Below are 57671 nucleotides of genomic sequence, written 5' to 3'. Positions count from 1 at the left end.
ATACCGTCATCGACCGGCGTACGCGCGAACTGAGCGACAAGAACCTGGCGCTGCAGCAGGCCAGCCAGGAACGCGAAGCGTTGATGCGCCAGCTGGAATACCGCGCCAGCCACGACGTGCTGACCACCTTGCCGAACCGACGCGAAGCCGAGCGCGTGCTGCAGCAATGGTTCGATGATGCGCATGCAGGTGGCGCTGCACTGGCGCTAGCGTTGATGGATATCGACCACTTCAAGCGCATCAACGACAACTACGGTCACGAGGTTGGCGATGCGGTGCTGTCGGCCATCGGCCAGGCGTTGAGCGAGCAGGATCAGGCGCACTGCTTCGCCGCGCGGCACGGTGGCGAAGAATTCCTGCTGGCGACAACCGGGCTGGATGCGGCACAGGCGCGCGCGCTGTTCGAGCGGATGCGGCAGCGACTGGCCGACATCGAGGTTGATGCGCAAGGCACGCCCGTGCGTTGTACCGCCAGCATGGGTATGGCGATGAGCGACGAAGCGCCGAGCCGACGCGAATTGCTGGCGTTGGCCGATGGTCGTCTGTATGAAGCCAAGCGACAGGGGCGGGATCGCTTGATCGGGCCCTAGGAGGGTGCGCGATTGCGCAGCATGCCGAGCGCGGGCCCGAGGTCATCGGTCGCCGCCATGTGCGACATGCTGCACACCTCGCGACCCCTGCGCGTGATCCGCCTGCGCGCGCAACAACGCGACAAATGCCTGCGCAGCACGCGACAAGGTGCGCCCGCCATGCGTGACGCAACCCAGCTCACGCGATAACGCCACATCGGCCAGTGGCAGCGCCATGATCTGATGGTCGATCATGCGCTCCGGCAAGACGCTCCACGCCAGGCCCACCGACACCAACATCTTGATCGTCTCCAGATAATTGGTGGTCATGCGCAAACTCGGCGCCAGACCGCGTTCGGCAAATAGGTTGGCGACGATGCGATGGGTAAAGGTGCCCGGATCCGGCAAGACTGCCGGGTGTGCAACCACATCGTCCAGCGACAGCTCGGGCAGTGCTGCCAACGGGTGATCTGGCGCAACCACGAACTGCAAGCGGTCATGCCAGATCGGCTGCGCGCGCAGTGGTGCGCGCGTGTCGGGCGCCAGGGTGGTCACCGCCAGTTCCACCTCCCCGCGCAGCACCGCCGCGTACGCCAATTCCGAATCCAGGAACTGGATATCCAGCGCCGCCTGCGGATGTTGTGTCGCGAAACCGCGCAACAAGGCGGGCAGGCGGTGCAGACCCACATGGTGGCTAGTGGCCAGACTCAAACGACCGCCAACCGCCGCGCCCAGATGCTCGAGCACGCGGCGGGTGTCCTGCAGCTCGGCCAGGATGCGTTGCGCGCGCGGCAACAGTGCCTGGCCGGCTTCGGTCAGCACCACTTGCCGGCCTAGGCGGTCGAACAGGCGCGCCGACAGTTGCGCCTCCAGCAGGGCGATGCGTTTGCTCACTGCCGGCTGGGTCAGGTGCAAGGCCTCACCGGCCGCGGAGAAGCTGCCGCTTTCGGCGATCGCCACGAATGCATTGAGGCTCGCCAGGTCCATTGCTATTCCTAAAATTCATTTCTTGAATAAACAATATGAATTTGCGTAATCCAAGGCAAGCTCCTAGCATCGACCTCAGCCAGGTGGGCGCACCCACCATCCGCCATTCGGATTGCCGCGATGACTGCCAAGACCCTGTACGACAAGCTGTGGGAACTGCATGAGGTCACACGCCGTGACGATGGTTCGTCGCTGATCTATATCGACCGCCACATCCTGCACGAAGTGACTTCGCCGCAAGCCTTCGAAGGACTGCGCCTGGCCGGGCGCAAGCCGTGGCGCATCGACGCCAATATCGCAACGCCCGATCACAACGTGCCGACCACGCGCGCCGAGCGCCAGGGTGGGCTGGAGTCGATTTCCGACGAGGTGTCGCGCCTGCAGGTGCAGACGCTGGACGAGAACTGCGACGACTTCGGCATCCTCGAGTTCAAGATGAACGATGCGCGCCAGGGCATCGTGCATGTGGTCGGCCCGGAGCAGGGCGCCACCCTGCCCGGCATGACCGTGGTCTGCGGCGATTCGCACACCTCCACGCATGGCGCATTCGGCGCACTGGCGCATGGCATCGGCACCTCCGAGGTCGAACATGTGCTGGCGACCCAGTGCCTGATTACGAAGAAGATGAAGAACATGCAGGTGCGCGTTGAAGGCACGCTGCCGTTCGGGGTGACTGCCAAGGACATCGTGCTGGCGGTGATCGGCAAGATCGGCACCGCCGGCGGCAACGGGCATGCGCTGGAATTTGCCGGCAGCGCGATCCGCGCGCTGTCGATGGAAGGCCGCATGACCATTTGCAACATGTCCATCGAAGCCGGTGCGCGCGTGGGCATGGTGGCGGTGGACGACAAGACGATTGCCTACGTCAAAGGTCGCCCGTTCGCGCCCAAGGGCGCCGACTGGGATGCGGCAGTCGCGCTGTGGAGCACGCTGGTGTCCGACCCGGACGCACACTTCGACACCGTGGTGGAACTGCGCGCCGAAGACATCAAGCCGCAGGTCAGCTGGGGCACCTCCCCCGAAATGGTGCTGGCGATCGATCAGTACGTACCGGACCCGGCGACCGAGCAGGACCCAACCAAGCGCGATTCGATCGAGCGCGCATTGAAATACATGGGTTTGCGGGCCAACCAGCCGATCACGGATATCCGCCTGGATCGGGTGTTCATTGGCTCGTGCACCAACTCGCGTATCGAAGACCTGCGCGCCGCCGCCGCAGTGGCCAAGGGCCGCAAGGTCGCTTCCACCATCAAGCAGGCGCTGGTGGTACCCGGCTCAGGCTTGGTCAAGGCGCAGGCAGAGGCTGAAGGCCTGGACAAGGTGTTCTTGGACGCCGGTTTTGAATGGCGCGAGCCGGGCTGCTCGATGTGTCTGGCGATGAATCCGGACAAGCTGGGGAGCGGTGAACATTGCGCTTCGACCTCCAACCGTAACTTCGAAGGCCGCCAGGGCGCCGGTGGCCGCACGCACTTGGTTAGCCCGGCGATGGCCGCTGCGGCGGCGGTGAGTGGGCATTTTGTCGATGTGCGTGCACTCGGCGATTCGGGAGTGGGGATTCGGGATTCGTAAACACCGGTCCGCGCATTCCCGCTTTTTCGAATCCCCAATGTCCACTCCCTAATCACGGCATTCCAATGACCCCTTTCACCCAACACACCGGATTGGTCGCGCCGCTGGATCGCGCCAACGTCGATACCGACCAGATCATTCCCAAGCAATTCCTCAAATCGATCAAGCGCACCGGCTTCGGGCCGAATCTGTTCGACGAGTGGCGCTATCTGGATATCGGTGAGCCTGGTCGCGACAACAGCACGCGCCCGCTGAATCCGGAATTCGTGCTCAATTTCCCCCGTTATCAGGGTGCCAGCGTGTTGCTGGCACGCGAGAACTTCGGCTGCGGTTCCTCGCGCGAGCATGCGCCGTGGGCGCTGGACGAATATGGCTTTCGCACCGTGATCGCGCCGAGCTTTGCCGATATTTTCTACAACAACAGTTTCAAGAACGGCCTGCTGCCGATCGTGCTGGCCGAAGCAGAAGTCGATGCGTTGTTCGAACAATGCCTGGCCACCGAGGGCTACCAGCTCACCGTGGATCTGGCCGCGCAACGCGTGCGCCGCCCCGATGGCGTGGAGTACAGCTTCGACATCGATGCCTTCCGCAAACACTGCCTGCTCAACGGGCTGGACGATATCGGCCTCACCTTGCAGGACGCCGATGCGATCGGTCATTTCGAGCAGGGCCACCGCGCACGCCAACCGTGGTTGTTTGGCGCGCTGCAGTGAATGCGGTCGCCAAAACCACTGATCCGTCGGCGCTGAGCGAACACGTCGTTGCGCAGGTTGGACCGCAGGCCCGTGCCTATCTGCACAACGATGTGCATGCACACGGTGCCGAGTTCGCCGAGCTCCGTGCTGATCTGGCGGATCATTGATTTCAAAGACGCTGCGGCGTCACTCACGAGGATGGCATGAGCAAGCAGATTCTGATTCTTCCCGGCGATGGCATCGGGCCGGAGATCATGGCCGAAGCGGTCAAGGTGCTAAAGCGCGTTGACACGCAGCACGGCCTGGGTTTCGAGCTGGTGTACGACGAGCTGGGCGGTGCGGCCTACGATAAATATGGCAGCCCGTTGGCCGATGAAACACTGGAGCGTGCGCGTGCTGCCGATGCGGTGCTGCTGGGTGCAGTGGGTGGCCCGCAGTGGGACACCATCGACCCGGCGCTACGCCCGGAGCGTGGTCTGCTCAAGATCCGCTCGCAACTGGGTTTGTTCGCCAACCTGCGCCCGGCACTGCTGTATCCGCAGCTTGCAGATGCCTCCACGCTGAAGCCGGAGGTGGTGTCCGGGCTGGATCTGCTGATCCTGCGCGAGCTCACTGGCGGCATTTACTTCGGGCAGCCGCGTGGTAACCGCACGCTGGACAACGGTGAGCGCCAGGCTTACGACACCTTGCCGTACAGCGAGAGCGAGATCCGCCGCATCGCCAAAGCCGGCTTCGAGATGGCGCGTTTGCGCGGCAAGAAGTTGTGCTCGGTCGACAAGGCCAACGTGTTGGCATCGAGTCAGTTGTGGCGTGCAGTGGTCGAAGAAGTGGCCAAGGACTACCCGGATATCGCGCTATCGCATATGTACGTGGACAACGCGGCGATGCAGTTGGTGCGCGCGCCCAAGCAGTTCGACGTGATCGTGACCGACAACATGTTCGGCGACATCCTCTCCGACCAAGCGTCCATGCTCACGGGCTCGATCGGTATGCTGCCCTCCGCTTCGCTGGATGCCAACAGCAAGGGTATGTACGAGCCATGCCACGGTTCGGCGCCGGACATTGCCGGCAAGGGCATCGCCAATCCGCTGGCGACGATCCTGTCGGTGGCGATGATGCTGCGCTACACCTTTGCACAGGCCGATGCAGCGGATGCGATTGAGCGTGCGGTCGGCGAGGTGCTCGACCAGGGCCTGCGCACCGCTGACATCTGGTCGGAAGGCACCAGCAAGGTCGGCACCGTGGCGATGGGCGATGCGGTGGTGGCTGCGCTTTAGGGTCTGCGTTCGTCGTTTTGATGATGGAGATGCCGGCGGCTATCGTTCGACGACGATGGCCGCCTTCGTTTGTGGTGCTTGAGCTAGGCGGTGTGTTGGTTGAAACGACCGGAGTGTGGCTGGCACTGCCTGCGATTAAACACCTCCGGGCCGGCGGTGATTGCCCGAGAGATCGGTCGAGGCGCGGTGCCGCATCCTGAGCCGGGACACGCCGTAATCCATCCTCGGAGGCTCGATGGCGGCATCCATGCTGCCAACGGTCCCGGCCCCCGAGACGGCACCATGCTTTCCTCAGTGTGGCTGCTGCATTGAAAGCGATGCTTTCAATCGTGACGCTCAGCGCGTCAGCCAGCGCTGCTTTTCATGGTGCTGCTCGCCTGATTGGACCCCTTCGATAGCGGTGGCTGTTGCTTGCGGCCAACGCGCCACGTCTAGCGGTCAGCGCAGCAGGGCAGGGCATGGATTGAAGATCAAAACCAAAACGGCCAGCAGGTCACTCTGCCGGCCGTCAGACATCAATCGTCCAGCAACGGACGCGTGCTATGCCACCGCAGCGGTCTTGCCGGCGATGACGCCACGCTCGCGCTGACGCAACAGACGATTGGCCACGTCGAGCCATGCGAGCGCACTGGCTTCGATGATGTCCTTGCTGGTGCCGGTGCCTTCGTATTCCACGCCGTCGTGGCGCACGCTCAGGCTGGCTTCGCCGCGGGCGTCTGCGCCGATGCCCACGCTGTGCACCTGATAGCTGTCCAGCTCCAGCCTCACGCCGGTGGCCGAGGCCAATGCACCGAATAGCGCATCCACCGGCCCGTTGCCCTGTGCGGTTTCAGCCACACGGTTACCTTCCGGATCGGACAACTCCACCAGCGCATTGGCGCGGCTGCCGACATCGCTGATGGTCATCGATGCCAGGCGATAGCCCTCCTGCACGGTGGCGTCCTGCATCAAGGCCTGCAGATCGGCATCGGTCACGACGCGCTGCTTCTCGCACAATGCCTTGAACTGCTCGAACACCAGCTTGACCTCTTCTTCTTCCAGCAGATACCCCAGCGCGCGCAGACGCTGCTCGACGGCAGCGCGGCCGCTGTGGCGGCCCAGCACCATCTGCGACGATTCCCAGCCCACATCTTCCGGGCGCATGATTTCGTAGGTGCCGCGATGGCGCAGCATGCCGTGCTGATGGATGCCCGATTCGTGCGCGAACGCGTTGCCGCCGACCACGGCCTTGTTGCGCTGTACCGGCATGCCGACCAGGCGCTGCAGCAACTGCGAGGTGGACACGATACGGGGCGTATTGATCGCCGAATCGATGTTGTAGAACGCACCGCGCACCTTCAGCGCCATGGTGATTTCTTCCAGCGCGCAATTGCCCGCGCGCTCACCGATGCCGTTGATGGTGCATTCCACCTGACGCGCACCGCCTTCGATGGCGGCCAGCGAGTTGGCCACCGCCAGGCCCAGATCGTTGTGGCAATGCGCGCTGAAGATCACCTTGTCGGCACCTTCCACGCTGGCGATCAGGCGCGAAAACATGCCACGGATTTCTTCGGGGGTGGTGAAGCCCACTGTGTCGGGCAGATTGATGGTGGTAGCACCGGCGGCGATCGCCACGCGGGTGACCTCGGCCAGGAAATCTTCTTCGGTGCGGGTTGCATCTTCGGCAGAAAATTCCACGTCGTCGATGTAGCCGCGCGCCAGCGCGACATGCCGGTGCACCGATTCCAGCACCTGCTCGCGGCTCATGCGCAGCTTGTGTTCGCGGTGCAGTGGGCTGGTGGACAGGAACACATGCAGGCGCGGGTTGGCCGCAGCTTCCAGCGCCTTTGCCGAGGTTTCGATATCGGCCTGCAAGCAGCGCGACAGCACTGCCAGGGTGGGGCGGCGCAACTCGCGGCCCATCATCGCCACCGCTTCGCGGTCCGAATGCGAACTGGCCGGAAACCCGGTCTCGATGATATCCACGCCGAGTTCATCCAGCGCGCGCGCCATGACCAGCTTTTGCTGGGGCGTCATGCTGCAGCCGGGTGATTGCTCGCCGTCGCGCAGGGTGGTGTCGAAAATTCGGATATGCGGGGTCTGGTTGGATACGGTCGTGTTCACCAGGAAGACTCCTCTGCGGCGATGGCGGTGACAGGCGTTGAAGCGACTGCGGATGGGCGGGAAAGAACGGGTGTATCGGGTGGTGGCTTGGCGCTGCGTTCGTTGCGAAGTCGCTCGGTATTGCGACGGCGCGGCTTGCGTGGCGGACGCGGCCGCACTTCAGACAAGAGTGTGGCCAGCACGGTTGCGTCGATATTACCGCCAGAGACCACTGCACATTTGCGTTTGCCGGAAACGCGGCGGCCGGCGGCCAGGGCCAGCGCACCGGCGCCCTCGGCGATGACGTGTTCTTCCAGCGCCAGGCGCACCAACGTTTCGCGCAATTCAGCTTCGCGCACGATCACCACATCGTCCAGCAGGCTCGAGCAAAGGCGGCGTGTAAGGAAGCCGGGGATCTTGACCTTGACGCCATCTGCCAGCGTCGCAACCGGGGTGATTTCGCGCAGATCGCCACGCACGGCGCGTGCCATCGAATCGACGCCTTCCACTTGCGCCCCGACCACACGCACGCCTTGCGACTTCAATGCCAGCGCCACGCCGGAGGCCAATCCGCCGCCGCCGATCGGCACGATCACCACGTCCGGCGCATGCGCCGCCAGCTCGATGCCGACCGTGCCCTGGCCGGCAATCACATCCGGGTCGTCGAAGGCCGACAGAAAGCGATAGCCGTTCTGGTCGGCCAGCTCGCGCGCAAACGCGAATGCCTCGTCGTAGCTGTTGCCATGCTGGCGCACGGTGGCGCCCCAATGCGCGACACCGGCGATCTTGGTCTGCGGCGCGCCGTAAGGCATCACCGTGATGGCCTGCACGCCCAGCCTGTACGCCGACCACGCCACGCCTTGCGCATGATTGCCGGCGGAGGCGCAGATCACCGGGCGCTCGTCGCCGCGCTCCAGGCCGGCCAGCAAGGCATTCAATGCGCCGCGCACCTTGTAGGAGCCGGTGCGCTGCAAATTCTCCAGCTTCAACCACACACCGAAGCGTTCGGCGTAATGCAGCGGCGTGGGCGACAGGTACTTGCGCAGGCGGGCCTGTGCCGCCAGTACGTCGGCCACGCTGACGGCCACGTCGCTTACCTCTGGCTCCTGTGCGGAAGCGGAAGGGCGGCCGGAATCAGGCATTGCGGCACGCGCGCGGCCGATCTGGAAGAAGACACCTCCGAACGGCAGTGTGATCGTCGCGCGAGGTCTGCATGTTCATGCCGCGGCCTCGACCGATTCCAGCGCGGTGATCATCACCGATTCGCAGTCGTAGACCTTTTCCAGCTGCAGGCGCAGCGTTTCCGGTGGACGGTTGCTGTCCACATCAAGCTGCAGATGCCAGCGGCCGGCATCGTCCGGTGCTGCCGCACCCTGGATCGCGCATGGGCGGAAGCCGCGGCGCTCGGTCATGCCGATCACCCGCACCAGCGCGCCTTCTGCCGGCGTCAGCACCAGATCAAGCCGGTAACGCATGCGATGTCTCCTTGGCCGCATGTGCGGGATTGCTGTCCAGCATGGTGCTGTTGGCGTTGTTGGGCGGCACCAGCGGCCACACATTGGCGCGCGCATCGATGGCGACATGCAGCAGGCCGGGGCCGGGCTGCGCCAGCAGTTCGGCCAGCGCCGCGTCCACATCGCCGCGCGCGATGATGCGCTTGGCCGGGATGCCGAAGACCTGCGCCAACGCCGCGAAATCCGGGTTGTCGGACAAGTCGATTTCGCTGTAACGCTCGGCAAAGAACAGCTCCTGCCACTGCCGCACCATGCCGAGCGAGCTGTTATCCAGCAGCACGATCTTCACCGGCAGCTTGCAGCGCGCAATCGTCACCAGCTCCTGCACATTCATCATGAAACTGCCATCGCCGGAGACCAGCACCACGGTGCGATCGGGGCAGGCGAACTGCGCGCCCATCGCCGCCGGCAGGCCGAAGCCCATGGTGCCGAGCGCGCCACTGGTCAGGTGATTGCGCGGATCGTTGAAGCGGCAATGCTGGGCCACCCACATCTGATGCTGACCCACATCGCAAGCGATGATGGTGTCGGCAGGGGCCACTTCGCTCAGGCGCTTCAGCAGCGCCGGTGCGTAGATATCGGTACCGGGCGCGTCGTAACGCGCGCCGAATTTTTCGCGGTTCGCAAAGCAGCGCGTACGCCAGGCCTGGCAGTTGCCACGCGCCGCACTCAAGGCTTTCAGGCTTGCTGCCACATCGCCGGGCACCGCGATATCTGCGGTGCGCAGCTTGGAGATTTCATAGGCGTCGGCATCCAGATGGATGACGCGCGCAAACGGGGCGAACTCGCTCAGCTTGCCGGTGGCACGGTCGTCGAAACGCGCACCGACAACGACCAACAGATCGCATTCCTGGATCGCCATATTGGCCGCACGCGTGCCGTGCATGCCCAGCATGCCCAGGTAATCCGGGTGCGCATGCGGTAACGCCCCCAGGCCGCGCAAGGTCAGCGCGGTCGGGATGCCGGTGGCTTCGACAAAGCGCCGAAACGCCTCCACCGCATCGGCCAACGCGATGCCGCCGCCGCCGTACACCACCGGGCGCTCGGCGCTGGCGATGGCCGCCAGTGCTTCGGCCAATTTCGCGTCCGCCGGTGCCGGCGGCGGCAACACCGCTGCCGGCACATGCGCTGGCAGATGCGAGGCATTGGCCAGTTGCACGTCCTTGGGCAGGTCGATCAGCACCGGCCCGGGACGTCCTTCGCGCGCGATGCGGAACGCTTCGCGCACCATGCCCGGAAGATCCTCCACTCGCCGCGCCAGAAAGCTGTGCTTGACGATCGGCATGGTCATGCCGAACACGTCCAGCTCCTGGAACGCATCGGTGCCCAGCAACGGCGTGGCGACCTGGCCGGTCAGGCACACCATCGGCACCGAATCGAGCATTGCGTCGGCAATGCCGGTAACCAGATTGGATGCGCCCGGGCCGGAGGTGGCCACGCACACGCCCACCTTGCCACTGGCACGGGCGTAGCCGTTGGCGGCGAGCGCGGCGCCCTGTTCGTGACGGACGAGGATGTGCTTGAGCCTGGAATCCACCAGGGCGTCGTAGAACGGCATGATGGTGCCGCCCGGATAACCAAACAGCGTTTCCACGCCCTCGGCTTCCAGGGCCTGCGTCAGCCAGCGCGCGCCGTTGCGGGGCGTGCTGTGTGCGGAGGTGTTCATGCGTTGCGGACCTTCGGTGTTAGCGGTGGGGGTGCGGCGGCGTTACGCCGCTTGTTGATTCGCAGGTGTGGCGGCGGCCTGCTGTTCGCCGTTGAGCCACACCATCTTGGCGCGCAACTTCTTGCCCACTTCCTCGATCGGGTGTTCCAGATCGGCCTGCTTGAACTTGGTGTAGTTCGGCAGGCCGGCGTCGTACTCGGCCACCCAGTTCTTGGTGAAGGTGCCGTTCTGGATATCGGTCAGCACGTCCTTCATGCGCGCCTTGGTGCTGGCGTCGATCACACGCGGGCCGCTGACATAATCACCGTATTGTGCGGTTTCGGAAACGAATTCCAGCATGCGGGTGATGCCGCCTTCGTAAAACAGGTCCACGATCAACTTCAGTTCGTGCAGCACTTCGTAATACGCGATCTCCGGCTGGTAGCCGGCTTCCACCAGCACTTCGAAACCGGCCTGCACCAGCGAGGATGCACCGCCGCACAGCACGGCCTGCTCGCCGAACAGATCGGTTTCGGTCTCTTCCTTGAACGTGGTCTTGATGATGTTGGCGCGCGCGCCGCCCAGGCCGCCGGCGTAGGTCAGTGCGAACTGTTCGGCCTTGCCGCTGGTGTCCTGGTAGACCGCGTAGATGCACGGCACGCCGCGGCCGATTTCATACTCGCGACGCACCAGCGCACCCGGGCCCTTCGGCGCGACCAGCACCACGTCCAGATCGGCGCGTGGGGTGATCATGTCGAAATGCACGTTCAAGCCATGCGCGAACAACAGGCAGGCACCCTGCTTCATGTTCGGGGCGATGACCTCCTTGTAGAGCTTCTTCTGCACCATGTCCGGGGTCAGGATCGCGACCAGATCCGCGCTCTTGACCGCCTCGGATGGCGCCACGACGGTGAAGCCATCGGCCTGCGCCTTGGATTCGGTCGGGCCACCGGGACGCAGGCCGACAGTGACGTCGAAGCCGGAATCGCGCAGGTTCAGCGCATGCGCGCGGCCCTGGCTGCCGTAGCCGATGATCGCGATTTTCGGTTGGGTGTCGTTGCTCATGGAATGTCCTTGCGGGGTTGGCAGTGGAGATGGGCGGTGAATAAACGGATCAGCCGGCAGTGCAGGCACTGGCCGGCTGAGCAAAGCGGGGACGGACGATGGCATTGCGCAGGCAACCCCAGGCAGCCGCGACTGGCTGGGCATTGCTGGGTCGTTTGGCGGAAATGGCAGTGATGTCGTTCATGTCATTCGAAACTTTTGGTGATCCCTGAAACGCGAAACCCCGCGCCGTTGCCGGTGCGGGGTCTGATCGAAGCCTTGTGTGTCTGTTGCCTACACGAAGTCCCGTCCCGCACCGGTTGGCGAGGTAATAAGTACGAGCACGATAAGCGGCGCAGCCAACGCGCCGGAGTGCGCGGACATCGGGGCATTCGAGGTGGTGTGGCGGTGCGACATGACCCGAGATAACCATCGCAGCAGCCAGGGTGTCAACCCTTGCGCATGAAACCGCCGCATCGATGTCCAGAGATGTGCGCAAAGCCTCATCGCAGCAGCATGGTTACCGCTGAAACAGGATGGGTTCGGTGCAATCATCGCTGACGGCGGTCACCATCTGCGCGGCATCAGGTACGCGTCCAGGCGCCGCCCGCACGGCATGGCGTGGCCCGCTGGTATGGTTGGCACCTCATTCTTAGTGTCATAGGGGCCATCTGTGATGCGTCGCGTACCTGTGTTGTTGGTGTCCGCTCTGGCGCTGCTTGCGCCGCCCCTCGGCGCTGCCGACCGCGTCACCGGGCAGCCGTTTGCCACCCGCTCGGAAGTGATCGCGCCGCATGCGATGGCCGCCACCTCGCAACCGCTGGCGACCCAGATCGCGTTGGATGTGATGAAGGATGGCGGCTCGGCGGTGGATGCGGCGATTGCCGCCAATGCCGCGCTGGGCCTGATGGAGCCAACCGGTAATGGCGTAGGCGGGGATCTGTTTGCGATCGTCTGGGACCCCAAGACCCACAAGCTCTATGGTTACAACGGCTCGGGCCGCTCGCCCAGGTCGCTGACGCTGGCCGAGTTCCAGCGTCGCGGCTTGAAGGACATTCCGCCAACCGGCCCGCTGCCGGTGTCGGTGCCAGGCGCAGTGGACGGCTGGTTCGCGTTGCATGAGCGCTTCGGGCGCAAGCCGATGGCGCAGAATCTGGCGCCGGCGATCCGCTACGCCCGCGAAGGCCATCCGGTGGCCGAAACCATCGCCTATTACTGGGATCGCTCGGTGCCGCGCCTGTCGCAATATCCCGGTTTCAAGGAGCAATTCACCATCGACGGCCACGCCCCGCGCAAGGGCGAGCTGTGGAAGAACCCGAACCTGGCCAACACGCTGCAGCAGATCGCCGATGGCGGCCGCGATGCGTTCTACAAGGGCGACATCGCGCGCACCATCGGCGCGTACTTCAAGGCCAATGGTGGTTACCTCAGCTACGAGGACATGGCCAGCCATACGGGCGAGTGGGTGGAACCGGTGTCCACCAACTACCGAGGCTATGACGTATGGGAGCTGCCGCCCAACAGCCAGGGCATCGCGGCGCTGCAGATGCTCAATATTCTGGAGGGATACGATTTCTCCAAGATTCCCTTCGGCTCGGCCGAGCATGTGCATTTGTTTACCGAAGCCAAGAAGCTGGCGTTCGCCGATCGTGCGCGTTTCTACGCCGACCCGGCATTCCAGCCCGCGCCGCTGGCCAGGCTGGTATCCAAGGAGTATGCCGCCCAGCGGCGGTCGCTGATCTCGATGGACAAGGCCTTGAAGGAAGTACAGCCGGGCACGCCCAAGCAACTCGACGAGGGCGACACCATCTACATGACCGTGGCCGATGCCGACGGCATGATGGTCTCGTTGATCCAGTCCAACTATCGCGGCATGGGCAGCGGCATGGCGCCGCCGGGGTTGGGCTTCATCCTGCAGGACCGCGGCGAGATGTTCGTGTTGAAGAAGGATCACCCCAACGGCTACGCGCCGGGCAAGCGGCCGTTCCAGACCATCATCCCGGCCTTCGTTACCAAGGACGGCAAGCCGTGGCTGAGCTTCGGGGTGATGGGCGGAGCGATGCAGCCGCAGGGGCACGTGCAGATCGTGATGAACCTGGTGGACTTCCATATGAATCTGCAGGAAGCCGGCGACGCGCCGCGCATCCAGCATGAAGGCTCCACCGAGCCGACCGGCCAGGCCACCGCGATGAGTGATGGCGGCGAGGTCAATCTGGAAACCGGCTTCTCCTACGACACCATCCGCGCGCTGATGCGCAAAGGCCACCGGGTGATCTTTGCGGACGGCCCGTATGGCGGTTACCAAGGGATTGCGCGCGACCCGGCCAGCGGCGTGTATTACGGTGCGTCGGAAAGCCGCAAGGACGGCCAGGCGGCCGGATATTGAGCGCATTGGCACGGAGGCGGGTGCTGTTCAACTCCCAGCCCAGCCCGCCGCTAATCAGATGATGGAGCAGGAGCCCTCATGAATTCGATGCAACAGCCCGTCCCGCCGTCGCAGACCCAGACGGCCGTGCTCCCTGATGCGCCGGTTGCCTTGCTGCGGCTGTCTGCCGAGGCCTGTCTGATTGCCTGCAACCGCGCCGGTCTGGATGTGCTGGGCAAAACTGCCGCCGAGTTGCAGGGGGCACCGGCCTCGGTGGTGTGGGGGTTGAGCGCGGCCGATCTGGTTGGCGAAGACGGCGTCTGGGCTGCCCCGGGCGAGGACCCGGCGCGGCGCGTGCGTTATGTGCGCGACCGCGAGCACGGCGGCTGGATGCTGTCGCTGCCCCATGTGGAAACCGCGGTCCTGCTGCGCGAGGCCACGCGTCTGGCCGACGGCAGCCGGCCGGTACCGATCTCGCCTCTGCTGCAGCCACTGGTCGCGCGCCTGCAGGCCGAACACGAAGACCGTACGGTGCTCGAACGCACCGCGCAGGCGTTGGCCGGCTGCGAACTCGAACTCGCATTGCCGCCAGGGCTGGCGGAAACCGAGATGGGCCGCCGGCTGCAGGCGGGTTTCGGCAATCTGGCCGAGGCCATCCGCCAGGCAGTGGCCTTGTCGGTGCAGATCGCTGCCGAAGTGCCGCCGCTGGTGGCCGAAAACGACGAGATGGTGCGTCAGTCGCAAGCGCAGACCGAAGCACTGGACGGTGCACGCACCGCGGTGGAACGGCTGTCGTCGAGCCTGCAGGACGTCAACGCCGAGTTGGCGCAGGTCATCGCGTTGGCCGCCAGCGCCGATGACAGCGCACGGGAAGGCGTCGCTGCGGCGCATGCGCTAGGGCAGGCCATGCACGAAGTGGAACGCCGCGCGGCACGCGCGGGTGAAGTCATCGAGGTCATCGATTCGGTGGCGTTCCAGACCAACATCCTGTCGATCAACGCCAGCATCGAAGCGGCGCATGCCGGTGATGCCGGGCGTGGCTTTGCAGTGGTCGCCACCGAGATCCGGCGTCTGGCCGAACGCGCCGCTGCCGCGGCACGCGACGTCCGCGCGATCCTGGCCGAAACCAGCGCCGCAGTGGGCGAGGGCGCGGCGTCTGCACGTGGTACCGAGGCGGTGCTTGATGGCATCACCCGCGTGCTCGGGCAGGCCAGCAACGCGATGACCACAGTGGCCGGGCGCATCCAGGCGCAGGATGGCGAGATTCGCGGGATCGAGCGTGCGGTGGATGGCGTGGTGGCGTTGGGCCGCAGCAATCTGCAGCACGCCGCACACGTGGCCGAACGCAGCGAAGCACTGGAGCGCGGCACCGAAACCCTGCGCGATTGCGTGGGCTTGTTCCGCTTGCCGCCGGACCCGCTGCAAGTGCCCAGGCACGCGCGGGTCAAGAAGCTGGCTGTTGCCACCGCCGGCAAGATCGGCACCGCCTTGGCACAAGCCATTGCGCGCGGGCAGATCGACGAAGCGGGGTTGTTCGCGCGGACCTATACGCCGATCGCCGGCGTGGAGCCACCCAAGTTCAGCACCGACTTCGATGCGCTCTGCGACGAGTTACTGCCCGCGTTGCAAGAGCCGCTGCTGGACGCGCACCCGTGGATCGTTTTCGCCATCTGCGCCAATCCCGATGGCTATGTGCCCACCCACAATCTGCGCTTCACCCAACCACTGACCGGCGATGCCAAGCGCGATCTGGTCGGCAACCGCACCAAGCGCAAGTTCACCGATCGTGTTGGCCGCAGCGTGGGCGCGCACACCGACCCATACCGCTTGCAGGTCTACCGCCGCGATACCGGCCAGATCATGTTCGACCTCTCCACGCCGATCTTCGTCGACCGCAAGCACTGGGGCGGCTTGCGGGTGGGCTATACGCTGGAGTGACGCGGCCTACGGCGTTGCAGCGCCTGCTGCGGTTGCAGGCGTGGCGCCTGGATCGAGCTGGCGGGCAAGGAACTGCTCCAGCGTGCGGTAGAACGCGATCTGGTTGGCCTCCTTGTAAAACCCGTGGCCTTCCTTGGGCACGGACATCCACTCCGGTACATTGCCGCGACGGATGAGGGCCGCGCGCAGGCTCTTGGCCTGGGCAAACGGCGCGCGCTCGTCTTCTTCGCCGTGGACCAGCAGCACAGGTGCCTTGATGCGGTCGGCCAGCGAGACTGGAGAATGTGCAGCGAGGTCGGCAGTGTCGCGACCAATGACGCGTTCGAGATAATTCACGCCGTAATCGCTCTGATTGATGTCGCCCTTGGTGTACATCATCTGCAGGTCGTAAATACCGGCCACTCCCACCGAACAGCGAAACAACTCCGGTGCCTTGACCTGCACCATCATTGCGGCATACGCGCCGAAGCTGGCGCCGTAGCTGCAGATGCGGTGTTTGTCCGCCAGGCCTTTGTCGATGGCCCAGCGCACGCCGTCGACAAGATCGTCCTGGATGCGTTCGCCCCATTGGCGATACCCGGCACGCTCGAAGCGATTGCCGCGTCCGCGTCCACCGCGGTAATTGACCTGCAGCACCAGATAGCCGCGGCTGGCCAGGAATTGCGCATCGGTATCGAAGGACCAGCCATCGCCTTCGGAATGCGGCCCGCCGTGCGGAAGCAGGATCATCGGCAGTGGCGCATTGTCAGGCGCGCCTTGCGGCACGGTCAGGACGGCGTCCAGGGTCAACCCATCGCGTGCCTGGAACGTCACCATGCGGCGTTCGCTCATCTGCTCCGCGCGAAGTGCCTCGCGTGCCTTGATGACGCGCTTCAACGTATTGGCCCGGCGGTCGTACACGTACCAGGCGCCTGGGTCGCGATCGCTGTAGGCCTTCAACAACAGCCCGTTGCCGTCGTCGGTGAAATTGACGAAGTCGACATACTGGCCGCTCAGCAACGTGCTCAATTCCTGATGGAGTTTCGCTTCCGGGCTCTCGGCGTCGAAGTAGCGTAAGGCCGGGCGCCCCGGCCCCAGCCGGGCCGCGAACGGTGTCTTCGGCGTCACACCCCATTGCAGATCGTCCACGCTGTAGAACGGGTCCGACGCGAGGACCTTGCGCTGTTGGCCGTCCGGGTCGGTGGCGACCAACGCATCGGGGCCATCAGACTCGCTATACCACCCGTAGACACGCCCGGCCTGCCGCGCAAAACCAATCGGCCGCCAATTCGACTGCACCTCGGTCATGGGCGACCATCCATTGCCCTTGCGGCGAAACAGCAGCGATTGATCGTGATCGTCGGTGCCGTAGGCGTATTGCGCGACGCCGTCCTGGTCCAGGACGAAGCGTAGATCCGGCACATCGATATCGGCCATGAGCCGGTGGGTACTGTTGGTCGTATCGACGTCGTAGAGCATCGAATGCCGCGAATCCAGCGACAACCGCCGCATGTAGAAATGCCCATTACGCGTGCTCGGAATTCCCTGGATGTACCCGAATCCGCGCTCCAGGCCCGCATTGCGCGTGCTCTGTTGATAACCGTAGACGTAGCGCTGATTGCTGCCATCCAGATCGGTGGCGATCACTTCGCCCATTGGCATCGGTTCTTCCAGCGACCCGAGTTTGCGGCCCTTTCCGATGACCAGGCGCCTGTCGCTGACCCAGGCGATCTGCACGGGAAGTTCGTAACGCGGCAAACGCAGAATCGTGGTGTATTGCATGTCGGCGATGCGGTACACCACCAGCGCGTGACTGCCCTCGCCGAGATCGGCGCTGACCGCGAGGTGTTTTCCGTCCGGAGACATCGAGGGCGAGGAGATCGGTCCGGACTCGACGAAGGCTTCGATTGGAGGAGCCGCCCCAGCCACTGCGATTCCCGCCCACTGCACCACGCACAGCCCCGCCACACACGCCAGCCATTGCATCCGCTGCATCGTCGATCGTCCTTCCCCCTGGTTCGATGAACGATAGCTAAGCAGGCGTGCCGCTGGCAAGAAAAAAAGCCGCCGAAGATCGGCGGCAGGGAGAGAGAGCAGTTTCTTGTTGTAGTGACTGCAGGCTAGCGGTGCGCTGTGCCGTGGAAATGTCCGGGCATGCCGCCATCGCCTTGCCGTGTGCCAAACGATCGATTGCGTGTTAGCGCTGTCACAGAGGCAACGACCTCCCGAAGGAGGGCGGTGTGACAACAGCTGCTCCAAAGAGCATGTTCAACAGCGCTGGGTGTACTGCAGGTAGCGATAGCGCCAGGGATGGCATAGGCCGAATCGAAGGAGTTGCCGAGGCGCTGAGCGCGACCGACCGGTCGCGGTCGAACACGTTGTTCAAGCCCACGCATCCATCGGTGCCTTATTGCGCTGCACGCAAGGGCGCGCGATGCAGTTGTCTGGGCGACGCTGGGCGTGTGCTGCCAAGACGTGAGATGGCCTGCGCGGACATATGTCGCTGTCGAAAGCGCCCCCCTGCGGCCGTCAACACCAGGCATGTGCGGCCGCTGCGTTAAGGCGGTATGGCTCACCCACGTATTCAGTGCCGTACGCGTCGCCAGGAGCCCGCGACATTGTTTTCGCCGTGCAACGTGCGATGTGGTTTAATCGCCGCCGAAGTGGGGGTACCGCAGCGTGCTGCGGTTGAGATAGTCCCTTCGAACCTGATCCGGCTGATACCGGCGTAGGGAAGCTTCGTCAGATGCGATGGTTCGTGCGTGCACGGGCGATCCGTATCGAGCGCCGCCGCTTCGTCCGCACTGCGACTTCCTCGCAGCGCCAGCCATTAGGACGAACGCCATGAATGCCGCGCCCACCGTTTTGCTGCAACAAGCCCAGTCGCTGTCCGAGGCTGTCATCCAGCCGATTCCCGGCTCACGCAAGATCTTCGTGCAAGGCTCGCGCGCGGATTTGCAAGTGCCGATGCGCGAGATCGCGTTAACGCGCACTCCCACCTTGTTCGGTGGCGAAGAGAATCCGCCACTGAGTGTCTACGACACCTCCGGGCCGTATACCGATCCACAGGCGGCCATCGATCTGGCCGCCGGCCTGGCGCCGCTGCGCGCGCAGTGGATTGCCGAGCGTGGCGACACTGTGGCGCTCGACGGATTGAGTTCCAGCTTCGGGCGCGGCCGCGAGCACGATGCGCGCCTGGATGCCGTGCGTTTTCCGGCACGGAGCTTGCCGCGGATCGCGCGCGAGGGCGCCAACGTCACCCAGATGCACTACGCGCGCCGCGGCATCATCACTCCGGAAATGGAGTACGTGGCGATCCGGGAAAATCAGCGCCTGGAGGCGGTGACCGATGCGAGCTTGCGCAAGCAGCATCCGGGCGAGGCATTCGGCGCCTCGATCCAGCAGCGCATCACGCCGGAATTCGTGCGCGAGGAGATCGCACGAGGCCGCGCGATCCTGCCCAACAACATCAATCACCCCGAAAGCGAGCCGATGATCATCGGCCGCAATTTCCTGACCAAGATCAACGCCAACATTGGCAACAGCGCCGTGTCCTCGGGCATTGCCGAAGAAGTCGAGAAGCTGGTGTGGTCGATCCGCTGGGGCGGCGACACGGTGATGGATCTGTCCACCGGCAAGCACATCCATGAAACGCGCGAGTGGATCATCCGCAACTCGCCGGTGCCGATCGGTACGGTGCCGATCTATCAGGCGTTGGAAAAGGTCGATGGGCGCGCCGAAGAGCTCACCTGGGAAATCTTCCGCGACACCTTGATCGAACAGGCCGAGCAAGGCGTGGATTACTTCACCATCCACGCCGGTGTGTTGCTGCGCTACGTGCCGCTGACCGCAAGGCGCGTCACCGGCATCGTGTCGCGCGGCGGTTCGATCATGGCCAAGTGGTGCCTGGCGCATCACAAGGAGAATTTTCTCTACACCCACTTCGAAGACATCTGCCAGATCATGAAGGCCTACGACGTGGCGTTCTCGTTGGGCGATGGGTTACGCCCCGGCTGCATTGCCGATGCCAACGACGCCGCGCAATTCGGCGAACTGGAGACGCTGGGCGAACTGACCAAACTGGCCTGGAAGCACGATGTGCAAACCATGATCGAAGGTCCCGGCCATGTGCCGATGCAATTGATCAAGGAGAACATGGACAAGCAGCTGCGCGAGTGCGGCGAGGCGCCGTTCTACACCCTGGGGCCGCTGACCACAGACATTGCGCCGGGCTACGACCACATCACCAGCGCGATCGGCGCGGCGATGATCGGCTGGTTCGGCACGGCAATGCTCTGCTACGTCACTCCGAAAGAGCACCTGGGACTGCCCAATCGGCAGGACGTGCGCGACGGCATCATGGCCTACAAGATCGCTGCGCATGCGGCCGACCTCGCCAAGGGGCATCCGGGCGCACAGGTGCGTGACAACGCCCTGAGCAAGGCGCGTTTCGAGTTCCGTTGGGACGACCAGTTCCATCTCGGCCTGGATCCGGAAAAGGCCAAGGAGTTCCACGATGAGACGCTGCCCAAGGACGCCCACAAACTGGCGCACTTCTGCTCGATGTGCGGGCCGCACTTCTGTTCGATGAAGATCACCCAGGACGTACGCGATTACGCAGCCGAGCACGGCATGGGCGACGAGCAAGCGTTATCGACAGGGATGCAAGAGAAATCGGCTCAGTTTCTTGCAGAGGGCGCGCAGGTGTACCGCCCCACGTGATGCGTTACATCCAGACGTTTCATGAACGCCACGCAGCGTCCGCTTAGGGAAAATTCAGTTTGGTGTGAAGCAGGTCGCATCGCGGTGCGCAAGTGCCGCGGTGCGATTGGATTGCAAGCGATTACAGCGGATAAGGGTTTCAGCGGATTTAGCTGAATCGCAGATAAAAAAATCGCGCCAGAAGGCGCGAAGGAGACGTCGTAATTATTTGAATTCGTCGGCGAGAGAGAGAGAGCCTGACGCTGCCGCCTGTCATAGGAAGCAACGAGGCATAGCGTAAAATTTGCACCAATTGGATGCATGACACAGTCAGTCGTGGTCCTTTGCTGAATTTGGCGTTTCGCGCGTTGTGCGATGCGCTCTTTGCGGTCCTTTGCATGCCAATGCGTGTTCTTTGCCGATGAGTGTTCCTCCCGTAACTGCAATGCCATCGGACCGGCTGCGTGTCGGTCAGTGCGTGGTCGACGTTGCCTCGCGCGAGGTGCACGCGCCGGGCGCAAAGCGACCGCTGCGTCTGGCACCCAAATCCCTGGCGGTGTTGCTGACCCTGGCGCGACAGCCGGGCCAGGTGGTCACGCGCGAGCAACTACTTGCCGAGGTCTGGCCCGATACCTTGCCGACCAACGATGTGGTGACCCAGGCGGTCACGCAGCTGCGCAAGGCGTTTGCCAGTCATGGCGGGCAGCGTTCGGAGCATATCGAGACCATCGCCAAGACCGGGTATCGCCTGATGGCGGCGGTTGCGTGGGAAGCGCATGCAACGACGGGATCGACAACGCTGCCGCGTGAGGCACCTGGTGTGCACTCGCCCGAGCCGGCGCAAGCGGACGATGGGGCTGTATCCGTATCCGGCCAGTCCGGCGCTGCTGCGCAACACATCCACTCCGCATCCGCGCAGCCTGTCGTCCCGGTCGCTGCGAGGCCGGCCGTGTCACGGCGGCGGCGCTGGATGGCGCTGGCAGTTGCCAGCGTGGCGTTGCTGGTCGTGCTGGGTCTTGCGGTACAAACCATGTGGCTGCGGGGTCCAGCACCTGAGGCTGCGCAAGCGTCTGCCGTGTTGGGCAGCCCTAAACGGCCGTATCAGGTGATCACTGCAGGCGGTGGATTCGATCTCACGCCGAGCCTGTCGCCGGATGGCGCGATGGTGGCGTACGCCGCATTGACCAGCGATCGCGCCGGTACCTCAATCCTGATCAAAACCACCGACAATGCCTATCCGCGGGTGCTGGAGACGCCAGCGCCGGGCGTCTCCGATCGTTTGCCGGCGTGGTCGCCGGATGGCCGCGAGATCGCGTTTTCCAGGCAGTCCCAAGATGGGAGCTGCCGGGTCATGATCGCCGCCGCCACCGGGCCTGCGGCGGCGCGCGAAGTGGTGCGGTGCGACGGTGCGGACATGCTGAGTTTCAGTTGGTCGCCGGATGGGCGCGCGCTGGTGTTCGGCAGCATGACCGGCACGTACGGCGCAGCACGCATCCGGCGTCTGGATCTGGAAACCGGGCAGTGGCAGACGCTGAATTATTCCGCGCAAGCCGGTGATTTCGATTACGCGCCGCACTCTTCGCCTGATGGGCATTGGATCGTCTTCCTACGTAATCCGCAGCTTGGCGATCTGTGGCGGATTCCGGCCGAAGGCGGCGCTGCCGAACGGCTCACCCACGACAACGCCGATATCCGTGGCTTGAGCTGGCTGCCCGACGGCAGCGGTTTGATCTTCGGGCGTCGCGTGGACAGCGAGGCGCGCCTGTATCGGCTCGATCTGCCCGACCGCAGCTTGCACGACCTGGGCGTGGATGATGCGCAGGCACCGGATGTGGCGCATGGCCATCTGGTGTTCGTGCAACGCAAACCGCAATTCGGCTTGTATCAAGTCATTCGCGACACAATGAATGGCGGCTACATTCGACGCCGCCTGTTTCCTTCCAGCGGGCGCGACGATCAGCCCGTGATCGCGCCGGACGGGCGTCAGTTGATCTTTGCCTCCAACCGCTCCGGTACGTACGGGCTATGGTGGGGCGATGTCAGCAAGCCCAGCTCGGTGCGCCTGATCGAAGGGCTGCGCCCGGATTCACGTCAGGCCGCCGACTGGTCGGCCGATTCGCGACGCGTGCTGGTCAGTGGCAGCGATGCAGCCGGGCGTGCGGCGCTATTCGAAGTGATCCCCGGTACCGGCAAGGTCGTGCGACTGCCGGTGCCGCAGCCGCGCCCGTTGCAGGCGATCCACCTTCCTGATCCCGACCAGCTGCTGGTACTTGCTGCCGACGACGACGGGCATACCTTCGCAACGCTGTACGACCGGCGCAGCAGCCCGTGGCGTGCGCTGGCAACACTGCAGGACGTTTCGCAGTTACGACTAGACCGCGTCAGCGGACAGGTGTTGCTGACCCGTCTCAGCGGTGGAGGTGTCTGGCAGATCGCTCCGTCGCTTGCCCCCGATACCTTGCAAGCCATCGATCCGAAGCAGCCATCGCGCTGGCGCTATCGCAGTTGGGCGCCGGGGGCGCAGGGTCAGCTGCATTACCTGTCTTCGACCGATACCTGCGCCACCTATGACGGCGAGCTACGCAGCGGCCGCCGTCAGTGTCTGGATGCGGTCAAGTTCACTACGATCAACGGTTTCAGCGTGGACCAGCACGATGGTGCGCTCTATGTGGCGCTGGCAGAAGAAGATGGCAGTTCGATTGCCTACATGCCGCTGCCGCAGCGTCCCGTTGCGTCCATCGGTGTCTTGGCTAACCTGTTGTCGGTATTGAGAAAAATCGCCTCGTAAATTCTTCGGAAAGGCTTCGTGGCAATTTCGGCACAGTTTCGTCAGAACTTCCTGACTGACGCCAGAGTCGGCAAAACACTACGCCCTCTTTTGTACAGGGGGCTGCCAACATGCAACAGGTCATCACTGCAGATCGCGGACTTGCGCTCGCGCTGGAGAGTGCCAGCGAGTCGACATCGACCACCTGTCTGGCGGTCTCTCGGCTCGGCAGCATCCGCACCAACGCAGCAACGTTTACGTTGTGGGTGCAGCTGCGTGGGCGCGCGTGGGTGGAGTCCAAGGAGGGGCGGTTTCGTTTGCGTGCTGGCGACTGGATTGCCTTCGATAAAGACTCCCATCCCACCGTGCAGGCAGACCGCAGCGCGCTGTGTGTAGGCGTCAGCCTGGACCACGATAGCCTGCAATCACTCGCCGAGCTGACCGATGCCACGCTGTATCCGGGCCGCGCTCAGTTGTCGTGCAGCGATCTGCGCATTGCACTGCGGCTATGGCGTAACGCTGCAGCACAGAGCGGCAGTGCATCCGCCCGCCCGCTGCTGCTGCATCTGGCGGCGATGCAGCGCGACTTCACCGAACAAGAGCAGCGTTGCCCGGGCCGCTCGCGCAGCCGTCGGCGTCAGGTGTTCGGCCGCATGCAACGTGCGCGGCTGTACCTGGAAGGCAACAGCGATCGTGTGGTGCGCATCAGCGAACTCGCACAGCTGACCAACTTTTCGAGTTGGTACGTTTCCAAGACGTTTCAGAGCTTGTATGAAGAAAGTCCGCAGGCGCTATCCGCACGCTTGCGTCTGGAACGTGCATCGGACTTGTTGCGCGATACCTCGATGATGATCGGCGAGGTAGCAGCCGCAAGCGGCTTCGACAATTGCTGCAGCTTCGCGCGTGCGTTTCGTGCGCGCTTCGGTGTCTCCGCATCGCACTACCGCGACCAAACAGCAAATCCGCCAGATTCGGCAAAGCCACGGAACGTGACGCGCAAAGCGACGGCGTTCACGCAATCGTAATTTGCACAGGGGCGCTTAACGCGCCACTAACGAACCCTGGAGAGATTGATGAACCTTCGCACCTCCGCAGTGCGGCTGGGCCTGTTGCCCGCCGGTATTGCGATCGCGTTGACGCCGGCTTTCGCCGCCAATGCACAAGAGCAGTCCGCCCCGTCGACCACGACGCTGGATCGCATTGAAATCACCGGCTCGCGCATCCGTTCGGTCGACGTTGAAACTGCACAGCCGGTCTTCACCGTGACCCAGCAGGACATTCAGAAGTCGGGCTTGGTCAGCGTTGGTGACATTCTCCAGAATCTGTCGATTGCCGGCACCCAGACCTATAGCAAGGCTGCCGTGCTGACCTCGAATCCCGAACAGGGCGGCCAGTACGTCAACCTGTACAACCTGGGCGAGAACCGTACTCTGGTGCTGGTGAACGGCAAGCGTTGGACCAGCAGCCTGGCTGGCCTGAGCGATATGTCCACCATTCCAAGCTCGCTGATCGAGCGCATCGAAGTGTTGAAAGACGGCGCCTCGGCAATCTACGGCTCCGACGCCGTGGCCGGTGTGGTCAACATCATCCTGCGTAAGAACTATGACGGTGCAGAAGCTTCGGCGTACTTCGGCCAGAACGGTCGTGGCGACGGCTCCAAGGAGCAGTACTCCTTCACCGCCGGCACCACCACCGACCGCGCGTCGCTGGTGTTCGGTGTCAATTACACCAGCGAAGACCCGGTGTGGGCCAAGGCTCGCCCGTTGACGCGTTACTCGTCCGGTCCGAACCACATTGAAGACGGCTTGAGCGCAACCGGCCCGTGGGGTCGTTTCACCTCCGGCGGCGAAACCTACGTCCTCAACCACACCGGTTCGTTCGACGGTAAGGGCGTGGGTGCAGATTCGCGCAATCTGGCCAACTACCACAACGACATCACCACCGACGACTACTACAACTCTATCGATCAGATGATGTTGCAGCAGTCGAGCAAGAATAAGTCGATCTTCACGACCGGCAGCTACAACATCACCGATAGCATCACCTTCAAGTCGACGGCGATGTATTCCGAGCGCGACTCCAATCGCCAGATTGCCGGTTACCCGCTCAACGCGCGTTCGCAGCCGCAGTTTCCGGTTGCGATCAGTGGCAGCAGCTACTACAACCCGGTCGGCCAGGACATCACCAGTTGGTTCCGCCGGACGGTTGAACTGCCGCGCACCACCGAAAGCAACGTCAAGTCCACCCACTTCGATGCGGCTCTGGAAGGCGTGTTCGACGTCGGCAGCCACGGCTGGAACTGGGACGTGGGCTTCAACTACAACAAGTACGATGTAACGCAGGTTTCGCGCGGCAACATCAACTTGCTGGCGCTGCAGAAGGCACTGGGTCCGTCGTTCCTCAATGCACAGGGTCAGGTGCAGTGCGGTACCGCAGCCAGCCCGCTGCCGCTGGGCACCAGCAATGCGTTGGGCCAGTGCACACCGTTCAACATCCTGGGTGGCCCGTCGGCGTCTACGCCGAACGCGCTGCAGTACATCAACTCGCTGGGTCAGGCCACGCAGCAGAGCCTGAGCAAGCAGTGGACCGCCAACGTCACCGGTGGACTGTTCGACCTGCCGGCCGGTGAGCTGGGCTTTGCAGCAGGTGTCGAACATCGCGAGATCAGCGGTTACGACTACCCGGATCAGCTGTCCAGCGCTGGTTACACCACTGACCTGGCCGCGCAGCCTACCGAAGGTCGTTACCAGACCAATGAAGCCTACCTGGAGTTGCTGATTCCGGTGCTGAAGGACCTGCCGGGCGCCAAGGAACTCTCGTTCGACGTCGCTGCGCGCTACAGCAACTACAGCCGCTTCGGCGACACCACCAATAGCAAGTTCAGCTTCACCTGGAAGCCGATCGACGACTTGCTGGTGCGTGGCACCTACGGCACGGGTTTCCGTGCGCCCACCTTGGATGACACCTTCGGTGGTGGCTCGCAGAGCTTCGATGCCTTCACTGATCCGTGCGATGCCACCTTCGGTTCTCTGGGCAATGCCGGTGTAGCAGCGCGTTGTTCCGCCGAGGGTCTGGCGAGCAACTTCCGTCAGACCGACACCGCGAACAACCCCGTCACCAAGCGCGACGTGCAGGGCAACTCCCCGTTCAATGCCGGTGTTGGTAATGCCGAACTTGAGCCAGAACGCAGCATCACCCGTACAGTCGGCATGGTGTATAGCCCGCATTGGGTGCAGGGCCTGGACTTCTCGCTGGACTGGTACCGCATTTCGATCTCCAACATCATCACCGCGCTGTCGGCCAATGATGTGTTGAACAACTGCTACCTCAACAGCCTGGCCACCTACTGCGCCGATTACGGCCGTGACCCGATTACCGGTCAAGTCACCACGCTGAGCCGCGGCAACGTCAACCTGGGTCGTCTGGAAACCGAAGGCTACAACTTCGGCGTGCGTTACCGCATGCCGGAAACCGCCTACGGCAAGTTCGCGTTCAACCTGGACACCAACTACCTGGCGACCTACAAGTCGCAGGCGCAGTCGGATGCGGATTGGGCGAACTCCGCGGGCTACTGGAACTTCCCGCGCGTGCGTGCCACCTTGGGTCTGGACTGGTCGCTCGGTTCGCTGTCGGCTAACTGGGATCTGCGTTACTACGGCGGCTTCCGCGATTACTGCTGGGACGCATCGGCAGGCATCGAGTGCAACGACCCGAACTACCAGACGCCTAACCCGGGTTGGGGTGGCGGCACCGGTTCCAACAAGAAGGGCTCGATTTCCTATCAGGACGTCTCGGTCACTTGGCAGGCTCCGTGGGATGGCAGCGTGACGGTTGGTGCCCGCAACATCTGGAACAAGCAGCCGCCGATCACCTATTCGATCACCAACAGCAGCACCGCTGCGATCGATCCGATGCTCGACTACGACCGCTTCCTGTTCGTGCAGTACAACCAGCGCTTCTGATCATCGAAGCGTCGTAACGAAAAGCGGGCCGAAAGGCCCGCTTTTTTTATGTGCTTTATTCCTGGAGCCGCGATGCGCCGAACAGAACGCTTATGCGCTGTGTCGTTCGCCGGCGTTGAGTCGACCTTTGCATCGCCACTCGGAGGGGTGCATCCGTCGTCCGGGAAGTCCTGCAAAAGCTGCATGCTGCAACGGATGCTGCACCGCTCAGCGCTATCGGCAGCGCCAACGAAAAAGGCGCGAACATGTCGCGCCTTTTATCGTTTTACGATCGGCAACCGGTGCCGAAACTCACGCCTCAGCAAGCCCCAGCAACGTGTCGGCTTGTTCGCGCCAGCTCGGCAGGCGGGCGATGACGCCGACCTTGCTCAGATACTCTTCGTCCACGCTTTCGCCGCTGGCCAGTGCCGTGGCCACATGCACTGCGCCGGTGACCCAGAAGCTACGCAAGCTGGAACGCTGCGGATGGCGGTGGAAGGCCACCGCTTCGATGATCGGCATCGGCAGGCCCCACAGGCCGAGCAGGTAGGCGCCGGCTTCGGTGTGGCCCAGGCGTTCGTCGCCGCCTTCGGCCGGCGGTTCGCGCTCGTCGCGCACGCCAGGCAGCAACAGGCCAATATCGGCCAGCAATGCGGCAGTCGAGCCGAGTTCGGCGCTGGTCGGCGGCAATACCTTGGCCGCAAGGCGCGAGGAGAGCAGGGCGCGGCGCTGCATCGCGTTGCGCTCGGCCGGGGTGAGCGTCTGCACCGAAAATACTTCGCTGGCCAGCACCAGGTCGCGCAGCGTCGCCACGCCCAGGCGGGTGACCGCCGTGCGCAGGTCGGTGATGCTGCGTCCGCCGGAAAAGAACGCCGAATTGCACAACTGCAGCACCTTGGCCGCGATCGCCGGGTCACCGGAGATGAGTTTGGCGATGTCGGCCGCATCGGCGCCATCGTCTTCTTCCAGAGCGTGCATCAGGCTCAGATACAGGTGCGGTGGCGAGGGAAGTTTCTCGATGCGTCCGATGGCCGCGCGCAGGCGTGGATTGCTGAGCAGGTCGCGCAGCTCTTCCAGGCTGGTGACGGCTTCGAGCAGCACTTCCGGCGCCAGCGGCATCGGCAAGAAGCGATGTGCCACGCCGATGATGCGGGCCGGCGGCGTGCGCTGGCCATCCTGCGCATCGATCAGCGCAATACGAATGGTGTCCGGGCGCAGCGTGCGGATCTGCCCCAGCAAGGTGGCGGCAGTCAGGTCCGGCAATACCGGCGCAACGATGACGGCGTCGAATGGCGACAGGGCGGCAGCTTCGATCGCCGAATTGCCATCGGCCACCTGTTGCGCCTGCCACTGGTCGCCGAGATCGGCAACATAGTCGACAAGGTCGGACGGAAGACCGGCTTCGTCCCCAACAAACAGAATACGCAAGACACTTCCCCAGAAGTCACCGATGACAGACACCGGCCAAACGCTTTCGGCACTGTACCCAATCTGCCGACTGCGGTCACCGGGATCACGCCAGAAGCGTGATCCCGGTCGCCCCGTACATGCAGGGCAGCATCACGATCGATAGATCAGGGTGCGTCGGAATTGTAGCGTTCCACCGACTCCACCAGGATGCGCTTGGCCTCAGCCGCGCCGCCCCAACCATCGAGCTTGACCCACTTGCCCTTCTCCAGGTCCTTGTAGTGTTCGAAGAAGTGGCCGATGCGCTCCATCCAGTGGCTGGACACCTGGTTGATGTCTTCGATATGCGCGTAACCGGAGAAAATCTTCTCGATCGGCACGGCCAGGATCTTTTCGTCGCTGCCTGCCTCGTCGCTCATGCGCAGCACGCCGACCGGACGGCAGCGCACCACCGAGCCCGGGACCAGCGGCAGCGGCAGGACCACCAGCACGTCGGCCGGATCGCCATCGCCGCACAGGGTGTTGGGCACGTAGCCGTAGTTGCAGGGGTAACGCATCGGGGTCGACAGGATGCGGTCGACGAAGATCGCGCCGCTGGCCTTGTCCACTTCGTACTTGACCGGCTCGGAATCCTTGGGGATCTCGATGACGACGTTGATTTCTTCCGGCAGATTCTTGCCAGAGGTGACCAGTTCAAGGCCCATGCGGTTAGCTCCGAGGCGTCAGCAGTGTGTGGAGCGCGATTCTACGCGTTCGGCTGTTGCGCTGCAGCGACACTGAATGGGCAATCTCCTGACCGCTGCGTGCGGCATAGCCCACGTTCATCGCGGGCGGCTCCCCGATCGTTGCGGCCCGGCTGGCGGGGCACGCTGTCGGCTCATCCCTCGCATAGGAAGTGCCATGTCCAGGCTCGCGCGTTTGCTCCTCGTTTTGCTGCTGTCCCTCACCGCCCAGATTGCCGCTGCGGCCACGCCTGCGCCCAACTTCGTGGATGCCGTGGATTGGCCTGCCAATGGCGAAGGCTGGGAGACGTTCATCGATCTGGAGCAGCGGCTGGATCGCGATTTCGACAATATCTGCGGCGATACCTTTTGTGCTGGCGAATTCAGCGACTACCAACCGCTGCGCTTCCGGTGCTCCGTGCACCGCATCACCGGAGTGGTGCGTAGCTGCATCTGGACCTTCGGTGCCAGCGAGGTCAGCGTCGACCCCCGCACTGGCTACCTCCGCTCGGACAGCCGTGTCTGGCGCTGCACGGCGCCATTGAAGGACGGCACCCGCCTGGACGAGATGTATCGCACGCTTGCGGTCACCAATCCGCTGTTCGAGCCACTGCCGGGTGGCGCGCCGCCGATCTACGACGGCTTGATCGGCTGCCTGTGATCGATGGCCGAAGCCGGGGGCCTTGCCAGGGCTGGCGGGCCTCTTCTGCGAGGGACGCCACCGTCGCATCAAAGATGGGCGTCGCCACTGCAGCAGCGGGCGCTATGGCGATCCTGAGCTGGGCAGTGCAGCTGCCGAGGCGGCCTGGTGGCGCTCTAGCTGGCGTCGTCCCCAGGCTGTAGCGTCGCCATTGACGGCAATGACGGGCTGCGATCTGCTGCAACTCACCTGGTTGGTCTAGTGCTTCCCGTCAGCATGGCCGCAGGTCCTACGACCTGCGGCCACTGCACCGTTACAGCAGTGGCACGAGCAATAAGGCCACGATATTGATGATCTTGATCAATGGGTTGATCGCCGGCCCCGCGGTGTCCTTGTACGGGTCGCCGACCGTGTCGCCAGTGATTGCGGCCTTGTGCGCCTCGCTGCCCTTGCCGCCGAAGTGACCGTCTTCGATGTATTTCTTGGCGTTGTCCCAGGCGCCGCCACCGGTAGTCATCGAAATCGCCAGGAACAGGCCGGTGACAATTGTCCCGATCAGCAAGCCACCCAGCGCACGTGGCCCAAGCAGTAGCCCGACCACGATGGGGACCACCACCGGCAACAACGAAGGCACGATCATTTCGCGGATCGCCGAGCGGGTCAGCATGTCGACGGCGCGGTCGTACTGCGGTTTGGCCGTGCCGGCCATGATTCCGGGGATCTCGCGGAACTGACGGCGGACCTCTTCGACCACCGCACCGGCCGCGCGGCCCACCGCTTCCATCGCCATCGCACCGAATAGGTAGGGAATCAGTCCGCCAATCAGCAGCCCGATGATCACCGTGTGGTCGGACAGATCGAAGGCGAAGACTTCAGTGGGATGGGCCGCCTGCAGGTTGTGGGTGTAGTCGGCAAACAGCACCAGCGCGGCCAGCGCCGCCGAGCCGATCGCATAGCCCTTGGTCACCGCCTTGGTGGTATTGCCCACCGCATCCAGCGGGTCGGTGATCGCGCGCACCTCCGGTGGCAGCTCGGCCATTTCGGCGATGCCGCCGGCGTTGTCGGTGATCGGGCCATAGGCGTCCAGCGCCACGATCATGCCGGCCATCGACAGCATTGCCGTTGCAGCGATCGCGATGCCGTACAGTCCGCCGAAGTGGAACGCGCCCCAGATCGCTGCGCACACTGCGATCACCGGCAGCGCCGTGGACTTCATCGAGATGCCCAGGCCGGCGATGATGTTGGTGCCGTGTCCGGTCGTGCTGGCAGAGGCGACATGCTGCACCGGCGCGTATTGGGTGCCGGTGTAGTACTCGGTGATCCACACGATCAGGCCGGTGAGCACCAGGCCGATCAATGCGCAGGCATACAACGCCGTTGCACCGTGGGCGTTGTCGCGCATCAGCGACTGGGTGATGGGCCAGTAAGCCAAGGCCGCCAGCACGCCCGACACGATCACGCCTTTATAGAGCGCGCCCATGATCGAACCGCCGGCTTTGACCTTGACGAAGGCCGCACCCACGATCGAGGCGATAATCGACACGCCGCCCAGCACCAACGGATACAGCACCGCATGTGGCCCGGTCTCGGTCAGGGTCAGGCTGCCGAGCAGCATCGTGGCGATCACGGTGACTGCATAGGTTTCGAACAGATCTGCGGCCATGCCTGCGCAGTCACCGACGTTGTCACCGACGTTGTCGGCGATCACTGCAGGGTTGCGCGGATCGTCTTCGGGAATGCCGGCTTCGACCTTGCCGACAAGATCGGCGCCCACATCCGCGCCTTTGGTGAAAATGCCGCCGCCCAGGCGCGCGAAGATCGAGATCAACGACGACCCGAACGCCAAGCCGACCAATGCGTGCAGGTTTCGCTCCAGTGGCAGCCCCATCGCTTGCAGCGCCGCAAAGTAGCCGGCCACGCCGAGTAGCCCGAGGCCGACCACCAGCATGCCGGTGATGGCGCCGCCCCGGAACGCGACATCCATCGCGCGGCCGATGCCATGCCGCGCCGCTTCAGCGGTACGGACATTGGCGCGCACCGACACGTTCATACCGATATAGCCGGCCAACCCCGATAACACTGCGCCAAGCGCAAACCCGACCGCGGTGTACCAACTCAGGAACAGCCCAACCAACACGAACAGCACTGCGCCGGCAATCGAAATGGTGAGGTATTGCCGGTTGAGGTAGGCACGCGCGCCTTCCTGGATCGCGGCGGCGATCTCCTGCATGCGTGCATTGCCGCTCGGCTGCGCGACCACCCAGCGCGCCGACACGATTCCATAGACGATTGCCAAAACCGCACAACCCAGCGCAAGCCACAACCCGTAGTGTTCCAGCATGACCCCTCCCAAGAGAATGGATGTCGTCCGGTCGGGACGAACCAAGGGCGATGCACACAACGAGTGGACTGACAAATACGGACTCGGCGGCCCTGGGCCGTAATGCGCGTCGCGAATGTTCAGGTGGCCGGATCGCGACCGAGTATGCGCCGCAGCTTCCATGGCTGCCAGCGCTGCGGCTTTGGCGCGTCGTTCAGTTGCGGCATGACAGCCTGCGGCAAACGTGATCCGGTCGACCAGGAGTCTCCATGTCTCACCATGCTGCGCAAAAATACGCCGCAATGCTTGCAACGCTGTTGCTGACCAGCCAAGCGTTTGCGGCAGATCCTCCGCCTGAGCTCAAGCAGCGTGCGCCCGGCACCGCACAAGCGGTTGGTGCGGTGCACACCTTGCGTCAGATTCCGGAAGCCTGTGCGCGTCTGGAAGGTGTGTTCACCGGCAATGCTGCACAGCCATACACATTGTCGGTGATACGCAGCAGCCCCACCTGCCAGCCGCGCGCACGCTTCGTCGATTTCGCAAAGGCTACGCCGAGCGTCGCCTCGGGATGGATCTTCAACGATGTGATCCGCGTACTGAGCGCAGCCTGCCCGGCACAGCAAGCCGTCGTACGCGTTTGGCGCAAGCCGGTGGATGCCAAGCCGCAGCTCGATGGCCAAGGCCAGTCGCGCATCTATCTGGAAGACGCTAAACAGCAGGCCGCTGCCGGCAAGATTCCGCAGGTGCCGATGTTTGCTGCGCAGATGACGTTGGAAGGCAAGGCGTGCCAGCAATGAGGTCGTGTCCGCATCGGGCTGGATCCCGATGCGGACATCGCGTTTATTCGGCGCGTTCGAGCTTGGCAGCCATGCCATCGAATGTCGCTTGATCTGACGGCGACAGATTCGGGCGGCCTGCGAGAATTCCCATGGTGATACCGCCCTGAACGTAATAGGTTTCGCCAGCGTCGACTTCAATATTCAAGACATCCTTTTTTTCCGAGTGCACGGTGTACTGATGGGCACCCGGTTCGACGAGGGATACAAAGTATTTACCGCTGCGCAGTTTCCCCAGTTCGGTTTCGCCCTCTCGCACTTTGAATCCGACTGCCCCGCCGGCGAATTTGGAAGGCCGAAAAAACACGATCTGTGCCTTGTCTGCCGGCGCAGGGCCGATCATGGCCGTTCCAACCGAAACGTCGGGCTCGGCGGAAGCAGTATTCCCTGCATTGATTGGCATCGCCATGGCCTGAGCTGCTGTCAACAATAGGGCAAGCTAGGTGATACTCAACACTTTACGCATAGTTACTCCAGTGGATTATTGGAAGGAGATTCGTAAATTGCGCAGATTGCGCGAGGTATTGCGACTGCAATTTTTGCGGTGCCACGTGTGCTCGGCGGCATTTCGATCTGTCCGCCACGGATAAACATTCCCAACGGTCCGCCCAGCGTGGCAATGCCAATGGCCGACGCGCTGTGATCTTTTCCAGTTGCGCCTAAGTTGAAACTGCGTAATGCGATGGTTTGCGTGTTGCATTGGAGGCTGCGCGCTGCAAGCAGAAGTTCGCCCGCTGCACCGCCACTGCGAGCCGCTGCGGCATGCACGACCTCTCCTATGCCCGGCATTCCCGCTGCCAGCACCTGCTGTCCATCAATGACCAAAGGCGCTGCCAGTCTCAGCCTAAAACGATCACCGCGTCGATGTGTTGCCGAAGACAGCGCTTCGGCCAGCTCTATGGTGACAAGCGTGCCTTCCGGAACAATGGAGTCGGACGATTGCGCACTGTCAGCTGCCGGCCCAGTGTTGGAAGATGGCTGCGACCGCGGCTGCATCGCATCTGCGGGCCGATTCACTTGGGCTGCCCACGCGTTGCCAGTTACTAAATGCAACGCGAGCAACCACGTTGCGCCCGCCGTTGCCCACCGGGATGGCGTTCCTTGCACTGGTATCTCCCCTGAATGCAGCGACGACCGGCGCAGTCGTCGTGCAAGCGAAGCCTAGCGTCACTTTTGCATCGCGCCAATGTCGATGCTGTGCGTTTCTTTGATTCGGCCACGCCCGCAGGCGTGACAGACTACGCGCATGACGCGTTGCGGCTCATGCGCGCGGTTGCAAACTCACCCTTCCCAGGCCGGCAATTTTTTCGCCACCGCCACGTTCTTCAAGGTCACATACTTCGGTAACCCATCGGTGCCGTAGGTCAGCGGGGCTTCGCCTTTGATCAATGGGGCGAAATAGCGGCGGGCACGCTCGGTGATGCCGAAGCCGTCCTTGCGCAGGAAGCTGGGTGGCATCTTCTTTTCGTGATTGGCCACCTTGTGCAGCGGGGCGGGCACGATCTTCCAGCGATAGGGGGCGTCGCTGACGCGTTCGATCACCGGGATCACCGCGTTCATGCCCTTGAGGGCGTATTGCACGGCGGCCTTGCCGACGGCCTGGGCCTGTTCCCAGTCGGTCTTGGAGGCGAGGTGGCGTGCGGAGCGTTGCAGGTAATCGGGCAGCGTCCAGTGCACCTTGTAGCCGAGTTCCTGCTTGACCTGTGCGGCCAGGAACGAGGCGACGCCGCCGAGTTGCGCGTGGCCGAACGAGTCGGTCGCACCGCCGGCATCGGCGACGAATTTGCCATCTGTGTCCTGGATGCCTTCGCTGGCGACGACCACGCACCAGCCCACCTTCTCTACCACGTGCTTGACCTTGGCCAGGAATGCGGCCTGGTCGTAGGCGCGCTCGGGCAGCAGGATGATCTGCGGCGCCTCGTCCGGGCCTTGCCCAGCCAGGCCTGCGGCGGCGGCCAGCCAACCGGCGTGACGGCCCATCGCCTCGTAGATGAAGACCTTGGTGGAGGTGTCGGCCATGGCGGCGACATCCAGTGCAGCCTCACGCACCGAGACGGCATTGTATTTGGCCGCCGAGCCGAAGCCGGGGCAGGTGTCGGTCACGGCCAGGTCGTTATCGATTGTCTTAGGGACGCCGATGCAGTGCAGCGGGTACCCGTAGGCCTTGGCCAGCTGCGACACCTTCCATGCGGTGTCGGCCGAATCGTTGCCGCCGTTGTAGAGAAACCAGCGCACATCGTGTGCGCGCAGCACATCGAGCAGGCGCTCGTAGTTGGCGCTGTCCTGTTCCAGCGACTTGAGCTTGTAGCGGCACGAGCCAAATGCGCCGCCGGGCGTCTGCGCCAATGCGGCAATGGCTGCGGCCGATTCTTTGGAGGTGTCGATCAGCTCCTCGCGCAGCGCGCCCAGGATGCCGTTGCGGGCAGCCAGGACCTTGATCTTGCGCGCACGCGCTTCGGTGATGACGCCGGCGGCGGTGGCGTTGATGACGGCGGTAACGCCGCCGGATTGGGCATACAACAAGTTGCCAGTGGTCATAAGGGGACGGGCTCCTCACATGGGGACATGGCGCAGGGGGACAGTGCCGGGACATTCCCCGGATGCGGTAAGCTGCACGACCATAAGGTCAGTGCTGGCGAAGGCTTGAGTCTAACGCCGCCAACCGCAACGCGTTTTTATTCGAAAGTGGAGTCCACTGATGCGATTGGTTCTATTGGGACCGCCCGGTTCGGGCAAGGGCACCCAGGCGACACGTCTCAAAGACACGTTTGAGATCCCGCATATTTCTACCGGCGACCTGTTACGCGCCGAAGTGGCCGCCGGCTCGCCGCTGGGTCTGAAGGCCAAGGAAGTGATGGCACGCGGTGATTTGGTGTCCGACGATATCCTGCTCGGCATGCTCGAGGCGCGCCTGGGCCAAGCCGATGTCGCCAAGGGTTTCATCCTCGATGGCTATCCGCGCAATGTGGCACAGGCCAATGCGCTGGATGCGCTGCTCAGCAAGATCGGTCAGCCGCTGGATGCGGTGGTGCAATTGGATGTGGCCAGCGAATTGCTGGTCGAGCGCATCGCCGGGCGCGCCAAGGCCGAAGGCCGCGAAGACGATAACCCGGAATCGGTGCGCAAGCGTCTGCAGGTCTATACCGATTCCACCGCACCGGTGATCGGCTTCTACGAGCAGCGCGGCAAGTTGGCGCGCGTGGATGGCGTGGGCTCGCTGGACGAGGTGCTGGAGCGCATCCGCAAGGCGCTCGGCCGCTGAGTCGGCAGGGACCGGGCGCAAGGCCCGGTCGTTGGCAGTCGCCGCGTCTGGCCGCGCTGCGTTCTCGTCGGGATCGCCGAAAAGAAAAACCCCGGACGTACAAGACGTCCGGGGCAGAATAACGCCAGCAGTAGGCTTGCTCAGAGCCCCAACAGCATGAGCTCCCTGGGGATTTGGCCTCTTGGGGAGTAGGACCAAAGGGATGCTGCGACTGGCGTTCAGCATGGTGATGGATGTGACGCAGTTCGCATATCGGGAAATTCCCGACAGTACGGTAGGAATTCCCCGACACCTGGGCTTGCGTTGGATTGGAATGTCCCGTAACTCCGGCGATCGGCGACAATGGGCGGCATGACCAAACTCCACATTCTCGGCATCGCCGGAACTTTCATGGGCGGTGTGGCCGCCCTGGCGCGTGAGCTGGGCTGGCAGGTGGAAGGCAGCGACCAAGCCATCTATCCGCCGATGTCCACTCAGCTGGAAACGCTGGGCATTGCGCTGGCCCAGGGCTATGCGCCGTCCAATATTTCGCCGGACGCGACCGATATCGTCGTCGGCAACGCCTTGTCGCGCGGCAATCCGGCAGTGGAAGCGATGCTGGATGCCGGCCGCCGCTACACCTCGGGTGCGCAATGGTTGGCCGAGCAGGTGCTGCCTGGCCGCGACACGCTGGCGGTGGCAGGCACCCACGGCAAGACCACCACCACCACGATCCTGAGCTACCTGTTGGAGGCCGCTGGGCGTGCGCCGGGGTTTCTGATCGGTGGCGTGGCCGAAGACTTCGGCGTGTCGGCGCGGCTGGGACAGGGGCGTGAATTCGTGGTGGAAGCCGACGAGTACGACACCGCGTTTTTCGACAAGCGCAGCAAGTTTGTGCACTACCGGCCACTGGTGGCGATCCTCAATAACCTGGAATACGACCACGCCGATATCTTCCCGGACGTGGCAGCGATCCAGCGCCAGTTCCATCATCTGGTGCGCACAGTGCCGGCGCGCGGGCGGCTGATCGTCAATGGCGAAGACGCGCACCTGGCCGAAGTGCTGGCGATGGGCTGCTGGACGCCGGTGGAGCGCTTCGGTTTCGATGCGTCGCTGGACTGGAGCGCGCGTTTGATCGCGGCCGATGGCAGCGCGTTTGCGGTGCTGCACCGTGGTGTGGAGATTGGCCAGGTGCAGTGGCCGCTGGTTGGGCGGCACAACGTATTGAATGGGTTGGCGGCGTTGGCGGCAGTACGGGCGGTTGGCGTCGATCCGGCGACGGTGATGCCAGCGTTGGTGCACTTCCAGAGCGTCAAGCGACGGCTGGAAGTCATTGGTAGCGCGCGTGGGATCACCGTGTACGACGACTTTGCACACCATCCCACCGCCATCGCGACGACGTTGCAGGGCTTGCGTGCGAAGGTCGGTGCAGCGCGCGTGGTGGTGGCGATGGAGCCGCGCAGCAATTCGATGCGACTGGGCGCGCACGCGCAGGCGTTGGCGCCGTCGCTGCACGATGCTGACGCAGTGGTGTTTCTGCATCGGCCGGAACTGGCCTGGGACGCCGCACCGATCATTGCGCAGGTCCGCGGTGAGGCGCGCGTGGTACAGAACGTGGATGCATTGCTACAGACGCTGGGCGAGATCGCGCAGCCGGGCGACCATGTGGTGTTTATGTCCAATGGTGGCTTTGATGGTGCGCCGCGTCGCTTCCTGGCGCAGCTGTCCTGATGGTGCCGCTCTTGTCCGCCGCCGAGACCGGCGCCTTGCCGTTGTTTCCCTTGCACAGCGTGTTGTTGCCGGGCGCGGCGATGGGGTTGCGTGTGTTCGAACGCCGCTATCTGGATCTGGTGCGCGAAAGCGGCCGCAATGGCACGAGCTTCGGTGTCTGCCTGATTCTGGACGGCACCGAGGTCGGTGCGCCGGCCACGCCGGCTGCCTTCGGCACCGAAGTGCGTATCGAGGATTTCGATGTCGGTGCCGACGGTGTGCTGGTGCTGCGCTTGCGCGGTACGCGTCGCTTCCATGTGCAGCGCTCGCGCATCCGCGACAACGGCTTGGTGGTGGGCGAGGTGAGTTGGTGCGAGCCTGACAGCGACGACGAATTGCGCCCCGAACATAGCCTGCTGGCCACGGTGCTCGAGCGTATGCTCGAACAGGTGGGTGGCGAATTCGCCTCGGTGGGGCCGGGCTTGCTGGACCAAGCCGCCTGGGTGGGCTGGCGGTTGGCCGAGCTGTTGCCGCTCACCGAACAGCAGCGTCTGTCGCTGTTGCAGCAGGACGACCCGCATCAGCGGTTGGATCAATTGCTTGCGTGGATGCCGTGAGACGCCGACGCACTGACGCGGACAGTCCCATCACCGCACTTGCACCGCTGCAACGGCACACTCGCCACGCTTGAGTGCGTTGCCGATGACATCCACGCTCTGGATGCGCGCAATGGCCGCACTCGCTCTCGATCCACGGAGTGAGCCTTGATCATCGATGTCAAACCGCGTGTGGCGGATGTAGTCAGTCAGGTCTGGCGGACCCTGGCGGTGTTGTTCGTCTGGGATGTGTTGATCACGATCATCTACTACGTGTTGCCGTTCCGTGCGCCGGCGTTGCCGCTGACCATCTTCGGTTCGGCGCTGGCGTTATTCCTGGGTTTTCGGGCCAATTCGACCTATCAACGTTGGTGGGAAGGGCGCGTGCTGTGGGGGCAGATGATCAACGCATCGCGCAATCTGGTGCGTCTGAGCATGAGCATTCTGTCCACGCCGGACGCCGCAACGGTGGGGCGCACAATTGCGCTGCGTCAGATCGCTTACGTCAACGTGTTGCGCTGCCAGTTGCGTCGGTTGCCCGTTGCCACAGCACTGCAGTCGCGTCTGGATGCCGATGAAGTGGTCGCGGTGAGCACCCGCACCAACGTAGCCAACGGCTTGCTCGACATCACCGGTCGCAGCGTGGAGCAGGCGCGGCGCGAAGGCTGGATCGACAGCATCCAGCAGGCCAGCGTGGAGCGCATCCTGGTGGATATCGCCAACGCACAGGGCGGCATGGAGCGTCTGAAAAATACCCCGCTGCCGTACCAATACCGCTTCTATCCGAACCTGTTTACGCGGCTGTTCTGCGTGCTGCTGCCGATCGGGTTGGTGGAGACGCTGCAATATGCCACGCCGGTCGGTTCGACCGTGGCCGGCTTGATGTTTCTGGCGGTGCTCAAGATCGGCGACGAGCTGGTCGACCCATTCGCCAACACCATCCACGACCTGCCGCTCGACACGATGTGTCGTACGGTGGAAATCGATGCGTTGCAAGCCATCGGTGAACCGGCGCCGGAACCGATGCAGCCGGTGGATGGCGTGTTGTGGTGAGGCATTGCACGCTCGACCAACGCAGCCTGCGCACATTCGAACGGCGTTGAAGCACAGTATCCCGGTCGCCTTGCGAGATGCTTGAACGGTTCGGATGGTTGTAGAGCGGCCAGCCTGCCAGTTCCTGCCGGGTCCTTGCCCGGCCACCATCGTGGCACTGGCTGCAAGTACGTCCCTGTACCCGCCGTGGCGGCATCCATGTCGCCGAGGGTCCGGCGACGGTGGGCGGGCAAGCACCCGTCGAGATGGTCGGTGTGTCAGTGCAGGCGACAGGCGACGTTCGCTGGCGATGTGACAAGGGCTGGCCCGTTGGTAGCGCCCAAGCAGGAAGTCCAATCCTCTCCGTATGACGAGCTGCTCTCTCGCGCCACCAGCCAACTGTCGGGTGCGGTGTCCTGGCCGATCGCGGAACCGTTGGCGGCATGGATCGCGCCATCGAGCCTCCAGGGATGGGTTCAGCGTGTGCCCCGCGAGCGGCGAGGACACCGCGCACTCGACGAGCTAAGCTTTCACCCAAAAAAATGCGGATGTGTCCAGACGGCGCCAGCACGCTACCGCGATCGCTACGGCGTTCAACTGGCATTGCTGTCAGCCCTCTCTACAGTACTGCGCGATCGTGCCCCGCTTGCTATTGCTGCAAGATCAATCAACGACGCTGTTGTGGCGGCCCCGATCCAGCAGGATTGAACGCAGTGGTTTCCGCGCGCGGTGCAACGTTGTCTTTGGTCTCGCCACGCACCGCACTGCCCGAGGTGGTGTCGATCAGGATCACCGGCACCTGCGAGCGACGACGCTGTTGCATGCGATGCGGCAGCGGGCCGAGTGCGTCGCGCAATGCGCTCAATGCTGGATCGACGCCGCGCAACGGGTACCACAAGCCGATCAGGCTGAAGTGGCGGCTGTAGCGCAAGGTCTGGGTGCTGCCGACCCATAGCGGTTGTGCATCCGGCTGCAGGCGTGCGGCCGCCGGCCACAGACGCAGCACATGCACATGGCCGGGCGCGGCGTGGCGCACCATCAACAGCGCTTCGACCTGGGTGTCCAGCGTGGCTGGCAGAATCGGTACTTCGTCCGGGCGGCCGCTGACATCGAGCAGATGCAGCGCTTGTTCCCAGCCAGCCTGCGGTTGAGCCCGCCAGCCGCGCGCTTCCAGCTGGCGCTGCAACGGGGCGAGTGGACCGGCCAGCTGCACGTCCAGCGGCCAACGCTGATCGTCGTCGAATTCGTTGCGGCGTGCCGGTAGCAGGCGCCATTGGCCTTCCCACCAGGCGTTTGCCGGCAACTCCATCAACAGCGGTGGCGGCGGTTCGAACTTGGCCAGCTTGGTGTCGAGATTACGTGGCGCAAAGAAGATCGCGCAACTGACGAACACGCCGTAGAAGATCCACGACACCGGCTTGACCCAGAACGCGCGCGTTGCGCGGCGGCGATAGGCAATGCCCAGCACGAGCAGCCAGAAGATGCCGAACAACATGCCGCCGACCACATCGCTGAGCCAATGCGCGCCCAGGTACAGGCGCGCGAAACCGATCAGCGACACGATGGCGCCGCTGACCAGGTACGGCCATACGCGGCGGCGGCCGGGCAACTCGCGCGCGATGAGCAGCGCGAAAAAGCCGAAGCCAATGGTGGCCATGGTGACCGCCACGGACGGAAACCCGAAGCCGCTACTGGCTGCAGGCGGGCGCACCACCTGCACGGTGGCGCCGAGGAGTTGAGTCAGCGCAAGGCCGAATGCCAGCGCGATGACCCAATGGGCCACGGCCATCCAGCGACGGCGCCAGGCCAGGTAGCCCATCGCGGCGGCAATGGCCGGCAACAGCACTTGCCAGTCGCCCAACGAGGCCAGGGCGACCATCGGGTAGTCGGCCAATGGGTTGCGCAGCGCCAGCATCAGGTCGTGTACCGCCAGGTCCACGCGCAGCGGCTCGCCATGCGCCAACACCACCATCAGCAGCACGAACCAGCCCCAGCCGAGCAGCAACAGCATCAAGGCCATCATGGCCAGCGGCACCGATTCGCGACGGCGCGGATCGAATACGCTGACCGACCAATTACCCAATACCGGATGCCGATGCGACCACTCCAGCAGGCGTGCCAGCAAGGCATCCAGGTGGCCGGCGGACCAGCGGTACGAATACAGCACCACCGCCCAGGCAAGCCCGATCACGGCCGCCAGCAATGCAACCACCACGAATAGCCGCCCGGCCACCGCGGCGACTGCATCGTAGGCGGTGCCCAGCACCCAGCCCGGCACCAGGAACAACAACGCCCACGACACGCAGGCCAGGCCGCTGGCGACCAGGTAGCGCTTGAACGGCATGTGCGACATGCCGGCGATGGCCGGCACGAACGGCCGCACCGCGCCGACGTAGCGCGCGATCAGGATGCTCTTGAAGGCATTGCGCCGGAACAGCAGCTCGCCGCGTTCCAGCAACTGGGGATAGCGGCGGAACGGCCAATACGTGTGCAACTGGTGACCCCAACGATGGCCCACCCAGAAACTCAGCGCATCGCCGACGAACGCGCCCAGGGTGGCGCAGACCACCGCATACGGCCCGTTGATCTGGCCGAGCCCGATCAGCACGCCGATGGCGAACAGCAACGGCAGCGCGGGCACGATGGCGCCAAGCACGATCACCGCATCACAGAATGCGATGGCAAAGATCACCACGCCAGCCAAGGTGGGGTGGTGTCCGATCCACTCCAGCGTGGCGTCGATCCATGAGTTCATTCCCGAATTATAGGTGGGCATGGCGACGACTGACTTGCGCCACGCTCACATCTGGCGGTTGGCTTCACCTGCGGTTGCAACCAGGCGGCCGCGCGCGCCGATGGCATCGGCGTGCACATCAATGGCGGTAGGGCGATGCCGCCCGCCTACAATGGGGGATGAGTCACGAGCCCACCGGCAATCTGCCGCTGAAGTCCGATACGTTCGGACGCATTTTGTTGATCCGCGATGGCGAGCACGTGTTCGTGCGGCGCGACCTGAGCGTGGCGCCGTGGCTGTTGCGCGGCGTGGCCTGGTGGCTGGCACGTCGCGAAGCGCTGGCGCTGCGGCAGCTGGATGGCCTGCCGCACACCCCACGTTTGCTGCAGTGGGACGGGCGCCATCTGGACCGCAGTTATCTAGCCGGCGCTGCGATGTACCAGCGCCCGCCGCGCGGCGACCTGGCGTATTTCAGGCAGGCACGCCGGCTGTTGCAGCAACTGCATCGTCGCGGCGTGGCGCACAACGATCTGGCCAAGGAAGCCAACTGGCTGGTACAGGACGACGGCAGCCCGGCAGTGATCGACTTCCAGCTGGCCGTGCGTGGTCACCCACGCGCGCGCTGGATGCGTCTGCTTGCCCGCGAAGATCTGCGGCACCTGCTCAAGCACAAGCGCATGTACTGCCCGGCCGCACTCACCCCGGTGGAACGCCGCGTGCTCAAACGCACCTCCTGGGTACGCGAGCTATGGTTCGCCACCGGCAAACCGGTCTACCGCTTCGTGACCCGCCGCGTGCTGCACTGGGAAGACAACGAAGGGCAGGGACCGAAGCCCTGAGGGGCCGGGAATCGGGAATCGGGAGTGGGGAATCGGAAGAGCGCATCGCGAAAGCTGTTTGTTCGTCGGTTGCGGAACGTTCAAGGCGATAAGCTTTTGCCATTCCCCATTCCCCATTCCCCATTCCCCATTCCCCATTCCCATGACCCTATCCGGCAAAACCTTGTTCATCACCGGTGCCTCGCGCGGGATTGGCTTGGCGATTGCCTTGCGGGCGGCGCGCGATGGGGCGAATGTGGCCATTGCGGCCAAGTCGGCGGTGGCCAATCCCAAATTGCCAGGCACCATCCATAGCGCGGCTGCGGCGGTGGTTGCGGCCGGTGGGCAGGCGCTGGCACTCAAGTGCGATATCCGCGAAGAAGATCAGGTGCGCGCGGCGGTGGCGGCGACGGTCGATGCATTCGGCGGGATCGATATCCTGGTCAACAACGCCAGTGCGATCTGGTTGCGCGGTGCGCTGGACACGCCGATGAAGCGCTTCGATCTGATGCAGCAGGTCAACGCGCGCGGCAGTTTTCTGTGCGCGCAGGCGTGTCTGCCACATCTGCTGCAGGCGGCTAATCCGCATATCCTCAGTCTGGCGCCGCCGCCGTCGTTGAACCCGGCATGGTGGGGCGCGCACACCGGCTACACGCTCGCCAAGATGGGCATGAGCCTGGTCACGCTGGGGCTGGCAGCAGAATTCGGTCCGCAAGGCGTGGCCATCAATGCGTTGTGGCCGCGCACCGTGATCGCCACCGATGCGATCAACATGCTGCCTGGCGTGGACGCAGCGTCCTGCCGCCGGCCGGACATCATGGCCGACGCCGCGCATGCGGTGCTAACGCGTCCAGCGGCCGGATTTCACGGACAATTCCTGATCGACGACGAGGTGCTCGCCCAGGCCGGCATCACCGACCTGAGCGGTTATGCAGTGGATCCGTCGCGTGCGTTGTTGCCGGATCTGTTTCTGGACTGACGACAAACAAGCTGGCGGCTGGATGCTTGCAGCGCAGGTGCTGTCCGCGCGGATGCATGCACCGCGGTGCATGGCGGCCAGCATGGGTGCCGCATGTGGCTTTGCGCACGACGTCGCTGCAAGTCGTCGTCGCAGGCACGCTGTGGCACGCACGAAGAGTTCACAGCCCTGTCTGCTACCGTGCGCGCTGAAAACGGTTCCAACAAGGAAGTTTCGACGTGACTCTCAACGTCTTGCGGCTAATCAGCCGCACGCTGGCCCGCGATGACACGCGCCAGGACGACAACGACACCCGATACGCAAGGGTGAGCCTCTGTTCGCACCCTCGATGGTCGCGTCTGCGGTGAATTCGCAGGCCATGCCCCAGACATTCTCCATGGAAAGCCACATGACTCATCGCCTTCGTTATGCGCCGCTGACTGCGGCAATCGCGCTTGCCGCACTGCTTGCCGGCTGCCAGAAACACGCGCCTGCCGCCGCAATGGAAAGCGCCGACAAGATCAATGCCTACATCGCCTGTTTCAATGGTGTCGAACAGCCGATACAGGAGAGTTACCAGACCTATATCGGCTGGATGCAGGACCCTCAGGCCGGACCCACCGGCAAGGAACGCGGGATTCGTGCGCCGGGCACGGTGCTGTCGCATCGGGTCGAGGCATGCGGTGCGCCGATGACCGCCGCGTTGGCGCAGCAACCGGTCAACGCCGAGCTCGACTCGGTCGCCAAGACGTATCAGGACCGCTTCACCACGCTCAATGAGCGTATCGAGGAGGCGGTGCGCTACTACAGCCGCGAGGATTATCTGCGCGACGACGCCAAGGGCATGCGCGCACTGCACGCACCACTGATGCAAGCTTATGCCGCTTTCTTCGAGGCCGGCGAAGCGATGAACGCGGCGTTGGAACACAACGAAGACACGCGTCGCCAGGCGCAGATCGATGCGATCGAAAAAGCAGAGGGTCGCAGCGCAGCGTGGTATCACCTGAAGATCATCGGCGAGGGCAAGCAGCTGGTGAAGGTGCTCGACAGCGATACGCCGGATATTGCCGCAGCGCAAGCGCAATTGGCCAACTACCAGCGCATTCTGGAAGACGCGCAGAAAGCCAAGGCCGGCCAGGGCGATGCAATGTGGGGCCACATGGAACGTGCTGCAGACAAGCTTGCGCGTGACGCGGGACGTCTTGTCGAACGCATTCGCAGCAAGACCCCGCTGAGCAAGGGCGAGCAGATGTTGCTGGAAAGCGGCTCGATGCCGCCGGGTGGAACCCGTCAGGCAGTGCTTGCCAGCTACAACGACCTGATCGACATGAGCAACCGCATGTCGCATTGATGCCTTGTACGCATCGTTGCGGTGTGCGAATACAGTTGAACTGCTGATGACGTCGCTGACGCCGTCGCTCTGCGAACGATGGCCGCGCATCGACCATCGACACGCCTGTCAGCGCCCCGCAGCCGAATCACAGACCATCTGCTCTGCGATCGCTTTCGCGCGCCACGCGAAGGTGTGCAGGGGCGCGCAGTCGGTGCCGGCAGCAGCTCTGCTACATGCCGCCTCGCGCAAGGGCCATGGCCGCCTGGCAACTGGGACGTCATCTTTACCTCCTCGAAGTCCGCAGCTCCGCATCAGCCATTGGACACCTCCTGCAGCGGCTCGGCGCATTGCCGGCAATAGCGTGCGTCGGCTGCGTGGCCCTCCAGCCCGCAGCGGACGCAGTTGCGTATATCGCGTTTGCCGCTGTGGCCGCCCTCGCGCAAAGAGCTGGCCAGCTCTGCTGTGTAGATGCCGGTGGGCACAGCGATGATGCTGTAGCCGATCAGAATCAAGGCCGAGGTGACGAAGCGGCCCAGCGTGGTCTGCGGCACCACATCGCCCAAGCCCACCGTGGCCATGGTGACGATGGCCCAGTACATGCTGGTCGGGATGCTGGTGAAGCCGTGCTGCGGGCCTTCGATGATGTACATCGTGGCGCCGGCGATCACGGTGCTGGTGAGGACCGTGAACAGACACACCAGCACTTTGCGCCGGCTACGCCAGAGCGCGTCCAGCAGTTGTCCGCTCTCTTCGATGTAGCGGGTGAGTTCGAGGATGCGGAACAGCCGCAGGATGCGCAGCACGCGCGCCACCAGCAGCGTCTGCGCGCCGGGCACGAAGAAGGAGAGATAGCTGGGCAGGATCGACAGCAGATCGATCACGCCCCATACACTGAGCGCGTACTGCAGCGGCGCCGCACCACCGCCAGACGCAGCGCGTACTCGATGGTGAAGATCACCGTGAACGCCCATTCCAGCGGCACCAGCCAGTCCGCGGCATGCGAATGAATGCGCGGTACGCTGTCGATCATGATCACCACCACGCTCGCCAGGATCGCGACCACCAGCATCAGGTCGTAGTGCGCGAGGGACGGGTGTCGTGGCGATAGATGGTGTCGAACCACTGCCGGCGCCAGCCATCGTCGGTGGCGGGAGTGCGTTGCGGATCTGAGAAAGGGCGCATGCGCGCATTGTGCCGCAGGCCGGCGAATGCGCGAGAATGCCGGTTCTCCCTCCGCTTCTGCGACCGATCCTCATGAGCACCGCTGCCGATTCGCCCCTGTCCCTCGCGCACTACTACCTGCCGGTGTATCGCCCGCGCCAGGTCGTGTTGGAGCGTGGCCAGGGCAGCCGCGTATGGGACGACCAGGGGCGTGAGTATCTGGATCTATCGTCGGGCATCGCGGTCAGCGGGCTCGGCCATAACGATCCCGATTTGATGGCTGCGCTCACCGAGCAGGCCGGCAAGCTGTGGCATACCAGTAACGTGTTTTTCAGCGCACCGCCGCTGAAACTGGCCGAAGAACTGGTGACTGCCTCGCGTTTCGCGCACAAGGTGTTCCTGTGCAATTCCGGCACCGAGGCCAATGAGGCGGCGATCAAGCTGGTGCGCAAGTGGGCCAGCAGCCAGGGTCGGCCGGCCGACAAGCGCGTCATTGTCACGTTTCGCGGCAGTTTTCATGGCCGCACGCTGGCGTCGGTGACTGCGACCGCGCAGCCCAAGTATCAGGAAGGCTATGAGCCGCTGCCGGGCGGATTTCGCTACGTGGATTTCAACGACGTCGCGGCGCTGGAAGCGGCGATGGCCAGCGGCGATGTGGCCGCAGTGATGGTGGAGCCGATCCAGGGCGAGGGCGGTGTGATGCCGGCCGCGCCGGGCTTCCTGAGCCGTGCGCGCGCGCTCTGCGATCAGCACGATGCGCTGCTGGTACTGGACGAAATTCAATGTGGCATGGGCCGCACCGGCACGCTGTTCGCGCACTGGCAGGAGCAGGTGACGCCGGACATCGTGACCCTGGCCAAGGCACTGGGTGGCGGTTTCCCGATCGGCGCGATGCTGGCCGGCCCCAAGGTGGCCGAAACCATGCAGTTCGGCGCGCACGGCACCACCTTCGGCGGCAATCCATTGGCCGCAGCAGTGGCGCGCGTGGCGCTGCGCAAGCTGGCCTCGCCGCAGATAGCCGACAACGTGCAGCGGCAGTCGGCGGCGTTGCGCGCTGGCCTGGAAGCGCTCAATGCCGAGTTCGGCCTGTTTGCACAGATTCGTGGGCGTGGCCTGATGCTGGGCGCGGTGCTCGCGCCGGCACATGCCGGGCAGGCGGGTGCGATCCTCGATCTGGCGGCCAAGCATGGCTTGCTGCTGCTGCAGGCCGGACCGGATGTGCTGCGCTTTGTGCCGGCACTCAATCTGACCGATGCCGAACTGGCTGATGGTCTGGCGCGGTTGCGTTTGGCGATTGCCGAGTACATCGCGCAGCCGTGATGTCCGGAGGTGCTTGCGCACTTTTTCGCCGGCGCTGAGCCGGCTGGAGGGTGTTGCAGGATGCGTGGCGTGTGGCATGTGGCGCGCATTGCCGCAGTGCGCGCGGTCTTTTGACTGCCTGGGATGGCTGTCTGCCGCAGTACGCTCACCCACAGCCCCGTTCCACGTCTGCGACGCGGGCGCTCCAGGGCACGCACGCCGACGGCGTGCATGCCGTGCCCTCTCGCCCCGCCGGGAGAGGGACTTGTTTCATGCAAGTCCGTAGCGCTTCAGCACCCGCCGCAGTGCACGTGCATCGCGCACGGTGTCGGCGTGCAGACCGGCCGCGCGCGCGCTGCGCACGTTGACGAACAGGTCGTCGACAAACAGCGTGTGCTCGGCGCGTTGCCCGAGTTGCGCAAGCGCGTGCTCATACACCTGCACATCGGGTTTGCGGCCGCCGAGTGCGCCGCTGCAGAGCACGCGGTCCTGCAACAACGGAAACAACGACGGCACGATCCGCTCGATCGCGTCCATCATCAGCGGGCCGTTGTTGGTGAGCACCGCCACAGCCGTGGTCGCCGAGACCGCCAGCACCTGCGCCACCACCGACGGGTCGGCGCGGCAGGCGCCAACGCGTGCCGCGATCCAGGTGGCGCGGTCGATCGGGTGCCCCAGCGCTTCGCTCAACTGCGCCAGATACGCTTGCGTGTCGATCTCACCGGCATCGTAGGCCCGCTCCAGACCCTGCGCGAACAACACCTCATGCACGCGCTGCGGTGAGCAGCCCGCCGCCGCCGCAAGGGCGGCCATGCGCCGTGGCCGCGCATAGTGCGCGAGCACGCCGTCGAAATCGAGCAACAGCAGCGACGGAGGTTTAGGCGACATATGCGTGTTCGTGTGGTGACGCTGCAGCGTTGTCGAATCGGCGCGACATGGCAAGCACGCGACCTGCACTGCGAACACCGCACAGGTAGGTGGCAGAAATACCTATTCAGAGTTTTGAATTCGGTAGGGACCTACCCACCTGCACCGACCCCACCCTCCGCGCCGTCGTTGCGGAGGAACTGCGCTGGTTATGGTCAATGCACACCGCATCCGCGGTGTCAGCCGGTCTCGGGGGAGCGCCCGGTCACTCAGCACGCCACACGTCTTCAGGGGTTGATTGCATGCGAAAGTGCCTGAACACCGATCGATTGGCGGCCTCGGTCGCCACCATCCTCACCACCACCCGCTCGCGCCACACGCTGGCGTCGATGACCTTGTTGCTGGCCGGCGCACAGGGCTTGCCCGCCCTGGCGCAGGAAACACGCACGCTGGATGCGGTCAGCGTGGTGGGCACCGGGTCCACGCGCACTACCGCGTCTATCTCGGTTGACGAGATGCAGGCGCAAGTGCCCGGGGTGGCGCCGCAGCAGCTGTTGGCCAGCCTGCCCGGTGTGAACGTGCAGACCACCGACCCATTCGGGCTGTACGAGTTCGGCGATTCGATGACGATCCGCGGTTTTTCCGCCAACCAGATCGGCGTGACGCTGGACGGCATTCCGATCGAAACCTTCGACACCCGCGAGGGCGGCCCGATTACGCGTTACGTCTCCAGCGAGAACCTGCTCGATGTCATCGTGTCGGCCGGTTCGGGTGATGTGACCCAGCCCTCCTATCACGCACTCGGCGGCGCGATCCGTTACACCAGCCTGCCACCGAAGGGCGGCGACAGCTGGAGCGGCAATCTCACCCAGACCATCGGTTCGGACGATCTGGTACGCAGCTTCGTGCGCCTGGATACACCCGATTGGTGGGACGGCGGCCCCAGCGCCTATCTGTCTGCCTCGCGCACGCAAGGCGGGGTGTGGGACATGGAGCCGGCCACGCAAAAAAGCGATCACTTCGAAGCCAAGATTCGCCAGGCCTGGGAGGCGGGCAGCCTGACGCTGGGCTGGATCTACAACAATCGCAAGGACTACGACGTGCAGTCGTACAACTCCGACGGCTCGGTAGCGTGGGATATCCATGAACGCATCACCGGCAACCCGGAAGTGGATGCCGAGCATTACAGCGAATGGCAGAACGGGCGGCGCGATTCCTTGCTCAGCCTGCACGGCGATTTTCTGTTCAACGATGCGATCGGCGTCACAGTCACTGGCTACTACGAAAACAAGCACGGGTACGGCGTCGGCGGAACCCCGCCGAGCACGGCGACCGGCTTGTACAATGATGCCATCGCCGGCACACCGGGGCGCACCGACATCGCCATCAACGACCCGCAGATCGTCGATGCCAACGGCAATGTCACCCGCGTCGGTGCGATGACGCGGCGCGAGGAAATCATGGGCGGCGATCGCTACGGCGTGACCACTGCGATGTCTTGGGAGACCGAGCACAACAAACTCGAAATCGGTGCGTGGTACGAAAACTATGACTTCGACCAGGTGCGCCCGCTGTACAACCTGGATCCGGCCACCGGCGCGCTACTCAAGGGCTCACTGCCGATCGTCATCTATTACGACAATCACTTCTCCACCGAAGTGAAGCAGCTCTACATCAAGGACACGCTGCGCCTGCTGGACGATCGGTTGACGATGGAGTTCGGCGCCAAGGGGCTGGATGTCAAACGCGACTACAACGGCATTGCCAATCTCGATGACTTCAATGTCGGTATGCGCCGCGATGTCACGATCAAGAACAGCGATTGGTTCCAGCCGCAGGTCGGCGCCAGCTTCCAGCTTGCCGACGGCGTGCAGGTATTTGCGAACTACGCGGAAAACTTCAGCTCGGCACCGCGGTTGGCGCTGACCTCGGGTGCATTCAACCCGGATATCGCGCCGGAAGCATCCAACAACATCGATATCGGCATTCGCGCCGAATCCACGCAGTGGAGCGGTTATATCGCCGCCTACAAGATCGATTACGAAAACCGCATCATCGCGCTCACCGACCCGGACCCGTTGGTGGTTGCGCCCACCGTCTACGCCAATGTCGGCGACGTGCAGACCTACGGCGCGGAAATCTCCGGCATGTGGAAACCAGCGCCGGGCTGGCGGCTGGGTGCATCGTTGACCTGGAATACATCCGAATTCCAGGACAACTACTTCGGCCCGGTGAGCGGCAACCTGGTGCAGGTGAAGGGCAACGAGGTGCCGGATGCGCCGAAGGTGATGGTCAGCGTCAACGGCGGTTGGGAAGGCGAGCATTTCTTCGCCAACCTGGATGCCAAATACACCGGCACGCGCTATGGCGACACGCCCAATACCGATCGGGTGGATGCCACCTTCATCGTCAACGGCAGCGTTGGTTATCAGGGCGACAACAGTGGGTTTCTCGCCGGTGGCCGGCTGCAGTTGTCGGTCTACAACCTCTTCGACAAGGACGATGCGATCGGAGCTGTGTTTCCCAACGAAAGCTCCGGTTCTTACCAGTTGATCGCACCGCGCCAGTTGTTCGCCAGCCTGGCCTACAAATTTTGAGGTGCAGCCGCGACCGGCAAGCCTGCCGGCCGCGTGCGTTTCGTCCATGACATCCAGGGGAATTGCGTTGATGCAAGGCAATCACACGGGAGCGATGACGCGGCGGCAATTGCTGGCGCGCATCGGCATGACCGCCGGCGGCGCAATGATGTATCAGGCGATGAGCAGCCTGGGCATGGCCGCCGAATCCAACTTCAAAGGCCCACTGCAACTGGATGGCGACCCCAAGGGGGCGTCGGTCTTGATCCTCGGGGCCGGGCTGGCCGGCATGAGCGCGGCCTTCGAGTTGCGCAAGGCCGGTTACCGTGTGCAGCTGCTCGAATACAACGACCGCCCCGGCGGGCGTAACTGGACCCTGCGCGGCGGCGACCGCTACACCGAGTTGGGCGGTGCCGCGCAGCATTGCCAGTTCGACGACGGCTTGTATCTGAATCCGGGGCCCTGGCGCATTCCGCACCACCACAAGGCAGTGCTGAGTTACTGCAAGCAATTGGGCGTGGCGCTGGAAGCCTTCAATCAGGTGAATTACAACGCGCTACTGCATAGCGAAAAAGGCTTCGGCGGCAAGCCACAGCGCTTCCGTGCCATCGATGCCGATTACAAGGGCCATGTGTCCGAGTTGCTGGCCAAGTGCACGCAGCAACACGCCCTGGACAAGATGGTCAGTCGCGAAGATCAGGAGGTGTTGCTCGAATCCCTGCGCACCTGGGGCGCGCTCGATCAGAAGTTCGGCTATGTCAAAGGCAAGGACAGCAGCGAGCGGCGTGGCTTCGCGCGTTACCCCGGTGGTGGGCTGTCGGGCAAGCCGGAATTCTCCGATCCTTTCAGCGTGCAGGACGTGCTGCGCTCACGCCTCTGGACCACGTTGGCAGCCGGCAATAACTATGAGATGCAGACCACCATGTTCCAGCCGGTGGGGGGCATGGACCAGATCGGCAAGGCGTTCGCACGTCAACTTGGCGATGCCATCATCTATAACGCCAAGGTCACCAAGATCGATCAGGACGGCAGCGGCGTGCGCGTGTCCTGGCAGGACGCTGCGCGCGGCGGCGAAGAACGCATCGCCAGTGCCGACTGGTGCATCTGCACGATTCCACTGTCGGTGCTCAGCCGCATTCCAGTCACCGCCAGCGATGCGATGACCACGGCGATCGGCAAGGTACCGTATGCGGCGTCGGTGAAAGTGGGCCTGCAATTCAAGCGCCGGTTTTGGGAAGAAGACGAAGCGATCTATGGCGGCATCAGCTATACCGACCTGCCGATCACCTTGATCAGTTACCCCAGCACCAACTACCACAGCTCCGGCAAAGGCGTGCTGCTCGGCGCCTATGCGTGGGGACTGGATGCGTACCAGTTCACCGCGATGACGCCGGAGCAGCGCGTGCGCAAGGCGGTGGAATACGGCACGCAGTTGCATCCGCAGTATCCGCGCGAATTCGAAAACGGCATCGCAGTCGGCTGGCACCGCGTTCCGTTTACGCATGGTTGCTTCGGCATGTGGAGCGAACAGGCGCGTGCTGAGCACTACACCCCGCTGTGCCAGATCGACGGGCGGCTGGCCCTGGCTGGTGAGCACGTGTCCTACATTCCGGCCTGGCAGGAGGGCGCGATTCTGTCGGCGCACGATGTCGTCGGCCGCCTGCATCGCAAGGTCATTGCCGGAGGAGCACCCGCATGAGTCTGTTGCCACGAGTGTGCGGTGCCACCGTTGCGCTGGCCATGCTTGCGTTGTTGCTGCCGCCCACCGTGCACGATGCGCAGGCGCAAAGCTCCGATGCCACGCAGCTGTTTCCGCAGCAGGGGTTCGCCAAAGCCTCCGGTCAGGATGTGTATCAAGCGATCTGCCAGGGCTGCCATATGCCGTCCGGGCGTGGCGCGCAGGGCGCTGGCGACTATCCTGCGCTTGCCGGCAACCCCAAACTGGCAGCCGGCCCGTACGTGACCATGATGGTGCTCGACGGCCACGCGGGCATGCCGGGTTTCGGCGACATGCTCGACGACCGCCAGGTTGCCGAAGTGGTGAGCTACGTGAGGACTCACTTCGGTAACGACTATGCCGAGCGCGTCACCATCGACGATGTCACATCGTTACGCCACTGATTTTTCCCATACAAGGAATTGCCATGCTCCGTTCCATGACGACCGTTCTCACCGCTGCAGTGCTGTGCTCTGCCAGTCTCGGCGCCGCGCAGGCCGCCGAGGTGATCCGCCACAAGATTCCCAATAGCGACTTTCCCATTGCCGCCGCTGTGGAAATTCCCGCCGGCAAGGCCACGGTGTACGTCAGCGGCAAGGTGCCAGCGGTGATCGATACCAGCGCACCGAAAGATTCCGCTGCTGCCTATGGCGACACGAAGGCGCAAACGGTGAGCGTGTTGAACCAGATCAAGCAGCAGCTGGCCACGCTTGGGTTGGGCATGGGTGATGTAGTGAAGATGCAGGTGTTCCTGGTGGGTGATCCGGCAATGGGCGGCAAGATGGATTTCAACGGTTTCATGGAAGGGTATCGCCAGTTCTTCGGTACCAAGGAGCAACCCAACCTGCCGGCGCGCTCGGCGTTCCAGATCGCTGCATTGGGTAACCCGCTGTACCGGGTCGAGATCGAAGTTGTCGCTGTGCGTCCCTGAGTCCGCGTCGTCATCCTGCTGGAGGTTGTCATGAAAACTGCTCTTTCGCGCCGCACGTTTCTGCGCGACTCCGCACTGTTTGCCGGCGCCGCCGGTGCAGGCAGCTTGCCCTTGCTGGCCAGTGCCGTCGAACGCTCGGCAGCCATCGCGCCGACACCGGCAACGGCAACGGCAACGGCATTGGCACCGGTGATGATCGACTCCAATGAATTTCCGGATGGACCGTCTGCTGCCGCAGTGAAAGCCATCGCGCAGATTGCGCCGCAAGGCGGGCGTTACCTGCGCGAGGTACAGATGGAATTGATGACCACATTGGCCGCCGAACTCAAGCTGCCGGTCGATCACCTGATGGCGTATGCCGGGTCCACCGAGCCGCTCGACTACACGATGCTGGCGTTCACTTCGCCCAGCGCTGCGTTGGTCACCGCCGACCCCACCTACGAATCCGGCTGGCGTGCTGCAACCCGCAATGGCGCACGTTTGATCAAAGTGCCGTTGCGCAAGGACTTTTCGCACGATGTGCAGGCGATGTGCGCCGCCGATGCCAACGCGGGCGTGATCTACATCTGCAACCCCAACAATCCAACGGGCTCGGTCACCGCACGCAAGGATCTGGACTACGCCTTGGCGCACAAGCCCAAAGGCAGCGTGTTGGTGGTGGATGAGGCGTATATCCACTTTGCGCAAAGCACGCGCAGCATGGTCGACATGGTCGCCGCCGGCGAAGATGTGGTGGTGTTGCGCACGTTCTCCAAACTCTATGGCATGGCCGGTATTCGTCTGGGTTATGCGGCGGCGCGCCCGGACTTATTGGCCAAGTTGAAGTTCTACAGCGTCAACAGCTTGCCGGTCACCGCTGCTGCTGCAGGGCTGGCTAGCCTGCGCGATCCGGTGCTGGTGCCGCAGCGGCGCGCACGCACGGCTGCAATCCGTAAGGATGTGATGGACTTTCTCGGCAAGCAGGGTTATGCCTGCACCGCCTCGGAGAGCAACTGCTTCATGGTCGATGTGGAGCGGCCGGCGATTGGCTTCAAGGACGATATGGCCACCCACGGCGTGTTCATCGGCCGTAGCTGGCCGGTGTGGCCAACCTGGTCGCGCATCACCGTGGGCACGGAAGCGGAGATGGCGCGCTTCAAGCAGGCGTTCGTGCAGGTGATCGCAGGCAAACGTGGTCCGCTGCCGGTTCCTGCCATTGCTTCGGTTGCGGAAGATCCGATGGATGCGTTTTTCCGTTACGCGTGAGGTTGGCGTGCGTTGGAGGGTTTGCTTGCAGTCAGCAAACCTCTCCGCATCCTTGGTCGATACGCGAGTGCACTGCAGTGGGCTCGCGCGTGATGCACTGTTGATTGCGACCGCGCGTTACTCTGGCACTATCAGCACGTCTCACCACCTCGCTGTTGCAGCGGCGCGGCGCGTGCGATGTGCTGCAATTTCCTAACGCAGGAGTGTTCTCTTGAAGCTGTTTTCCACAATTGCCGTGTGTGTGCTGGCGCTGATGGCGCCTTCGGCATGGGCACGGACGTGCGCGGTGACCATCACCGGCAACGATCAGATGAAGTTCGACCAGAGCGCGATCAAGCTTGCGCCCGATTGCACGCAGGTGGAGCTCACGCTCAAGCATTCCGGCAAGATGGCTGCCACGGTGATGGGGCACAACTGGGTATTGACCAAGTCTGCCGATTTCCAGGCGGTGGCCAACGCCGGCGTACGCTCGACCATCGCCGACAGTTATCTTCCCAAGGCCGACGCGCGGGTGATTGCGCACACCAAGGTGATCGGTGGCGGTGACAGCACCACGGTGAGCTTTCCCACCAGCAAGCTGAGCAAGGGCGCCGACTACACCTTCTTCTGCTCGTTCCCCGGGCACTGGGCGATGATGAAGGGCACGCTGAGTTTCGGGTGATGCGTGCTCGTCGGTCAGCCCTATGAAGAGCAGCTAGCACAACGACTGCGCTCATCGCCAGGCGGGCGCGGCCGGTATGTATCACGCGGCCTTTGCGGTTCTGAGCGCGCCGTCCACGCCCACCTGACGATTGCTCGCGAGGTTTTTTAGCCGCTTCAAGTCTGGCCGCCACACGTGCAGCGCTGCGTTGAATGTGGGGATGCATCTGGCTGCTGATCAGTCAGGTAGCGTGCCCTGAGCTGCATGCGGGTCACCTGCACGCAACAATCCGCGCTGCAATGCCTGCGCCAGCGCGCTTTCGCGGCTGCGTGCGTCGAGCTTGCGGTACAGGTTTTTCAGATGGAATTTGACCGTGTTTTCCGACAGATGCAGGCAGCGTGCGATCTGCTTGTTGGAGTAGCCGCGCGCCAGTTGCGCCAGCACTTCCAGTTCGCGCTCGCTGAAAATGTCGCCGGCTGGGTCGTCATCGCCGCTGAGGCGTTCCAGCAAGGCCTGGATGGTCAAGGCGCGCGTGGTGCCGCCAACGGTGTGCGGATCGTGTTGGCGTAGCGAACGTAGCATTGCTTTGGCCGGCAAGCCCAATTCCACGATGGCCTGCCAGCTTTGCGTGAGTGCGACATGGTCCAGCGCGCTGTACAGATGCGGCAGGGCGGCAACCAGCTCGCCGCGTTGCTGCAGTACCAGCGCAATCCGCGCACGGGTACGTGCCAGATGCCAGGCATTGTCGTTGGCCAGGCAGGCCTGCTCTAGCTGTCCCAGAATAGTGAGCGCCGCGCTGCTGCGCCCGGCCAGGCGATGCCAGCGCGCCAGCGCGAATCCCATCGCAGCGCGATCGTGCCAGCGGTGTGGCGAGCGCAAGGTGTGCGCCAGGCCGGATTCGCCGCCGGTGCGTGCGATCAGCACATCGATGGCGGCGTTGCCTGGATGTTCAAGCAACAGCATCAACCGCCATGCGGTAGCCAGTTCCGACAAACGCGCCAGCTTGCGTCCGTGCGCAATCTGCTCGGTATGCTCCAGCAACAGCAACGCACTGCGTCCGCTGTGGTCGCGCACGCGTTCCAAACCCAATGCGGTGCCGTATCCGGCGGCCAGCACGTCCATACCGCCATCGTGTTGTTCCAGCAATTCCAGTGCTGGATGCAACAGATCGGCGGCGTCGTCGTGGTGGCCGCGTTCGTAATGCAATTGCGCAAGCAAGCATTGCGCGGCGGCTTCCAGCACGCGATCCAGTTGCGGCGTACGTGCACACCAACTCAGCGCCTGCTGGTAGCAGGCTTCCGCATCGCTGAGCCGGCCGCGATAGAACAGGCTCTGGCCCAGCGACAGCGCTGCCTGGCTTGCGCCCAGATCGCTGCCGCCGCGCTGCATCGCGTCGCGCGCGTTGAGTGCGTAGCGCTCGGCAACTGCGAAGGCGCCTTGCGCGATCGCGGTGGTTGCGCAGATGCATAGCAACATGCCGCGGCCGAGATGGTCGTCTTCATCCAGTGCGCCGGCCTGGGCAGCAATCTGGGTCAGACCATGCGGATTGCCGCAGATCTCGTCCAGACGGTCGCGCAGCAGCGCTACCATCACGGTGTAATCGCGCTGCAGCGGCTCGCGTAGCGCAGCGGGAAAATCGCGAAAGCGCTCCAGCAACATCCGTGCGTGACTGAACTCGCCAAGCTTTACATGCAGGTGCGCCTGGGTGAGATTCAACGCAGGCGTGTCGCGGATGGTGCGGTGATCGAAATGGCGCAGCAGCGCACGCACTTCATGCGTGCCGTGGGTCAACAGCAGTTGCCATGTGCCGGCGCG

The 57671-nt window shown here is 63.8% G+C and carries 42 protein-coding genes, 1 other RNA gene, 1 pseudogene and 1 riboswitch (2 of these 45 running past the window's edge); of the genes and pseudogenes, 27 read left to right on the top strand and 17 right to left on the bottom strand.

Translation table 11 applies throughout. The annotated features are described in order from the left end of the window. Nucleotides 1–590: the end of a ligand-binding sensor domain-containing diguanylate cyclase gene (locus XpruCFBP8353_RS04280; RefSeq protein ID WP_101362051.1), read on the top strand. Its footprint begins 2413 nt before the window's first position; 590 of the gene's 3003 nt are visible here — the last part of the coding sequence; its start codon lies off the left edge, out of view; its stop codon occupies nt 588–590. Nucleotides 591–632: 42 nt separating this feature from the next. Here XpruCFBP8353_RS04280 and XpruCFBP8353_RS04275 read toward each other — a convergent pair whose 3' ends face one another. Further along, on the bottom strand, nt 633–1556 hold the full coding sequence (locus XpruCFBP8353_RS04275; RefSeq protein WP_101362050.1) for a LysR family transcriptional regulator: 924 nt from the start codon (nt 1554–1556) through the stop codon (nt 633–635). Nucleotides 1557–1676: 120 nt separating this feature from the next. Here XpruCFBP8353_RS04275 and leuC point away from each other — a divergent pair, with 120 nt between their 5' ends. The 3 genes from leuC to leuB all read left to right on the top strand — a co-directional run bounded on the left by leuC (nt 1677) and on the right by leuB (nt 5097). Beyond that, nucleotides 1677–3125, top strand: coding sequence for a 3-isopropylmalate dehydratase large subunit (leuC, locus tag XpruCFBP8353_RS04270; RefSeq protein WP_101362049.1), 1449 nt, complete (start codon nt 1677–1679; stop codon nt 3123–3125). 65 nt (nt 3126–3190) lie between these two features. After that, nucleotides 3191–3838 (top strand): 3-isopropylmalate dehydratase small subunit, encoded by a 648-nt coding sequence (leuD, locus tag XpruCFBP8353_RS04265; protein ID WP_101362048.1) that lies wholly within the window; start codon nt 3191–3193, stop codon nt 3836–3838. A gap of 185 nt (nt 3839–4023) precedes the next feature. Further along, nucleotides 4024–5097 carry a 3-isopropylmalate dehydrogenase gene (gene leuB / locus XpruCFBP8353_RS04255; RefSeq protein WP_101362047.1) on the top strand — a complete coding sequence of 358 codons (1074 nt, stop codon included), beginning with the start codon at nt 4024–4026 and terminating at the stop codon, nt 5095–5097. A gap of 540 nt (nt 5098–5637) precedes the next feature. Here the strand turns inward: leuB and XpruCFBP8353_RS04250 are convergent. The 5 genes from XpruCFBP8353_RS04250 to ilvC form a co-directional block, all read right to left on the bottom strand. Further along, complete coding sequence (locus XpruCFBP8353_RS04250; RefSeq protein WP_101362046.1) at nt 5638–7200, bottom strand: 2-isopropylmalate synthase; 1563 nt, start codon at nt 7198–7200, stop codon at nt 5638–5640. Next, on the bottom strand, nt 7197–8267 hold the full coding sequence (locus XpruCFBP8353_RS04245) for a threonine dehydratase (protein WP_243391057.1): 1071 nt from the start codon (nt 8265–8267) through the stop codon (nt 7197–7199). The genes XpruCFBP8353_RS04250 and XpruCFBP8353_RS04245 overlap by 4 nt, the downstream gene beginning before the upstream one ends. 129 nt (nt 8268–8396) lie before the next feature. After that, the gene (locus tag XpruCFBP8353_RS04240) at nt 8397–8654 is read right to left on the bottom strand and encodes an ACT domain-containing protein (protein WP_101362044.1); all 258 of its coding nucleotides are present in this window, start codon (nt 8652–8654) and stop codon (nt 8397–8399) included. Then, the gene (gene ilvG, locus XpruCFBP8353_RS04235) at nt 8638–10359 is read right to left on the bottom strand and encodes an acetolactate synthase 2 catalytic subunit (protein ID WP_101362043.1); all 1722 of its coding nucleotides are present in this window, start codon (nt 10357–10359) and stop codon (nt 8638–8640) included. The genes XpruCFBP8353_RS04240 and ilvG overlap by 17 nt, the downstream gene beginning before the upstream one ends. A 42-nt stretch (nt 10360–10401) precedes the next feature. Next, nucleotides 10402–11403 carry a ketol-acid reductoisomerase gene (gene ilvC, locus XpruCFBP8353_RS04230; RefSeq protein ID WP_101362042.1) on the bottom strand — a complete coding sequence of 334 codons (1002 nt, stop codon included), beginning with the start codon at nt 11401–11403 and terminating at the stop codon, nt 10402–10404. A 655-nt stretch (nt 11404–12058) separates the two neighbouring features. Here ilvC and ggt point away from each other — a divergent pair. Beyond that, nucleotides 12059–13768, top strand: coding sequence for a gamma-glutamyltransferase (gene ggt, locus XpruCFBP8353_RS04225; RefSeq protein WP_101362041.1), 1710 nt, complete (start codon nt 12059–12061; stop codon nt 13766–13768). Between the two features lie 78 nt (nt 13769–13846). After that, nucleotides 13847–15685, top strand: a complete 1839-nt coding sequence (locus XpruCFBP8353_RS04220) for a methyl-accepting chemotaxis protein (protein WP_162300938.1) — start codon at nt 13847–13849, stop codon at nt 15683–15685. A 6-nt stretch (nt 15686–15691) separates the two neighbouring features. On the opposite strand, the gene XpruCFBP8353_RS04215 is transcribed toward XpruCFBP8353_RS04220, so the two are convergent. Further along, on the bottom strand, nt 15692–17659 hold the full coding sequence (locus XpruCFBP8353_RS04215) for an alpha/beta hydrolase family protein (protein ID WP_101362040.1): 1968 nt from the start codon (nt 17657–17659) through the stop codon (nt 15692–15694). 660 nt (nt 17660–18319) lie between these two features. After that, nucleotides 18320–18417: riboswitch (TPP riboswitch) on the top strand. Between the two features lie 91 nt (nt 18418–18508). Between XpruCFBP8353_RS04215 and thiC the strand changes: the two genes are divergently transcribed. From thiC to XpruCFBP8353_RS04195, 4 genes are all read left to right on the top strand, one after another. Further along, nucleotides 18509–20386 carry a phosphomethylpyrimidine synthase ThiC gene (gene thiC / locus XpruCFBP8353_RS04210; protein ID WP_101362039.1) on the top strand — a complete coding sequence of 626 codons (1878 nt, stop codon included), beginning with the start codon at nt 18509–18511 and terminating at the stop codon, nt 20384–20386. Nucleotides 20387–20810: 424 nt separating this feature from the next. Beyond that, nucleotides 20811–23153, top strand: coding sequence for a winged helix-turn-helix domain-containing protein (locus XpruCFBP8353_RS04205; RefSeq protein WP_101362038.1), 2343 nt, complete (start codon nt 20811–20813; stop codon nt 23151–23153). 110 nt (nt 23154–23263) lie between these two features. Then, on the top strand, nt 23264–24157 hold the full coding sequence (locus XpruCFBP8353_RS04200; protein ID WP_101362037.1) for a helix-turn-helix domain-containing protein: 894 nt from the start codon (nt 23264–23266) through the stop codon (nt 24155–24157). Nucleotides 24158–24205: 48 nt separating this feature from the next. After that, nucleotides 24206–27094, top strand: a complete 2889-nt coding sequence (locus tag XpruCFBP8353_RS04195; protein WP_162300937.1) for a TonB-dependent receptor plug domain-containing protein — start codon at nt 24206–24208, stop codon at nt 27092–27094. Nucleotides 27095–27385: 291 nt separating this feature from the next. Here XpruCFBP8353_RS04195 and XpruCFBP8353_RS04190 read toward each other — a convergent pair whose 3' ends face one another. Further along, nucleotides 27386–28534 carry an HDOD domain-containing protein gene (locus XpruCFBP8353_RS04190; RefSeq protein ID WP_162300936.1) on the bottom strand — a complete coding sequence of 383 codons (1149 nt, stop codon included), beginning with the start codon at nt 28532–28534 and terminating at the stop codon, nt 27386–27388. A gap of 113 nt (nt 28535–28647) precedes the next feature. Further along, a complete protein-coding gene (gene ppa, locus XpruCFBP8353_RS04185) occupies nt 28648–29184 on the bottom strand; it encodes an inorganic diphosphatase (protein ID WP_005990841.1) in 537 nt (178 codons plus the stop codon). Nucleotides 29185–29380: 196 nt separating this feature from the next. On the opposite strand from ppa, the gene XpruCFBP8353_RS04180 reads away from it, so the two are divergent. Continuing rightward, nucleotides 29381–29863, top strand: a complete 483-nt coding sequence (locus tag XpruCFBP8353_RS04180; protein WP_101362034.1) for a hypothetical protein — start codon at nt 29381–29383, stop codon at nt 29861–29863. Between the two features lie 292 nt (nt 29864–30155). On the opposite strand, the gene XpruCFBP8353_RS04175 is transcribed toward XpruCFBP8353_RS04180, so the two are convergent. Further along, complete coding sequence (locus tag XpruCFBP8353_RS04175; protein ID WP_101362033.1) at nt 30156–32183, bottom strand: sodium-translocating pyrophosphatase; 2028 nt, start codon at nt 32181–32183, stop codon at nt 30156–30158. 248 nt (nt 32184–32431) lie between these two features. On the opposite strand from XpruCFBP8353_RS04175, the gene XpruCFBP8353_RS04170 reads away from it, so the two are divergent. Then, nucleotides 32432–32959 (top strand): hypothetical protein, encoded by a 528-nt coding sequence (locus XpruCFBP8353_RS04170; RefSeq protein ID WP_207759571.1) that lies wholly within the window; start codon nt 32432–32434, stop codon nt 32957–32959. A gap of 43 nt (nt 32960–33002) precedes the next feature. Here XpruCFBP8353_RS04170 and XpruCFBP8353_RS04165 read toward each other — a convergent pair whose 3' ends face one another. From XpruCFBP8353_RS04165 to XpruCFBP8353_RS04160, 3 genes are all read right to left on the bottom strand, one after another. Continuing rightward, complete coding sequence (locus XpruCFBP8353_RS04165; protein ID WP_101362031.1) at nt 33003–33407, bottom strand: DUF2846 domain-containing protein; 405 nt, start codon at nt 33405–33407, stop codon at nt 33003–33005. 59 nt (nt 33408–33466) lie between these two features. Then, nucleotides 33467–33994, bottom strand: a complete 528-nt coding sequence (locus XpruCFBP8353_RS23325; protein ID WP_133125616.1) for a hypothetical protein — start codon at nt 33992–33994, stop codon at nt 33467–33469. A 285-nt stretch (nt 33995–34279) separates the two neighbouring features. Next, the gene (locus XpruCFBP8353_RS04160) at nt 34280–35536 is read right to left on the bottom strand and encodes a 6-phosphofructokinase (RefSeq protein WP_101362030.1); all 1257 of its coding nucleotides are present in this window, start codon (nt 35534–35536) and stop codon (nt 34280–34282) included. Nucleotides 35537–35696: 160 nt separating this feature from the next. On the opposite strand from XpruCFBP8353_RS04160, the gene XpruCFBP8353_RS04155 reads away from it, so the two are divergent. The 4 genes from XpruCFBP8353_RS04155 to XpruCFBP8353_RS04140 all read left to right on the top strand — a co-directional run bounded on the left by XpruCFBP8353_RS04155 (nt 35697) and on the right by XpruCFBP8353_RS04140 (nt 39598). Continuing rightward, nucleotides 35697–36260 (top strand): adenylate kinase, encoded by a 564-nt coding sequence (locus XpruCFBP8353_RS04155; RefSeq protein WP_101362029.1) that lies wholly within the window; start codon nt 35697–35699, stop codon nt 36258–36260. A gap of 342 nt (nt 36261–36602) precedes the next feature. Next, nucleotides 36603–37970: a UDP-N-acetylmuramate:L-alanyl-gamma-D-glutamyl-meso-diaminopimelate ligase gene (gene mpl, locus XpruCFBP8353_RS04150; RefSeq protein ID WP_207759570.1), complete on the top strand. Its 1368-nt coding sequence runs from the start codon at nt 36603–36605 to the stop codon at nt 37968–37970. Continuing rightward, nucleotides 37970–38566, top strand: coding sequence for an LON peptidase substrate-binding domain-containing protein (locus XpruCFBP8353_RS04145; protein ID WP_101362028.1), 597 nt, complete (start codon nt 37970–37972; stop codon nt 38564–38566). Before mpl ends, XpruCFBP8353_RS04145 begins: the two co-directional genes overlap by 1 nt. 147 nt (nt 38567–38713) lie before the next feature. After that, nucleotides 38714–39598: a bestrophin family protein gene (locus XpruCFBP8353_RS04140; RefSeq protein WP_101362027.1), complete on the top strand. Its 885-nt coding sequence runs from the start codon at nt 38714–38716 to the stop codon at nt 39596–39598. A gap of 646 nt (nt 39599–40244) precedes the next feature. Here XpruCFBP8353_RS04140 and XpruCFBP8353_RS04135 read toward each other — a convergent pair. Beyond that, nucleotides 40245–42332: a bifunctional DedA family/phosphatase PAP2 family protein gene (locus tag XpruCFBP8353_RS04135; protein WP_101362026.1), complete on the bottom strand. Its 2088-nt coding sequence runs from the start codon at nt 42330–42332 to the stop codon at nt 40245–40247. Nucleotides 42333–42490: 158 nt separating this feature from the next. On the opposite strand from XpruCFBP8353_RS04135, the gene XpruCFBP8353_RS04130 reads away from it, so the two are divergent. From XpruCFBP8353_RS04130 to XpruCFBP8353_RS04120, 3 genes are all read left to right on the top strand, one after another. Further along, the gene (locus tag XpruCFBP8353_RS04130) at nt 42491–43150 is read left to right on the top strand and encodes a serine/threonine-protein kinase (RefSeq protein ID WP_101362025.1); all 660 of its coding nucleotides are present in this window, start codon (nt 42491–42493) and stop codon (nt 43148–43150) included. Between the two features lie 142 nt (nt 43151–43292). Continuing rightward, nucleotides 43293–44108 (top strand): SDR family oxidoreductase, encoded by an 816-nt coding sequence (locus XpruCFBP8353_RS04125; protein WP_101362024.1) that lies wholly within the window; start codon nt 43293–43295, stop codon nt 44106–44108. A 388-nt stretch (nt 44109–44496) separates the two neighbouring features. Further along, nucleotides 44497–45438 carry a YiiG family protein gene (locus XpruCFBP8353_RS04120; protein WP_243391040.1) on the top strand — a complete coding sequence of 314 codons (942 nt, stop codon included), beginning with the start codon at nt 44497–44499 and terminating at the stop codon, nt 45436–45438. 293 nt (nt 45439–45731) lie between these two features. Here XpruCFBP8353_RS04120 and XpruCFBP8353_RS04115 read toward each other — a convergent pair. Beyond that, nucleotides 45732–46602: pseudogene (locus XpruCFBP8353_RS04115) on the bottom strand (ion transporter). Nucleotides 46603–46674: 72 nt separating this feature from the next. Between XpruCFBP8353_RS04115 and XpruCFBP8353_RS04110 the strand changes: the two are divergent. Continuing rightward, on the top strand, nt 46675–47901 hold the full coding sequence (locus XpruCFBP8353_RS04110) for an acetylornithine transaminase (RefSeq protein WP_101362022.1): 1227 nt from the start codon (nt 46675–46677) through the stop codon (nt 47899–47901). A gap of 249 nt (nt 47902–48150) precedes the next feature. Here the strand turns inward: XpruCFBP8353_RS04110 and XpruCFBP8353_RS04105 are convergent, their stop codons facing one another. Continuing rightward, a complete protein-coding gene (locus XpruCFBP8353_RS04105; protein ID WP_101362021.1) occupies nt 48151–48768 on the bottom strand; it encodes an HAD-IA family hydrolase in 618 nt (205 codons plus the stop codon). Nucleotides 48769–49061: 293 nt separating this feature from the next. Between XpruCFBP8353_RS04105 and XpruCFBP8353_RS04100 the strand changes: the two genes are divergently transcribed. The 7 genes from XpruCFBP8353_RS04100 to XpruCFBP8353_RS04070 all read left to right on the top strand — a co-directional run bounded on the left by XpruCFBP8353_RS04100 (nt 49062) and on the right by XpruCFBP8353_RS04070 (nt 56029). Continuing rightward, nucleotides 49062–51344 (top strand): TonB-dependent receptor, encoded by a 2283-nt coding sequence (locus XpruCFBP8353_RS04100; RefSeq protein ID WP_207759594.1) that lies wholly within the window; start codon nt 49062–49064, stop codon nt 51342–51344. Between the two features lie 70 nt (nt 51345–51414). After that, complete coding sequence (locus XpruCFBP8353_RS04095) at nt 51415–53022, top strand: flavin monoamine oxidase family protein (RefSeq protein ID WP_162300935.1); 1608 nt, start codon at nt 51415–51417, stop codon at nt 53020–53022. Next, on the top strand, nt 53019–53444 hold the full coding sequence (locus XpruCFBP8353_RS04090) for a c-type cytochrome (RefSeq protein ID WP_101362018.1): 426 nt from the start codon (nt 53019–53021) through the stop codon (nt 53442–53444). Before XpruCFBP8353_RS04095 ends, XpruCFBP8353_RS04090 begins: the two co-directional genes overlap by 4 nt. 23 nt (nt 53445–53467) lie before the next feature. Next, nucleotides 53468–53971 (top strand): RidA family protein, encoded by a 504-nt coding sequence (locus XpruCFBP8353_RS04085; protein ID WP_101362017.1) that lies wholly within the window; start codon nt 53468–53470, stop codon nt 53969–53971. A gap of 30 nt (nt 53972–54001) precedes the next feature. Continuing rightward, nucleotides 54002–55216 (top strand): pyridoxal phosphate-dependent aminotransferase, encoded by a 1215-nt coding sequence (locus XpruCFBP8353_RS04080; protein ID WP_101362016.1) that lies wholly within the window; start codon nt 54002–54004, stop codon nt 55214–55216. Nucleotides 55217–55427: 211 nt separating this feature from the next. Further along, complete coding sequence (gene azu / locus XpruCFBP8353_RS04075; protein ID WP_101362015.1) at nt 55428–55877, top strand: azurin; 450 nt, start codon at nt 55428–55430, stop codon at nt 55875–55877. A gap of 76 nt (nt 55878–55953) precedes the next feature. Continuing rightward, nucleotides 55954–56029: non-coding RNA, sX9 sRNA (locus XpruCFBP8353_RS04070), on the top strand. 64 nt (nt 56030–56093) lie between these two features. Here the strand turns inward: XpruCFBP8353_RS04070 and XpruCFBP8353_RS04065 are convergent. Further along, nucleotides 56094–57671 carry the 3' portion of a LuxR C-terminal-related transcriptional regulator gene (locus XpruCFBP8353_RS04065; protein ID WP_101362014.1) on the bottom strand. 1194 nt of this gene lie beyond the right edge of the window, so 1578 of the gene's 2772 nt are visible here — the last part of the coding sequence; its start codon lies off the right edge, out of view — the gene reads right to left on this strand; the stop codon is at nt 56094–56096.

Source organism: Xanthomonas prunicola, from assembly GCF_002846205.1.
Classification (GTDB): Bacteria; Pseudomonadota; Gammaproteobacteria; order Xanthomonadales; family Xanthomonadaceae; genus Xanthomonas; species Xanthomonas prunicola.
The sequence above is the reverse complement of the archived record's forward strand: the minus strand, read 5'-3'. Positions and strand labels throughout refer to the sequence as shown.

Coding starts and splice junctions, on each gene's coding strand:
- XpruCFBP8353_RS04160 (WP_101362030.1), bottom strand. CDS start 35,536: ATGACCACTGGCAACTTGTTGTATGCCCAATCCGGCGGCGTTACCGCC.
- leuD (WP_101362048.1), top strand. CDS start 3,191: ATGACCCCTTTCACCCAACACACCGGATTGGTCGCGCCGCTGGATCGC.
- mpl (WP_207759570.1), top strand. CDS start 36,603: ATGGGCGGCATGACCAAACTCCACATTCTCGGCATCGCCGGAACTTTC.
- XpruCFBP8353_RS04125 (WP_101362024.1), top strand. CDS start 43,293: ATGACCCTATCCGGCAAAACCTTGTTCATCACCGGTGCCTCGCGCGGG.
- XpruCFBP8353_RS04195 (WP_162300937.1), top strand. CDS start 24,206: ATGAACCTTCGCACCTCCGCAGTGCGGCTGGGCCTGTTGCCCGCCGGT.
- XpruCFBP8353_RS04180 (WP_101362034.1), top strand. CDS start 29,381: ATGTCCAGGCTCGCGCGTTTGCTCCTCGTTTTGCTGCTGTCCCTCACC.
- leuB (WP_101362047.1), top strand. CDS start 4,024: ATGAGCAAGCAGATTCTGATTCTTCCCGGCGATGGCATCGGGCCGGAG.
- ppa (WP_005990841.1), bottom strand. CDS start 29,184: ATGGGCCTTGAACTGGTCACCTCTGGCAAGAATCTGCCGGAAGAAATC.
- XpruCFBP8353_RS04145 (WP_101362028.1), top strand. CDS start 37,970: ATGGTGCCGCTCTTGTCCGCCGCCGAGACCGGCGCCTTGCCGTTGTTT.
- ilvC (WP_101362042.1), bottom strand. CDS start 11,403: ATGAGCAACGACACCCAACCGAAAATCGCGATCATCGGCTACGGCAGC.
- XpruCFBP8353_RS04240 (WP_101362044.1), bottom strand. CDS start 8,654: ATGCGTTACCGGCTTGATCTGGTGCTGACGCCGGCAGAAGGCGCGCTG.
- XpruCFBP8353_RS04090 (WP_101362018.1), top strand. CDS start 53,019: ATGAGTCTGTTGCCACGAGTGTGCGGTGCCACCGTTGCGCTGGCCATG.
- XpruCFBP8353_RS04275 (WP_101362050.1), bottom strand. CDS start 1,556: ATGGACCTGGCGAGCCTCAATGCATTCGTGGCGATCGCCGAAAGCGGC.
- XpruCFBP8353_RS04130 (WP_101362025.1), top strand. CDS start 42,491: ATGAGTCACGAGCCCACCGGCAATCTGCCGCTGAAGTCCGATACGTTC.
- XpruCFBP8353_RS04110 (WP_101362022.1), top strand. CDS start 46,675: ATGAGCACCGCTGCCGATTCGCCCCTGTCCCTCGCGCACTACTACCTG.
- ilvG (WP_101362043.1), bottom strand. CDS start 10,359: ATGAACACCTCCGCACACAGCACGCCCCGCAACGGCGCGCGCTGGCTG.
- XpruCFBP8353_RS04220 (WP_162300938.1), top strand. CDS start 13,847: ATGAATTCGATGCAACAGCCCGTCCCGCCGTCGCAGACCCAGACGGCC.
- XpruCFBP8353_RS04175 (WP_101362033.1), bottom strand. CDS start 32,183: ATGCTGGAACACTACGGGTTGTGGCTTGCGCTGGGTTGTGCGGTTTTG.
- XpruCFBP8353_RS04205 (WP_101362038.1), top strand. CDS start 20,811: ATGCCATCGGACCGGCTGCGTGTCGGTCAGTGCGTGGTCGACGTTGCC.
- XpruCFBP8353_RS04170 (WP_207759571.1), top strand. CDS start 32,432: ATGTCTCACCATGCTGCGCAAAAATACGCCGCAATGCTTGCAACGCTG.
- ggt (WP_101362041.1), top strand. CDS start 12,059: ATGCGTCGCGTACCTGTGTTGTTGGTGTCCGCTCTGGCGCTGCTTGCG.
- XpruCFBP8353_RS23325 (WP_133125616.1), bottom strand. CDS start 33,994: ATGCAGCCGCGGTCGCAGCCATCTTCCAACACTGGGCCGGCAGCTGAC.
- XpruCFBP8353_RS04120 (WP_243391040.1), top strand. CDS start 44,497: ATGACTCATCGCCTTCGTTATGCGCCGCTGACTGCGGCAATCGCGCTT.
- XpruCFBP8353_RS04080 (WP_101362016.1), top strand. CDS start 54,002: ATGAAAACTGCTCTTTCGCGCCGCACGTTTCTGCGCGACTCCGCACTG.
- thiC (WP_101362039.1), top strand. CDS start 18,509: ATGAATGCCGCGCCCACCGTTTTGCTGCAACAAGCCCAGTCGCTGTCC.
- XpruCFBP8353_RS04200 (WP_101362037.1), top strand. CDS start 23,264: ATGCAACAGGTCATCACTGCAGATCGCGGACTTGCGCTCGCGCTGGAG.
- XpruCFBP8353_RS04135 (WP_101362026.1), bottom strand. CDS start 42,332: ATGAACTCATGGATCGACGCCACGCTGGAGTGGATCGGACACCACCCC.
- XpruCFBP8353_RS04155 (WP_101362029.1), top strand. CDS start 35,697: ATGCGATTGGTTCTATTGGGACCGCCCGGTTCGGGCAAGGGCACCCAG.
- XpruCFBP8353_RS04215 (WP_101362040.1), bottom strand. CDS start 17,659: ATGCAGCGGATGCAATGGCTGGCGTGTGTGGCGGGGCTGTGCGTGGTG.
- XpruCFBP8353_RS04095 (WP_162300935.1), top strand. CDS start 51,415: ATGCAAGGCAATCACACGGGAGCGATGACGCGGCGGCAATTGCTGGCG.
- XpruCFBP8353_RS04085 (WP_101362017.1), top strand. CDS start 53,468: ATGCTCCGTTCCATGACGACCGTTCTCACCGCTGCAGTGCTGTGCTCT.
- XpruCFBP8353_RS04105 (WP_101362021.1), bottom strand. CDS start 48,768: ATGTCGCCTAAACCTCCGTCGCTGCTGTTGCTCGATTTCGACGGCGTG.
- leuC (WP_101362049.1), top strand. CDS start 1,677: ATGACTGCCAAGACCCTGTACGACAAGCTGTGGGAACTGCATGAGGTC.
- XpruCFBP8353_RS04165 (WP_101362031.1), bottom strand. CDS start 33,407: ATGGCGATGCCAATCAATGCAGGGAATACTGCTTCCGCCGAGCCCGAC.